Raw genomic sequence first — 57671 nt, 5'->3', positions numbered from 1 at the left:
CGGCCAGCGGAGGAGCCTCGAACAGGGTGCCGGTGCCTTCGTCTTCGGGGGCGTCAGTCACGTGTTTCCGTCCTCTTACGCAGGTGGATCGGAGCAAAAGTCTCGCTTTGCTTGATCTCCATATGTCCTTCTTTCACCAACTCAAGCGAGGCCGCAAAGGTCGCGGCCGTGGCCGAGCGTCGGCGCACCGGGTCCGCGTCCCATCCGTCAGGCAGGTAGGTCTCCATATCCGTCCATGTTCCGGCAAAGCCGATCAGGGGGCGCATCCGTTCCAGCGCCTGTTCCATCGTAAAGACGGCGTCGCGATCCATGACAAAGGGGCGGAACTCATCCCGGGTGCGGATACGGGCATAGCCCTGCATCAGATCCAACAGCGTGGCAGAGTAAGTCACGGTGCGGATGCGCGTGATATCCTCGCCCTGCCCGCGTTTGAAAAAATCGCGTCCCAGTTGGTCGCGCGCCATCAGACGAGCGGCGGCGTCGCGCATCGCTTGCAGCCGCTCCAGTTGGAAAGCCAGGTGCGCGGCAAGCTCCTCGCCCGACGGTCCTTCGTCATCAGGGTCAGGTGGCAGCAACAGACGGGATTTCAGAAAGGCCAGCCACGCAGCCATAACCAGATAGTCAGCCGCCAACTCGATCCGCAGCGCACGCGCCTTTTCGACAAAAGCCAAATATTGCTGCGCCAGGGCCAGTACCGAGATTTTCCGAAGATCAACCTTTTGCGTCCGCGACAGAGTCAGCAAGACATCCAACGGGCCTTCAAACCCGTCGACATCAACGATCAGGGCTTCGGCCGCGAGGCGATCCGCGACCGACGCCGGGTCTTCGCTGAAAAGGTTATCGTTCATACACCTGCCCGCCCATTAGGGCAGATAGTTCAGCCTCAGCCGCAGGGATGTCAAGTTCCGCTGGCTTCTGCCGCATCGACAGCGCCTTTTCCGCGCGGGATTGTGCCCGGTCGGTCATTTCTCCGGCGGCCTCTAGCACGCGCGCTCGGGCATCGAACGATCCGTTGCAATGCAAGACGACGTCACATCCAGCCTTCAGCGCCTGACGCGCGATGTCTTCTGGCGCGCCGCTCAGAGCCTTCATCGAGATGTCGTCAGTCATGATCAGCCCGTCAAAACCAATTCTGTCGCGGATCAATTGGATCATCACGGAGGAAATCGTCGCAGGCTGGGGATCAATCTGATCATAGACCAAATGAGCGGTCATACCCATCGGCAGGTCATTCAAGGCCCGAAACGGGGCAAAGTCGTCACGATCCAGCGCATCCAGAGGCAAATTCACATGGGGCAGATCATGATGGCTGTCCATGGTTGAAAGACCATGGCCGGGCATATGCTTGATCACGGGAAGCACACCGCCATCAAGATGCCCCTTGGCAACCGCTCGCCCAATTCTGGAAACCTGATCCGGATCAGAGCCATAGCAGCGGTTTTGCAGGAAAGGATGAGTATCCTCGCGCGCCAGATCGACCATAGGGGCACAGTTGCTGTCGATCCCCAGCTCAAACAGTTCCTGCGCGATCAGCCGATACCGCAGATACATCGCACGCTCGGCCTGTTCGCCTGAACGTGTGGTGTGATCCAGTGGTGGCATCCATTCACGCGCGATCGGGGTCCGCAGACGCTGCACGCGGCCACCTTCCTGATCAATGGTAATGGGGCAATTGCGGCCAACCGCCTCGCGAAAGTCATCGCAAAGGGCACGCACCTGGTCTGCCGTGTCGATATTGCGGCCAAACAAAATGAACCCAAACGGGTTCATTTTGCGGAACAGGCTCTTTTCTTCATCCGACAGGCGCAAGCCCTCGGCGTCAGAGATCGCAGCGCCAAACGTCAACGGGCAGCAACCGGGATGCAGTCCGCGCCTTGCGCCTGCAATGCCGCGCAGAATTGGCGCGAGTCACTCAGATCATCAAAGCCCAGCACGCGCAGCCGGTAAAAGGTACGCCCACCGCTTGAGGTTTTCTGGATAACACGCTGTTTTCCATCCATATACTCGCCAAATCGACCATTCAGGCGATCCCATTCGGCCCGAGCCACATCCGAACTTTCATACGCACCAAGCTGGGCAAGGCGTGTGCCCTTTGACAATGCGTCAGGGTCCACATCCAGACCAACGGCCGCTTTGACAGCTGCGTTAATTGCGTTCTCGGTCGAACTGTTCGGCGTAATCCCTGCCGGAGTCGTCCGCGCCGGGCGCGTAATCGGACGGAGGGAACGCCGGACGCCGGGCAAAGCCGCCAGTTCCGGGTCAGGTAGCTGAGCCGCCAGATCCGCTGGATCAATCGCAGGTTCTTCTTCCGGCGCGACAAGTGAGGCCAACTGCACGCCATGCTCTGCCGGTTCAGCGGCGGCGGTATTTCCATCCGCCAGTTCTGCAACCAGCGCATCCACCGCGCTTTGGCGCATTTGGGCGGCTTCCTGGTCGGAAATCTCTTCCTCGACCAGGTGCACAGCCTTTGTGGGCGTCAGCGACACGACCGGCGTATCTTCGTCCGTCAGCGATACCGGGCGAGGCGCAAGGATCAGGCGATCAGCAGGTGGCGCAGCAGAACCAACGGCTGCAACCGCATTGACAGCCAACCCCTGATGATCAGCAGGTGTTCCGCCGGGGTTTTCGGGCTGAATCCGCATCGGACCTTCCAGCGCCCTCACAACGGGCACGCCACTTACGTCCCGCATAATTAACTTGTAGCCCCAAACGCCGATACCAGCGACCAAAGCTAGGGACGCTACCGCCCCAAGCGTGTTGACGATACGCCCTAGACCCAAAGCGCGTGGCGCCGCATCATATCCGTGCATTTCGTCTGAGTACTCAGGCCCATCCTGAGTATGAGGTTGATTCGTATAATGCATCTGCTCGGGGCGCATGTGCCCCGAGTAATCGTAATTCGCCATGTCCGCCTCACTGCCCGTTTCGCGCCAGAAAATAAGGCGCGCGGGTCATTTCTTGCCTACCTCGTACCGGCGGTTCGGGCGATATTTGTTACCGCATCTCCTGCGCCGGAGTGACGCCAAGAATACCCAAGCCCGCTGAAATCACAACAGAAACGGACCGGGCCAGTGCGATTTTTGACTGACTTGTGTCAACATCGCCATCCTGAATGAACCGAAGCTGGGTTTCATCGTTGCCCTTGTTCCACAAAGCGTGAAAATCCCCTGCCAATTCATACAGATAGAAGGCAACGCGGTGCGGTTCATTGGTCCGCGCGGCAATTTCGACCAGACGTGGCCATTCGGCCAGCTTCTTGGCAACAGTCAGTTCCGATGCATGATCAATCTTGCTCAGGTCCGCCCCAACGAGGGTGGCATCGTCGGTTGCAATCCCCGCCTCAGCCGCGCGGCGCAGCACGCTCATGACGCGGGCATGGGCGTATTGCACGTAGAACACGGGGTTCTCGCGGCTCTGCTCTAGCACTTTGTCGAAGTCGAAATCCAAAGGCGCGTCGTTCTTGCGGGTCAGCATCACGAAACGGGTCACATCGGGTCCAACCTGATCGACCACATCACGCAGGGTGACAAAATTCCCCGCCCGTTTCGACATCTTGAAAGGCTCGCCATTCTTCCACAGTTTCACAAGCTGGGTCAGCTTGATATCCAGCGGCACCTTGCCATCGGACAGCGCCGACACCGCCGCCTTCATCCGTTTGACATAACCGCCGTGATCCGCGCCAAACACGTCGATCAGTGCGTCAAAGCCGCGGGTCACCTTGTCATAGTGATAGGCGATATCGGGCGCGAAATAGGTCCACGAGCCATCCGATTTCTTGACCGGGCGGTCGACGTCATCGCCGTGTTCGGTCGATTTGAACAAGGTCTGCTCGCGCGGCTCCCAATCCTCGGGCTTCTTGCCTTTCGGCGGCTCCAGCACGCCTTCATAGATCAAACCCTTGTCAGTCAGCGATTGCAGCGCAGATTCAATCCGGCCCGTGCCATAGAGCGATTTTTCCGAGAAGAACACGTCCATCTCAACGCCCAGCGCCTTAAGGTCGGCACGGATCAGGTCCATCATCGCTTCGGTGGCAAAGTTGCGCAGGTCCTCAAGCCACTCGCTTTCGGGCTTGTCGATCAGGCTATCGCCGTATTTCTCTTTCAGCGCCTCACCGATCGGGATCAGATAATCGCCCGGATACAACCCTTCGGCAATCTCAGGGCTGAGGCCATTGGCTTCGCGATACCGCTCATAAGCGGACCGCGCCAGCACATCCACCTGCGCGCCGCCATCATTGATGTAATACTCGCGCGTCACATCGTGGCCGGAATAGGCCAGCAGGCTAGCCAATGCATCGCCGAACACGGCCCCCCGCGTATGACCCACATGCAACGGACCGGTCGGGTTGGCCGAGACATATTCGACATTCACCTTCTGCCCGTGGCCCATGGTCGAGCGCCCATAGTCCGTACCATTTTCCAGCACAGCCGCCAGAACACCTTGCCACACGGTCGGAGCCAACCGCAGGTTCAGGAACCCCGGCCCGGCAACCTCGGCGCTAGTGATCCGCGTGTCCTCAGCCAGCTTTCCGGCCAACACGTCCGCAATGTCGCGCGGTTTCATCTTGGCAGGCTTTGCCAGCACCATCGCCGCATTCGTCGCCATATCGCCATGCGCCGCATCGCGCGGCGGCTCAACGGCCACGTTGTCAAAGCTCAACCCCTCGGGCAGAGCACCTTCGGACTGCATCTGCGCCAGCGCGTCCAACACAAGGCCGCGGATCTCGGAAAACAGGTTCATTTCGGATGTCCTTTTGCTTGCTCGGCGGTTTAACACGCAAAGCGGCAAGGTCAATGGAGGCAATCGGTTTGCCCTTGGTTTAGCATCAAACCCCGCTAAGGTCTGTCGGAATATTCAACTTGGAGTCCCCGCATGCGCCTTGCCCTTCCAGTTATCCTGCTCTTGACGAGCGCCCTGCCCGCGATTTCCGATCTGCCCGCACCACAAGGCCATGTCCTGATCACGCTTGGCGGCAATGTCAGCGAAACGAACCTACCTGCCCGCGCAGAAGATGACGGCGGGTTGCTGGGGTTTCTTGGGGTTAGCCACGACGGGGCTGTTGGATATGACGCCGCGATGCTGGACAGCCTGCCGCAAATCGAGATTACAATACCCTATGGCACCGAGGACAACCTACGCGACATCACGTTCAGTGGCCCATTGTTGTCTGACATTATGATCATGGTCGGGGCCGAGGGCAAAACTGCCATACCAATGGCGATGGACGGATACCGGGCGGAAATCTCGTGGCAAAACATCTCGGCCTATAGGCCGATCCTTGCCACCCACGCCGATGGTGCCCCTATGGGGATAGGTGGCTACGGTCCCACCATGATCGTATTCCCCCCAACAGAGAACGAAGACATTGCCGACGAACAAGCCGGCCAACAGGTCTGGGCCTTGGCCTACATCAGTGTCGAGTGAACACCGGGCAGCGGCTTGCCCGTCAACCTTGCGTGATCCTGAATCGCGAACCGGTCTGTCATTCCGGCAATATAGTCTGAAACGATCCGGGCCAGAGCGGTCTCGTCAGCCGCAGCCTCGATGTCCGCGTGCCAGCGTGCGGGCATCTGCCGGGGATCGTTGAGGTAGATCGGGAACAACTCCTCGACCACCCTGCTGACCTCTGCCCGAACCTTCATCACCGACGGTGCGCGATACATCCGGGTGAACAGAAACGCTCGGATTTCCTTCAACTGAGCCCAAAGCCCATCCGAGAACTGGACAACCGGGCGGCCCAGATCGCGGATTTCTTCCACCGACTGCGCCCCGGACTCGGCAATCAGCCTTGCAGACGTGTCGATGACATCCGAGACCATGACACCGAAAACACGCCGCAATGCCTCGTGTCTACGGCGATAGTGATCGAGGGCGGGATACTTGATGTCCACGTCTGCGTAGCAATCTCCCAAGATCGGCAGTTGCAGGATTTCTTCATCGGTGAAAAGCCCGGCCCTCAATCCATCGAGCAAGTCGTGGTTATTGTAGGCAATATCATCGGACAGAGCCGCTACTTGAGCCTCAGCGCTGGCATGGGTGCTCAACTCAAGGTCAAACGCGGCGTCACACTCGGCCAGCGCCCACGGCAATGGGCCCACAACAGGGCCATTGTGCTTGGCAATCCCTTCGAGGGCTTCCCAAGTGAGGTTGCAGCCGTCGAACTCCGCGTAGTGACGCTCCAACCTCGTCACAATGCGAATGGCTTGGGCGTTGTGGTCGAACCCCCCATAAGGGCCCATGATCGCGTGCAGAGCATCCTCGCCCGTGTGACCAAACGGCGTGTGCCCCAGGTCATGGGCCAGCGCCACCGCCTCGGTCAGTTCGGGATTTAGCCCCAGAGCGCCCGAAATAGTCCGCGCCACCTGAGCCACCTCGATCGAATGAGTCAAACGGGTACGATAGCTATCCCCTTCATGCTCAACAAAAACCTGCGTCTTGTGCTTTAGCCGCCGAAACGCGCTGGCATGAATGATCCTGTCTCGATCACGCTGAAAGCATGACCGGAAACTGCTCTCGTCCTCTGGCACCAGACGCCCTCTGGTGCGGCCTGGGTCAGATGCAAAACCTGCTCTTTCCAAAGGTCTTGTCCTTGTCGCCTGCCATTGCGTTTTCTATATGGTAGAGTGAGACAGAAATAAACCTTTGGAGTGCGGCATGAATCTGCCCCCAACAGTAACAGAGCGCGCCTTTGAGCGCCTGGCCGAAATCGGCGCCGCCGATCAGGGCCAAGCCCTGCGCGTCGCTGTAGAAGGCGGAGGTTGCTCCGGGTTCCAATACGAAATCGCGCTAGATGAACCGAGGGATGACGACCTGATCCTTGAAGGTAAAGGCCAAAAGGTTATCGTGGATTCTGTGTCACTGCCGTTTCTGGAAAACGCCGTGATCGACTTTACTCAGGAACTGATCGGCGCGCGTTTCGTGATCGAAAACCCCAACGCCACATCTTCGTGCGGATGTGGCACGTCGTTTTCCATGTGAAAACAGGTGGGGGCTTTGCCCCCACACCCCCAGGATATTTTTAGCCAGATGAAGCAGGGATCCGCTCTCCGACCGTTTCGCCGGAGAGCTTCACCTGGCGCGGTCATCGGCGTCCCCGCCTGTACCGCTCTATCCTTGTCACTCGATATGGTTAAGAATCCGTTTCTTCATCTGGCCAAAAATATCCCGGAGCGCGAGGCAGAGCCTCGCAACCCTGCTCACCTCCTTGCCGCTGGGTCTATTCTGCGCGATAGGTTGCCTGAGACTTCGGAGGATCGCGTATGAAAATCGCCACGTTCAACATCAATGGAATAAAAGCTCGCGCCGAAGCTCTTCCATGTTGGCTCGACACTGCACAGCCGGACATTGTGCTGTTGCAGGAGATCAAATCCATCGACGAAAACTTTCCACGCGAACTGTTTGAGGATCGTGGCTACAATGTTGAAACGCACGGACAAAAGAGCTTCAATGGTGTCGCCATTCTATCCAAATATCCACTTGAGGATATTTCTCGCGGATTGCCGGGCGACGACTCGGACGAACAGGCGCGCTGGATAGAAGCCACAGTCGTTGGAAAGAAGGCGTTGCGGATCTGCGGGCTTTACCTGCCGAACGGAAACCCGGCGCCCGGGCCAAAGTACGACTACAAACTGGCTTGGATGGAACGCCTGTACAACCGCGCCCGCGATCTGATGAACAGCGAGGAACCCGCACTGATGGCGGGCGACTACAACATTATTCCTCAGGCAGAGGATGCGGCGAGACCCGATGCATGGCGTGAAGACGCTCTGTTTCGCCCTGAGAGCCGAGAAGCCTTTCGGAAAATCCTGAACCTCGGGTTTACCGAAGCATTCCGGTCAAAAACCCAAGGTCCGGGACATTATTCATTTTGGGACTATCAAGCCGGTGCGTGGAACCGAAACGACGGGATTCGCATTGACCATTTCCTGTTGACGCCGCAAGCCGCTGATCTGATGAGCGACTGCCAGATCGACTCTGACGTTCGCGGCCAAGAGAAGCCTTCGGATCACGTTCCGGTCTGGATCGAGCTTGACCTATGACCGGTTACGCCGTCGCGTCGTAGCTGTATATCCATTCATATTTACGCGCCAACTTCGGGCCGATTATCCGCAGTGCCATTTGCGCTCCGATCCGCATTGGACCCCGCAAATGAAAATTTCGCGCATTGGCCCCCGCTGCTGCTACGACCTGGCGGGTGCGGGGTCGGCGGTTTGTTTCATAGCTAAGCAATGCTTGCGATACACCCGATTGTTCACTGAAGGACCGCGCCAATATCCAAGCATCCTCAAGTGCCAGGCATGCGCCCTGCGCCATGAAAGGTAAGGTTGGGTGGGCCGCATCGCCCAGCAGCGCAAACCGACCATTCTGCCAGTTTTTTGCCACGGGTCGAAGAAACAAGGCCCAAAGGTGAGTCTCGGTCACCTTCGCCAGCGCCTCTTGCACAGCCCCTCCAAAGTCGGAAAAGCGGGCGCGCAGCTCGTCAGGATCCCCCTGCAATCGCCAACCTTCCTGCTGCCAGTCCGACCGTTCTTCGATTGCGACCAAATTCAACAGGGATTGGCCCCGCAACGGGTAGGTCACCACGTGACGCCCCGGCCCCATCGTTAGGGACGCGCGTGGATTTTCCTCGCTGCCAGACCAAGGGATCGTCGCACGCCATGCGATCTGGTGGGTGAACTTTGGCGCTTCGTCCCCGTTAAGAACCTGACGCAGAACGCTTCGCCCGCCGTCCGCAGCAATCGCGCATTCAGAGCGCAGACGTTCACCACTATCCAGAACGACTTCAGCTTCGCCCGGTCGCTTCGTGACCGTTGAAACACGAGCACCCAGCCGGACTTGAACACCGGCTTGAACGGCGGCTTTAAGCAAAAGGTCCAGCAGATCAGCCCGATGATAATAATAGGTCGGGCCAGACGTCGGTCCGGGAAGTTTGCTGATTACGCGCCCCTTACGGTAGTCCCGAAGGGTTGTGCCGTACGAAACCTGTCCAGCTTCGGGGGACTCTCGCACTACATCAAGGGCGCGCAAAACGGCCATTCCGTTGGCACTGATCTGAAGCCCAGCACCAACCTCAATCAAAGCGGGTGCCTGTTCCAGAACAGTGACATGAGCGCCGCGTTGCCGCAGAGCTAAGGCGCTCGCTAACCCGCCGATACCTCCGCCGATTACAACAAAATTCAGGCCATCAATTTTCATGCTTTACGCATAACGTAAAAACGCCGGAGCGACAGGCCCCGGCGTCAGAGATTTCCGCAATCCCAAGCGATCAATCGTCGCGGTGGACTTTCTCGCGGCGCTCATGACGCTCCTGCGCCTCCAGCGTCATTGTTGCGATCGGACGTGCATCCAGACGCTTCAGCGAGATTGGATCGCCGGTCATCTCGCAATAGCCATACTCACCCTCGTCAATCCGGCGCAGGGCCGAGTCGATCTTGGCGACCAGCTTGCGCTGGCGGTCGCGGGTGCGCAGTTCCAGCGCGCGGTCGGTTTCCTCGCTCGCGCGGTCAGCTACGTCCGGGATGTTACGGGTATTGTCTTGCAGCCCTTCGATCGTGTCGCGGCTGCCTGCCAAAAGTTCGTTCTTCCAGTCCAGCAGTTTACGGCGAAAATACTCCAACTGCTTGTCGTTCATAAATGGTTCGTCTTCGGCTGGACGATAATCTTCGGGCAGAAATACTTCCTGCTTCATTTTTGCTCCCTCGGTGTGGCCTTCAACGCCGAGTGCTCTCTCTTCACCAGACATGAGGCATTCCCTTCTGCGGAGCGTTTATCTGACAGCGCGGGGATTGTCACTATGCAAACGTCGCGCCTGTGTCGTGTTATCGCGTGTCGTCTAAATATGAGACATAAAACAACAAAACCTTGTTTTTCTGTGGAATTTGGCAGGCGTTTTCGTGGCATGCCTAAAATAAGCGCAGTATCCAATGCTCTGCGAATCGACACCAAGCATCTAAGTTTCCTGAGAATTTAACGCAAGGCGACGCAGCGGCCTGCCTTGTCAAAATTCTTGTGCCGCGATAACCCCATGTTGCAAATACCGCGCGACACTTGATGAGGGGCCGATGACCGCACGATTCCAAGGAACAGCAGAATATGTTGCCACTGACGACCTGACCATCGCGGTGAACGCCGCCGTGACGTTGGAACGCCCTCTGCTGGTCAAAGGCGAGCCGGGAACTGGCAAGACGGAATTGGCCAAGCAGGTCGCCGGTGCCTTGGGCCTGAAGATGATCGAGTGGAACGTGAAATCCACCACCCGCGCGCAGCAGGGTCTGTACGAATACGATGCGGTAAGCCGTCTGCGCGACAGCCAGTTGGGTGACGAGCGGGTTCACGACGTGTCGAACTATATCCGCAAGGGTAAGCTGTGGCAGGCGTTTGAAGCAGACGAAAAGGTCGTTCTGTTGATTGATGAAATCGACAAGGCCGATATCGAGTTTCCCAACGACCTGCTGCAGGAACTCGATAAGATGGAGTTCCACGTCTACGAGACCGGCGAGACGATCAAGGCCAAGAACCGCCCCATCGTGATCATCACCTCGAACAACGAAAAGGAACTGCCCGATGCGTTCCTGCGCCGCTGTTTCTTCCACTACATCCGGTTCCCCGATGAAACCACGATGCGCCGTATCGTCGAAGTGCACCATCCCGGCATCAAAGACGGTCTGCTGACCACGGCTCTGACCCAGTTCTACGAAATCCGGGATACGCAGGGGCTGAAGAAAAAGCCCTCGACCTCCGAGGTGCTGGACTGGCTCAAGCTGCTGCTGGCCGAGGATCTGACCGCCGAGGACCTTAAACGTGACGGTGCCAACGCTCTGCCCAAGCTGCACGGCGCGCTGCTGAAAAATGAGCAGGACGTGCATTTGTTCGAGCGGCTGGCGTTCATGGCCCGCAGCAAGCGCTAAGAGTTTTGAACTTCGGGTGATCGAAGCTTGCCTTACTCGGAGTCGAATGCAAGCATTGGCTGATAACTGCCCGGTCCTATACGGGCACCCCTCCACCTGATGAATGGGACGCGTTATTTGCCTGAAACTCTTACGATCCGCGCTTTGCGGCCCGAAGATCGCGCCGAATGGGGCGATATGTGGCACGACTATCTGGCGTTTTACGAAACCACTGTCCCTGACGAGACATATGACAGCACCTTTGCGCGTTTGCTGGCAGACGACCCGCATGACTTTTCCTGTTTTGTCGCGGAAAAAGACGGGCATCTGGTCGGCCTGACCCACTACTTGTTTCACCGGCATGCGTGGAAGGTTGAAAGCGTCTGCTACCTGCAAGACCTCTTTGCACGCCCCGCGGCGCGGGGAACCGGTGTCGGGCGGGCGCTGATACAGGCCGTCTATGACGAGGCAGATCGAAAGGGTGCGCCATCGGTCTATTGGTTGACGCAGGAATTCAACCATACGGCGCGAAAACTGTATGACCGCATCGGAAAGCAGACCCCATTTATCCGGTATCAGCGTTCATGAGGCGATGGGCGGTGATCCTTTTGGGACTGGTTTTAACCGGTTGCACGGCGGTCACCGCACCGGAACCACCAACGCGCGTGAAGGCAGTCGAAGACATATTGCCGCCAGCCAAGGCGTTTTCAGCCTCGTTCCCGGCACCGCCGGCCCGGTCGAATTGGAATATCGCGTCCGACTTTGTCTCGCTGCACTTTTCACTTGAAAGCGGGACACCTTTACCGGTGTTCACACGGTTTGAAGAACCTGTGACAGTGCGCCTGACAGGAACACCGACCCCTTCAATGCAGCGCGATTTGTCCCGCCTGCTGGCGCGTCTGCGGCGCGAGGCCCGTATTGATATCCGAGAGATACCAAGCGGACAGGCCAACATCATGATCGAAGCCATCAGTCAGGAGCAAATCCAGAAAATCCTGCCAAATGCGGCCTGCTTCGTGGTTCCCAACTCGTCAAGTTTTGAGGAATACAGCCGAGACCGCCGCAAGAAGAAAAGCAGCTGGACCGCGCTGCGCAGTCGCCAACGGTTGGGTATTTTCATACCCTACGATGTCAGCCCGCAAGAAAAACGCGATTGCCTGCATGAAGAAATTGCGCAGGCGCTTGGGCCGCTGAATGACCTCTACCACCTGCCGGACTCGGTCTTCAACGACGACAATATCCACACTGTTCTGACCGGTTTCGACATGCTGATCCTGCGTGCAACCTACGCACCCGAGATGCGCAGCGGCATGACGCGCGAACAGGTCGAGGCTGTCATTCCGGGCGTTCTGTCCAGACTGAACCCGGGTGGAGCATCGCTTGCCAAGGTGCCCGTCTCAGACACCCCCCGTGAGTGGATTAACGCCATTCAGAAGTCCGTGGGACCGGGGCCAGGAACACGCAAAAGGCTCCGCTCTACGCAAAAGGCGGCCCTGATCGGTCAGGAACTGGGGTGGACGGACCATCGCCGCGCCTTTCCCTATTACCTGATGGGGCGCATGGTGCAGTTCGACAACCCACAAGAAGCGCTGAGATACTACAACACAGCGATGCAATATCTGCGTACAAGCCCCGGCACAGAGGTCCATCGCGCCTATGTGACAACTCAGACCGCATCCTACGCGCTTGCTCAGGGTAAAGGCCCCGAAACGTTGCCCGAACTGGAGAAGGCCATAAACGTGATGACGCGGGCCGAGAATGCATCGCAACTTGCAACATTGCTGTTGCTGAAGTCCGAAGCGCTCAGTCAGGCGGGGCGATCAGATCAGGCACGTTCCGTCAGGCTGGACAGTTTGGGGTGGGCGCGATACGGCTTTGGCTCGGAAACCGTGGTCCGGGCGCTGGCGCAAGACGTTGCCGAAGCGCCCGCAAGTAACAACAAGGGCGGGTAACGCATGGTAGTGGTTCTGGGAATGGCAATACTAGGAGCTATCCTTGGGGCGCTGACAGCGCGCAAACGCAACGGCACCGGCGCGGATATCGCGCAGTATGCGGCCGGTTACGGTATTGCCTTTGCTCTGGTCGGCCTTGTGCTTTCCCTCATTCTTGTGCGTCTGGTGGTCTGAATCATGTTCCTGCCCTTTTTTGAGAACCTCCGCAAAGCCGGCATTCCCGTATCGCTGCGTGAGTATCTGACCTTTCTGGAAGGCATGAAAAAGGGTCTGGCCACCTATGACGTCGAAGCGTTCTACTATCTCGCCCGCGTGTCGATGGTGAAGGACGAGCGCAACATCGACAAATTCGACCAAGCCTTTGCCGCCAGCTTCAAAGGGCTTGAGGAAATCAGCTTCGAGCAGGTATTGGACGCAGTAGACATCCCTGCGGAATGGTTGGCCAAAATGGCCGAAAAGCACCTGTCGGATGAAGAAAAAGCCGAGATTGAAGCCCTTGGTGGTTTCGACAAGCTGATGGAGACCCTGCGCGAGCGTCTCAAGGATCAGGAAGGCCGCCACCAAGGTGGGAACAAGTGGATTGGAACCGCCGGGACATCGCCTTTCGGGGCGTATGGGTACAACCCAGAAGGGGTGCGTATCGGCCAGAAGGAAAGCCGTCACCAGCGCGCGGTCAAGGTCTGGGACAAGCGTGAATTCAAGAACTTGGACGACACAGTTGAACTGGGTACGCGCAACATCAAAGTTGCCTTAAAGCGCCTGCGTCGCTGGGCGCGCGAAGGCGCAGCGGATGAATTGGATCTGGACGGCACCATCCGCGCCACGGCCGAGCATGGCTATCTGGACGTCAAAACCCGGCCCGAGCGTCACAACGCTGTAAAGGTACTGCTGTTTCTGGACGTGGGTGGATCAATGGACCCGCATATCAAGGTGGTCGAAGAACTGTTCTCGGCCGCGCGGACCGAGTTCAAGCATCTGGAATATTACTACTTTCACAATTGCCTGTACGAAGGCGTCTGGCGCGACAACCACCGCCGCTGGGATCAGCAGACCCCTACCCATGAGGTTCTGCGAACCTACGGACCAGACTACAAATGTATTTTCGTTGGGGACGCCTCGATGAACCCCTATGAAATCGCCTATCCCGGTGGGGCCAACGAGCACTGGAACCAGGAGGCCGGTCAGGTTTGGCTTCAACGCGCAAGGGATCAATGGGCCTCGAACCTGTGGATCAATCCGGTTCCTGAAAAATACTGGGAGTACACCCACTCGATCAGCATGATCCGTGAGATATTCGAGGATCGAATGGTGCCAATGACATTGGCTGGGCTGGAACAAGGAATGCGCGAATTGACGCGATAGGTCCAACATGGACAGTCGCCAAAGCTATTTGTTGCCAATTTAGAAACAAAAACAGCCCCGACGACTCATTGCGCACGCACATTAGCGCCGCCCGAAACACCCCCCTTAAAATCCGCCGGGATTCTTGAATCCGTGGTATATTGAGAGGTGGTTTAAGCTGGGGGGCTATAATGACCAAGTTTCGTTTCCGTTCATTTCTTACGACCATTGTCGCTTCTGCTTCGCTCATCCTGACGTCAGGGGCGGCTGCCACATTTGTACTTGCCCCAGACGCAGCATTTGCCAAAGGCGACAAAGGAAAAGGCGAAGGCAGAGGGCGCGGGAAAGGCGGCGGGAACGGGAAGGCCGGAAAAGGCAATAAAAACAGTAAGGCAGGCGAATACGGCAAGGGCGGAAAAAAGGGCAAAAAGAACAACTCAAAGCAGGTTTTGTTCGTAAAGCACGACGGCCCTAGCAAAATCAAAGGTAAAAGTGGCAAGGCCCGCAAGGCTTCTCTCTCCGACTTTGGGCGTGAGTTCAAACGGGACGTTGAGGAGCTGTTCGGAAAGCGTTCGAGTTCAAGATCGAATCGCGGTTCGCCGTCGGTCAAAAAAGCCTATCGGCAAGCCTCGATAGACCCGATTGAACAGTCTCCGCGTCCTGTGGCACGGTCAAACGGCACCTATACCTGGCATCAAGATGATGATGACTGGAAATCTAAGCGTCGGCACAAGCGTGATCCACTTGTCGCGGCAATCACGAACCCTGATGGCTCGGACAAGCTGAGAAACCTCAACGCCTCGAACGCTGCCGCGCCCGCCTTCCAAAACGCTTCGCCAAACAGCAATGTCGGAAAGATCGCGACCTATCAGGCCGAAGCAGCCGAATATTACGATCTGCGCGCCGACCTATACGAAGCGCGACGCGACCTGCGTGACCACAATCAAGGATATGACGGACGTTCAAGCAGCGAGATTGCCGATGACATAGCCGCGCTTGATCCAAATGACTCGGACTATGACAAGAAGCTGGATGAGCTGGAAACCGAACTGCGCGAAGCCGAATTGCACGAGGAGACTCGCGAGGATCTGCAGCAGGATGTCAAAGACCTGTCTTACGAAACCAAGGATGCCTTGGCCGAAGCAGAATCCGCCTTCTTCGAGGCATCAAAAGGGCGCACATTGACCCGCAGCGCGTTGGGCGAGTTTCACGACAATCTTGATCTGCCGCAACCAAAGGATCGCCATCAGGACGACGTGACGATTCAGCCCGTGCCCTATGACCCTGATTATCATCGCTATTCCGACGACCACGAATATTTCGTAAAAGATGCCGCCTACACTTTGCGCTACGACGACATCGAATACCCGAATGGCAAGGGCTGGAACCGTTACAAGCGTGATCCGCTTGTCGCGGCAATCACGGACCCTTACGGCTCGGACAAGTTGCGTAATCTGAACGCCTCGAACGCGGCGGCTCCTGCGTTGCAGAACGCAGCGCCGAACAGCAACGTCGGCAAGATAGCGTCCTACCAGCTTGAGGCGTCCGAGTATTACGAGCTGCGTGCCGAGTTGTACGAGACCCGGCGCAACTTGCGGACTTTGAACGAAAATTACGACGGTCGCACCAGCGACGAGATAGCGGATGACATTGCCGATCTGGACCTCGACGATCCGGAGTATGACGACAAGCTGGACACCCTGGAGCGAGAGTTGCTTGAAGCGGAGGCATATGAGGAAATTCGCGACAATCTGCGTGCAGATGTCAAAGACCTGCGGGTGGATACATTGGTCGCCCAGAAAGAGGCCGAGTACGCGTTTTTCCAAGCGTCCAAAGGCGAGGTACTAACCAAGGACACGCTTTCCGATCTGCATGACAATCTAGAGCTGCCCTCGCCCGTCGAGTGACCGACACACGGCTTTGGTTCCAGACTGGTAAAGCGGAAAGTTATGACTTGTCTAGTCCGCGCGCGCGGCCCATATCTTTGGCATGCTTCGCCTGACTCCAATATTGCTGGCAATCGCCTATGCCGTTGTCATGTATCGAATTTCCGTCTGGCGCACCCATCGGGAACTGGACGCCAAGTCAACCGAACTGGCCGACCCCGCGCTAAAACGCATGACGGATCGGCTTGCGGCTGCGCTCGGGATCGCCCGCGTGCCGGTCTATATCTACGAGATCGACCCGGTGAACGGGCTTGCCGCCCCGGACGGACGGATTTTCATAACGCGCGGGTTCTACCGTAAATTCAGCAATGGTGAGGTTTCGGCCGAAGAAATGGCCAGCGTGATTGCGCATGAACTTGGCCATGTTGCGCTAGGCCATGCCCGGCGGCGCATGATAGATTTCTCGGGGCAGAACGCGCTTCGGGCGGCGCTGATGATGTTGCTGAACCGTTTCATCCCATTCATTGGTGCCTGGATCGCAAACATACTCACCCATCTTCTGGCCTCGCGCTTGTCGCGAGGGGATGAGTATGAAGCCGATGAATATGCCGCTGCACTGTTGACTAAGGCCGGGATCGGGATCGGGCCGCAAAAGTCCCTGTTTCACAAGCTTGAAGACCTGACGCAACAACGCGCAGGTGTGACCCCGGCCTGGCTGATGAGCCATCCCAAGACCGATGAGCGTATTGCGGCGCTGGAGGTGCTTGAACAGCGTTGGGGCGCAGGCGGATAGGCTGAATCCTGACCTAGCTTGCGAGCGCTTTGCCCAGACGCGGTAGCCGGGCTTTTTTCATCAGCGCGCGAAGGTTCCATTGGTCACCCGACAGACGGTCGGCTTCGGCCAACACTCTGTCAGCGAGCTCGGCCATATCGACCGGGTTTTCCAACCAGAACCCGTGAAGTAGCGCGTCGGGATCGCGGCGCTCAAGCCCTTCTTCGAAAAGGATATTCTTTGGGAAGTCCTTGGCGTTCACGGTAACAATGACTTCCGCGGACGAGGAAACAGCCGTTGCCAGAACGTGAATATCTGCCGGGTCGGGCAGCCATAGCCGCTGCGCCAACCCCGGGTTCGCTAAGTGTTCGGCTTTTGGCCAGTTTGCCTGTGTCAAAGCGATTTCAGCGCGGGCTTGCGCCTCACCTTCCGGGCCGAGTTTACGGGCTGCACGCGCCCATTCTTCGAGGATGCGTGCAGACCAAACCGGCGTGAAATAACCAAGTTTGGCCGCACCCAGCAGCATCTCTCGCATCACCGTCGGGTAGATGACGCAGGTATCAAGAACGGCCTTCACAGACGATAGAACACGGCTTTGAGGTATCCGCTTTCGGCCAGTTGCGGCAGTTGCGGGTGATCGGGTCCGGCAAACCCGGTATGGATAAGCTGCGCCTGTCGTCCAGCCCGACCAATCCCGCGAGAGGACGCATCGCGGAACCGGCCAAGATCAGCCGCGTGCGAGCAGGAACAGAGGCCAAGATAGCCGCCCGCCTTCACCAGCGGTGCAGCCAGACGCGCCACACGCTCATACGCGCGCAATCCCGCATCCAGCGCCTGTTTTGACGGGGCAAAGGCCGGTGGATCACAGATGACGACGTCGAATTGGGCACCCTCCTGCCCCAGTTGTGTCAGCACATCAAAGGCGTCGCCTTGCCGGGTCTCGAACTTGTTTTCAAATCCCGACGCCTGAGCACCCTTGGCGGCCAGCTCCAGCGCGGCGGCAGAGCCATCGACGGACAGCGCTCGACCTGCACCCCCGGCCAGCATCGCAAGGCCAAACCCACCAACGTGGCTGAAGACGTCCAATACCTGCGCATCTGGTTGCACCAAACGCGCGGCAAACGCGTGGTTGGGGCGCTGGTCGTAGAAAAGACCGGTCTTCTGCCCGCCGGTCAGGTCGGCCATGTAGGTCGCGCCGTTCATTGGAACCGGCAGCGGAGCATCCGGGGCCACACCGCGCAAGGTGAGGTTGGCGTCATCCAGCCCCTCCAGACCGCGCGTCCGGCCCGAAGCATTTTTCAGAACGACCGAAACCCCCGTCACAGAGACCAGAGCATCGGTCAGAATCTTAAGGTGTTTTTCAGCCCATGCCGCATTTGGCTGAACAACGCAGGCATCGCCGAAACGGTCGATGATCACGCCGGGGAAACCGTCAGCTTCGGCATGGATCAGGCGGTAATACGGCGCGTCGAACAGCCTTTCGCGCATATCAAGCGCGCGGCGCAGACGGGTCTCGAACCAATCAGAGTCCAGCGTGGCCTCCAGATCGCGATCCAGGACGCGGCACATGATCTTGGAGTTCGGGTTCACCGCGACCAGCGCAATGGGCGAACGCTTGTCGTCTTCGAGAACCGCAAGGGCACCGGCCTCGATCTTGCGCGTCCGGCGGTCGGTCACGATGTCATTTGCATAGACCCAAGGAAAACCATGGCGCAGCCCGCGCGCGTTGGCTTTGGGTTTGAGGCGAATTCGGGGACGATCGGCGGATTGGGTCATGGCGCCCTCTTAGTGCCGATTGTTCTCAGGGAAAAGCCCTAGCGCGAGCGCGAGCGCCATCCGCCGCGTCTTTTGGGGGTTTGGGCGGCCTGCAAGCCTTCGGCCAGAACCTGCGTCATCGGATGATCCGCCGCCTGTGCGGAATAGGTGGCATGCAAGTCGGTCAGCGCCTGTGCCTGGTCCCGGTCCGCAGGCAGGCTAAGCGCCCAGTCCAGAAATATGGTGCGGCATTCCTGCAAGGTGATGCCCTCGATGCGATAGGCTTCGCGGATAAGGCCTTTGTGGTCGTTCGGGTCGTCACTGCGCGCCATTGCCATCCTCCTTGACCACGCTGCCGATGATTTCGGCCGCGCTTGAATACCTCTGCTGCAACGCGGCCTGTAGCTGTTCGACCCGATCAAACCCGGTGGCCCGGCACAGGAAATCAGATCCGCCCTGCCCGATTTTGTCCGCGTCGATCACTTTACCAGACAGCAGCCGCGCCGCACATTGTACCGACCAGCATAGATCGTAGCACTCTTTGAGCGTTTGCGCCTGCGCGACGTCCAAGAGCCCAGCAGCGACCGCGCCGTCCAGCCCCGCGTGAACATCGTGTTTGATCTCGCCGGACAACAACGCGCCAGTTTCGGCCATCAGTTCAATGTCCATCATGCGCCCCGCCCCGTTCTTGGCGTCCCAAATACCCACCGGGGATTTCGCAGCGGCCAAGCGGGTGCGCATTTCAGCCACCTCGTTCAAAACCTGCGCATGATCTCGGGGGCGAGACAGGAATTCTGCGCGAAACGCCTCAATATCCTCGGTCAGGCCCGGATCACCGGCCACGACCCCGGCACGGGTCAAGGCAAGATGCTCCCAAACCCAGGCTTCGTTTTGCTGATAATTGGTGAAACTGGCCCAACTTGTCGCCACGGGACCCTGATTACCAGAGGGACGCAGACGCATGTCCACTTCATACAACCTGCCCTGAGACATGGGCGCAGACAGCGCTGTGATCAGGGCCTGCGTGAACCGGGCGTAATATGTCCGGGTCGCCAGAGGTCGCGGGCCGTCAGACATGTCCTGATCCAGCGGGTCGTAGATCAGAATGATATCCAGATCGGATTGCGAGTTGATCCTGCCAGCGCCAAGCGACCCCATGCCCAGCACGGCAGCCCCGCGTCCGGGTGCAGGTCCGTGTTTCCGGGCGAACTGGTCTTCCACGCACGGCAGGATCGCGGCGATCACAGCCCCGGCCAGCTCTGCATATTGGCGTCCGGCCTGTGCCCCGTCGATCAATCCACGCAGGTGATGCACACCAATCCGAAAGTGCCACTCTTTGCACCAGCGCCGCGCAAGGTCCAACTGGCTTTCATAGTCGCTTTCCTGCGCCAGCGCTTGCTCGAGATCGGCCTGCAGAGCGGATCGCCCCGGCCACTCATCAAAGAAGCTGCCCCCAATCACCGCATCAAACACCGAGGAATTGCGCGACAGGTGCGCCGCCAGCGCATGTGAGGTTCCGACAATGTCGATCAGCAGGTCAATCAGGTGAGGATTGGCTTCAAACAAAGAAAAAAGCTGCACACCCGCAGGCAAGCCCGACAGGAACCCATCCAGCGCCAACAGCGCCTCATCCGGTTTCGCGGTTTTCGACAGGCGCGAAAGAAGCTCGGGCTTGAGCCGTTCAAAAATGCGCGCGCCCCGCTGCGATCGCAACGCCGGATAGGTGGGCCAACGGGCCAGAACGCTTTGGTCAAACCCGACCTCTCCGGCAGGTTTCGGCGTTGACGAGCCGGGCGCAAAGAACCCTTCGGTCAGCTCGTGCACTTCGGTCAGACGGCGGGTCAGGTCCGATGTCAGTTCGGCGCTGTCGATCCCCATGAGGCAGGCCACACGTTCGATCCCGTCGGGCGACTGAGGCACCTTGTGGGTCTGGGCGTCGTGGATCATCTGAATCCGGTGCTCGACCTCACGATGCGCGCGATAATGGTCGGTCAGCTTTTCCGCTACATCCTGCGGAACCCAGCCCTTATCGGCCAAAGCTGCCAGCCCGGGCACCGTGCCACGAACCCGCAGGTCGGGGTCGCGCCCTCCGGCGATCAACTGGCGGGTCTGTGTAAAGAACTCGATCTCACGAATCCCACCCTGCCCCAGCTTCATGTCATGGCCGGGTATGGTCAGGGCGCCACCTGTGCCTTTGTTCTCGCGGATACGCAGGCGCATGTCATGGGCGTCCTGAATGGCGGCAAAATCCAGATGCCGCCGCCAGACAAACGGGCGCAGCGTGTCCAGAAAACGCTGCCCAGCCTCAATGTCCCCGGCGCAGGGCCGCGCCTTGATATAGGCTGCGCGTTCCCATGTGCGGCCAAGGCTTTCATAGTACCGTTCAGCCGCCTCAGCCGCCATGCACACTGGGGTCACCCCCGGATCGGGGCGCAGGCGCAGATCGGTGCGAAAGACATAGCCATCAGCCGTCTTATCGCTGAGCGTCGCGCAGAAATTCCGCGTGGCCCGGACCATTCCGTGACGCGCGTCATAGAAATCATCCGGATCGAACCGGGTTTCATCGAACAGCACGATCAGGTCGATATCCGAGCTATAGTTCAGCTCGTGCGCGCCCATCTTCCCCATGGCTAGAATGATCATCCCGGCAGCGGTTTCGACATCATCCTCGGTCATACCCGGTAGCTTGCCTCGCCGGATCAGCGCGGCAATTTCCGCCTTGGCCGCAATATCTGCCGCCAGCGCACCAAAATCCGTCAGGGCCGCCGTAACTTTCTCCAGCGGCCACGCACCGGCCAGATCAGCCAGCGCGGTCAGAAGCGCCATTCGCCGCTTGGCCTGACGCAGCCCGGGCTTCAACTGGTCGGCAGGCAACCCGCGTGCGTCCTGCATCACATCCGCCAAAGCCTGATCGGGCTGGGTCAGAGCCTGCGCAAGCCAAACCTTTTCTTGCTCGATCAGACCTTTCAAATAGGGGCTCGACCCGGCGGCCCCGGCGATGAGTTCACCAGCCTCAGGCGCAACATCGGTAACAAGCGCGCGCGCTTCCGCCCCTAGCGACGGATCGAAAGGCCGCGGCATTCGTTGGATGGCGAGTGGTCCTGACATTACCCCTCCGGCGGAACGACAACACTGGGGGTTCAAGCCCCAATTAAGAGATGGCGTGATTTCAATGTCTTGCGCAAGTGGAAACTGTTCACCGCCTGAACCTTGGTCACGCGGCGACCACTCTAAATGTAAATCTTTTTCACATTCACCCCTTGCAACCCGCTACATCCCCCCCATCTAGATGATGTGAACGCAATTTACATTAACCCGGAGATCCCAAATGACCGCACTGTCCGACCACGCCGTCCCTGAAAATCCGGGATGGCTCTACCGCGCCGAAGCCTGGCTTGATGACAAGGGAAAAGGGGCTTGGATCGCTGCAATTGTCCTTGGATTCATCTTCTTCTGGCCCGTGGGCCTGGCACTTCTGGCCTATATGATCTGGAGCAAACGCATGTTCAGCAAATCCTGCAGCCGCCGCAAAACCTGGCACAGCCACATGAGCGCCATGAAACCCTCGGGCAACAGCGCCTTTGACGCGTACAAGGCCGACACCCTGGCCCGTCTGGAACGCGAACAACAGGATTTTGAAGCGTTCCTGCGCCGCCTGCGCGAAGCCAAGGACAAGGCCGAATTCGATCAGTTCATGGACGAACGCGCCCGCGAAAACAGCGATCAGACCGAAAACGGCGAAAACGCCTGAACCGGACTTGCCCTGCCCCGCCTGATCGGGACAGGGTAAACCCACGCAACAACTTGGAATTCCCTACATGACCCACCTGCCTGACCCTGACCGCCAACCGGAGTTTTATCAGTCCGTGGCGATCAAACGCTTTGTCGCGTGGCTGTTTGACATCGCCTTTGTCTCGCTGCTCTGCACGGTTGCGATCTTTCTGACCCTGGGCATGGGCCTGTTTATTCTTGCCCTGATCTACGCGGTCGTCAGCTTTGTCTATCGCGTAGTGACCATCGCAAATGGCTCGGCCACATTGGGCATGCGTTTCATGGGCATAGAACTGCGCGATTCCTTCGGTGCCCGCATGGACACCGGCAAAGCCGTGGCCCACACTGCGGGCTATTTCGTCAGCATGGCCTTTCCCGTCCTACAGATCATCTCGGTCATCATGATGCTGACCAGCGCACGATGCCAGGGACTGACGGACGCGTTCCTTGGAACGGTCATGATCAACCAGCGCGCGTAATAATTATCCAACCGCTTGAATCACTTGGCGGTACCGGGATCGGTTGTTATCATCCGTTTCAGGAAACCTGGAACATTCATGCGACACACGCTGCCGATAGCGCCACAATTCTATGTGACGGCCCCACAACCCTGCCCTTATCTTGAGGGCAGGATGGAGCGTAAGTTGTTCACCGCCCTGCAAGGCGAAGGCGCAGATCAGCTCAACAATTCGTTGTCGCTGCAAGGGTTCCGTCGATCCCAGAACGTACTCTACCGCCCATCCTGTGCCGATTGCGCGGCCTGCCTGTCCGCCCGGATAAACGTGTCCGAGTTTCGCATCAGCAAAAGCCAGAAACGCGCCATCAAGCGTAACGCCTACCTGCAGCGCAAGGCGAACTCGCCTTGGGCAACAGATGAACAATACGAGCTGTTCCGCCGGTATCTCGACACACGCCACGCGGATGGCGGCATGGCCGATATGGACGTTTTTGAATTTGCCGCGATGATCGAGGAAACTCCGATCCGCAGCCGGGTCGTGGAATACGCAGACCCGGCCACCGGTGACCTGATCGCTGTAAGCTTGACGGACGTCTTGGATGACGGGCTCAGTATGGTCTATTCCTTTTATGACCCGTACCAGCCGCAAAGCTCGTTGGGGACCTACATGATCCTCGATCACATCGACATCGCACGCGAAGCTGGCCTGCCTTATGTCTACCTTGGGTACTGGGTGCCAGGCAGCCCCAAAATGGGATACAAGGCCCGCTTCTCAGGGCTCGAAGCCTACGTTCAAGGCGAATGGGTCGGTGTGAGCAATCCGTCCGAATTGACGGACTCCAGTCATCACCCCCTATCCACTGCCCCCATTGCCGAGCAAGTGGCCAATATCCAACTGCCAGACCGCCACCCGACCAAGGGCTGAGGCAACATGCGCCAAAGCCTTCACGCGGTGACACTGGTGGTCCCGGACTATGACACAGCCATCGCATTCTACTCGGAAACACTGAAGTTCGCTGTATTACAGGACGTTGATCTGGGCGCTGGAAAACGGTGGGTGCTCATCGCGCCGCCAGGGTCAAAACAAGGATCACTTCTACTTGCTCGCGCAGACGGCCCTGACCAGTCCGCAGCGATCGGCAACCAGACCGGCGGGCGCGTAGGCTTCTTCCTGGAAACCGATGACTTTCATCGCGACCACGCCGAAATGACGGCCGCAGGTATTCACTTCGAGGAAGCCCCCCGACACGAGCCCTACGGAACAGTCGCAGTCTGGCGCGACCCGTTCGGAAACCGCTGGGACCTGATCCAGTTCGCCTGATCTGTCCCTTCATCTGGCTAAAAATATCCCGGGGATGAATTGGCCGCAGGCCAAGAAGGGGCTGGCCCCTTCCCACAACACCAAAGCAAAGGGGGCCAACAAGCCCCCTTTTCAGTTTCACTGCATCACACCAAAAGATCAGTTCGGGATCAGGTCCGGAACGATTGTCACAATCGACGGGAAGAACCACAAGATCGCGATTCCGACCACCTGGATCAGCACGAAAGGAATGATCCCGCGATAGATATGACCCGTCGTGACCTCCTTCGGCGCAACCCCCCTCAGATAGAACAAGGCAAACCCGAAAGGTGGCGTCAGGAACGAGGTCTGCAGGTTCACTGCAACCATGATCGTGACCCATTTCGGATCAAACGACCCACCATAGATCACCGGCCCAACGATTGGGATCACGATGTAGATGATCTCGAGGAAATCCAGCACGAACCCAAGGATGAACAAGACCAGCATCACGATCAGGAAGACCGTAAACTCGTTGTCAAAACTCTTGAGGAACTGCTGGATGTAATGCTCCCCGCCAAACGAGATCACCACAAGGTTCAACAGTTGCGAGCCGATCAGGATGGTAAACACCATCGAGGTCACCTTGGCGGTTTCCCGGACCACCGGCGTCAGAACGCCACTGGTGAACAGGACCCAGCACCCATAGATCAGGCCGAACAGGGCGAACAGGTAAGCGCCATAGGCGATGATGAAGGCAATCCAGGTTTCCACCGTCACGCCGCCCTGATTGATGCGCAGGTCAAAGTTGACCCCCATCAGCAGGGCGATCATCACGGCAAATGTCGACCAGATGATCACCTTACCGGACCGTCCCTGATCCTGCAGTTTGCGGTAGGCCGCCAGCATGATCGCACCACCGGCCCCCAGCGCAGCCGCCGGAGTCGGGTTCGTCACGCCACCCAGGATCGAGCCGAGAACCGCGATGATCAGAACCAGCGGTGGGAACACCACGCGGATCAGATCATTGGTCGCACACCGTGCCGCAGCTTCCTTACAGCCATACATGGCCAGCGCAAACGGCGCTGCCAACAGCAGGAAGGTTGCCCCGGACGAAGTCGTCGGCGCGATCAGAAGCACATCCACCAGCAGCATCAGCAACAGGCCGATGGCCCCCACGATCAGGGGTTGCGTGGACTGAGACGGCGCAATGCCGCGCCCCATGACCAGCGTCAGCCCCAGCAGAACAACCATCACGGCGACACCGGTTCCAATCGGAGCAGCCGCTGCGATCTTGGCTTCCTGAGCGGCGGCCAGTTCCTCTTCGGTCAACCGCGTGGCTTCGCTGGTTCCACCTGCGGCGTCGATGGCCTCCTGCTCGGCCACGGCCTGATCCCAGGCGGACTGACCATGCAGGTCGATCATCGAGGCTTTACATTCCTCAGACACGTTGGTGCGCAACGAGGCACCTTCGCCAATGTCCGAGAACGCCGAAACGCTAACATTCTGGCTGCCGATGACACCGGCACTGCTCAGCATTATCGCACCCACGATCAGGCCGACCGGAGCAGCCAGCAACCAGGTCAGACCTTCCGCGCGGGTAATCACCTCGCCACTGCCGCCCGACAGTTCAACGGCCGGAGCTTTCTCGGGGTTCAGCAACGCATATCCGAACGCATAGAGCGCATATAGCAAGGCCAGCATGATCCCCGGCAGCAGCGCGGCCTGGAACAATGTGCCAACCGAAACCACCGCAGGCTCACCCAGATAGGTCAGCGCATCGGTACAGCCCGCTTCAACCGCGCGGGTTTCCTGAGCGGTTGAATACAGATCCCCAGCCAGCGTCCCCAACAGGACGATCACGATTGAGGGCGGGATGATCTGCCCCAACGTACCCGAGGCCGCGATCACACCTGTCGCCAGTTCGGGCGAATAGTTGTTCCGCAACATCGTCGGCAGCGCCAGCAGGCCCATGGTCACCACGGTGGCCCCCACGATCCCGGTCGAGGCCGCAAGGAACGCGCCAACCACAACAATCGACACGGCCAGACCACCCGGCAGCGGTCCGAACACGCGCGCCATCGTCGTCAGCAGGTCGTTTGCAATCTTTGAACGTTCCAGCGTGATACCCATCAGAACGAACATCAGAACGGCCAGCAGAGTCTCAATCGACTGACCTGCCAGAACACGTTCATTCATGCGGTTCACGATGAATGAGACGTTGCGGTCAAGGGCCGTTTCCCAGCCCGATACAAAGACCGGCTCGGCTATGCGCGGTAAATCCGGGTATCGGAAGACCGATATCACATCTGGCTTGATCCCAGAATTCACCACGTCCCTATAGGCTTGTGAGCTGGTATCAATCGCCTGATGTATCAGCAGCCCGGCACTGTCCAGCGCCGCGATGATCCCGAATGAGATGATCCCCGCCCCACCGATGGCAAAGGCCACCGGAAAGCCGGACAGAATGCCTCCGAAAAGGCAGAAGAACACGATAATGAGGCCTATCTCGACGCCATCAAGTCCGAATAACATAGTCTGGGTCCCCGTCCCTAATGTGCGCCTTCGTAGGCTTCTTCACCCTCTCCAAGGCTGTCCTTGTCGAGGTATTTTCCAACGCTGTCCGGTCCTTCCACGTACTCCAGATACGACCGGTACAGGAACGCGATGGCGTGCAGGAACACCATGCCCGCAAAGGCCACCAGAAGGATCTTGAACAGGAAGTAGGCGTTGAACCCATTTGGGCTGAAGCCGATGGTTTCCACGTTCCAACGCAGCGCGCGGGACTTCAGAACCAACTTGTCCAGCGTGTCACTGGCCGAAGGCTTCGGCACGATCAGGTGCCGCCACATGAAATACCAGCCGTACATCCATGTCAGCACCGCCATCGGCATCATGAACAACAACGCACCCAGCATGTCGACGACTCGCTTAGCCCGGTGGCTGATGCCTGCATAGATCAGGTCAACCCGAACATGACCGCCCTGCACGAAGGTGTAGGTACAGCACAGGCACACGACCATCGCGTTATACAGCTTCAGTTCTTCGGCATACCAACTGATATCCATCTGGATCGGGATGCCGAAACCAAAGGCCATATCGGGCCGTGCAAACACCCGCTGCATGAAGACGATGACGATCTGCTGGATGACCATCAGCAGGCCCGCCCAAGCAAAGAAGCGCCCGGTGGTGTTGGCGAACCCCTCAAGGCCGCGCACCATGCCCCACATGAAGTTCCGGTAGTACAGGCCGATGGCCGTCAGAACCAGAAAGATGGTGAAGATCACAAAGAAGAACTCGACTGATCCGCCATAGTAGACAAAGCGCATGATGGCTTCTTTGTCCGACCAGTTCAGCCAGAGTTGCGGATGCGTGATGGCGTATCCGAAATTATAGAAGGCTTCGGCAATGTTCTGAATGAACCAAACCAGTCCATTCCACAGGGCGCCGAAGAACGAGATACCGTTTTCGTCCTGCATGTTGTCCCCAGGTCGCGTCAGTTGCACTGCAGCTTATTGTTGGCTTGTCCGAGCCCTGCATGTGCAACGGGAAAGGCTTCCCCGCGCTAAGCGGGGAAACCAATTGAGTTCAGGTCCGGCGATTAGCCGCGAACGCGGTCGCGCTGTGCGGTGTAAGCACCCGACGACAGGTTCAGCCAAGCCGAAGACGCAGCCATCGAGCTCATCGCGCTGTCGTGGATCTTCTTGAACAGCTCGTCGCCCATGTTTTCGTCCAGAACTTCCTGGCTGGCGGTGCCGAAGGCATCCCAAACGCTGTCCGGGAATTCCATGACCTTCACGCCGCCCGACTGCAGACGCTGCAGGGCTGCACCGTTGTTTGCCAGGAATTGTGCCAGGTTCCACTGGTGCGCTTCGGCGGCGGCGACCTCGATGATCTTCTGCTGTGCCGGCGTCAGTTCCTCGAACACGTCACGGTTGGTCGCCAGAGACAGACCTGCGCCCGGCTCGTGGAAGCCCGCGGTGTAGTAGGTCTTGGTGATTTCCTGGAAACCGGCCTTTTCGTCGGCCCACGGTCCGATCCACTCGGTCCCGTCGATCGCGCCAGAGGACAGTGCCTGATACACTTCCGAACCCGGAATGTTCTGTACGGACGCGCCCAGTTTACCCAGAGCTTTACCGCCCAGACCGGGCATGCGGAACTTCAAGCCGTTGAAGTCTTCGGGGCTGTTGATCTCTTTCGAGAACCAGCCGCCCGCCTGCGCACCGGTGTTACCGGCCAGGAACGACTTCAGGCCAAAGATTTGGCCCAGCTCGTCATGCAGCTCCATGCCGCCATCATGGTAATACCAGTTCACCAGTTCCTGCGCGGTCATGCCGAACGGAACAGCGGTGAAGAAGGCATAGCCCGGGTGCTGACCCACAAAGTAGTAGTCCGCCGCGTGGTACATGTCGGCCTGACCCGACGAAACCGCGTCGAAAACCTCGAACGCGCCAACCAGTTCACCGGCAGCCTTGATCTCAACGTTCAGGCTGCCGTCAGACATTGCGGTGATGCTGTCTGCGCAACGCTGCGCGCTGTCAAAAACACCAGCCAGACCACGACCCCACGAGGTCACCATGGTCAGGGTACGCTGACCCTGCGCGTAAGCTGGAGCTGCCAGCGTGGTGGCCGCAGCCGCCGAGCCGCCCAGAGCAGATGTTTTCAGAAATGAACGACGATCCATATGAGTATTCCTCCCCTACATATCCAATACCCCAGCCGATGCCGGGGGCAGTCGTTATCAGTGCGCGTCAGCCTAAAGACCCCGAATTGAATGTGAATACCTACTACTACGTAGGCGGATCGGTTTTTGCCGGGTTCGCGGACGAAAATGCCGAAAAACTCCACAATTTTTGTCGGCGATCTCTGCGATTTGCGACCGGCAGCCCAAAAATTTTGCATTTTCCCGCAGGCTTGCGTATCGATTCGACCATGAGGGGATTACGGAACCTGATTTCGCTGACCTATGGCCAGAAGTTGTCGCTTGTCGCGGCGATTCCCTTGGTGGTGGCTGTGGCCGCGATCGCTCTGCTCGTGGCCTACGAGTCCCGCGCAACGGCCGAGCGCGAGATTCAGGCATTGGAACGCAGCCTGGTCGAGGCCAAGAAAGAAGAACTGCGAAACTACGTGACCCAAGCCCGCAACGGGTTCGCATATATCTACGGCCGCGCATCGACTGACGACAAGATCGCGCAGAACCTAGTAACGCAAATCCTATCGGCGATGATTTACGGCAAGGACGGTTTCTTTTTCGTCTACGACTATGACGGCAACAATCTTGTCAGCCCACGCCAGACCGAGTTCATCAACCGCAACTGGGAAGGTCTGACCGACAGCGACGGCACACCCATCGTGGACGAATTCATCAGTCTCGCCCGTCAGGGGGCTGGCTGGCACAGTTTCATGTGGCAAAAGCCCTCTACCGGAGAAGAAGCCCAAATGATCGCCTATGTCGTCGGCCTGCAGGACTGGCGCTGGGCCGTAGGGACCGGGGTTTTCATCGACGACATCGTTGCCACCGTCGCCAACGCCCGCGCCGAGGTCGAGGCACGTGTTCAGCGCACCTTTATGTATATCGGCGGCATCGTGCTGGCCGCGGTGCTAATCGTCTTTGCCTCGGGCATGTTGCTGAACTTCCGCGAACGCAGACTGGCGGATGCCAAACTGAAAGAACTGACCCAACGCGTGTTTGACGCGCAAGAGGAAGAACGCGGTCGCGTGGCCCGTGAACTGCATGACGGGATCAGCCAGATACTGGTCGGGGTGCGCTATGCCTTGGACAATGCCCGTCGTCGCCTGTCGCGGGGTGATGACGCAGGCGCGCGTGATCCGTTGGAGAAAGGGATCGACCATCTTGGTACGGCCATCACCGAGGTCCGCCGCATCAGCCGCGATCTGCGCCCGGGCGTTTTGGACGATCTGGGGCTTGGCCCGGCACTCAAGGCGTTAACCGACGACTTCCGCGAACGCACCGGGATCGAGACCGAGTTTTCGACCGTCGTCTTCCGCAACCGTCTGGATCAGGACAGCAAGATCGCGCTGTATCGCATTGCCCAAGAAGCCCTCACCAATATCGAGCGTCACTCAGGGGCAACGCGCGTCACAATTGATTTGCGCGGCCATAAGAAAGGCGCGACAATGCGCATTACCGACAACGGGCGCGGCCTGCGCAGCGACCCCGGACAGGCAAGCGCCGGGATCGGATTGCGGAACATGCAAGAACGTATTGAACAGCTTGACGGCTCCTTGCGTATTCTGTCATCACGCGGCCCACGCAGCGGTACGGTGATCGAGGTCAGTCTGCCCCTGAGCCACCTGTTGCCACCGCAAGAAGACGCAACCCCGAACCGAAAGGCCGGTACATGAGCGACCAAACCATCCGGGTCCTTATTGTAGACGATCACCCGATGGTCGCCGAAGGGATTCAGTCGATCCTCGAAAGCTATGACGAAATTCAGGTCGTCGGTACGCTCGGCAGTGGGCAGGAGGCGGTCGAAAAGGCGACGGACCTGGCCCCCGACGTCATCCTGATGGACCTGAACATGCCGGGGCTAGGCGGGTTAAGCGCAACCGAGATCATTCTCGAACGTCTGCCCCAAACTCGTATCCTGATCCTGTCGATGCATGACAGCCCGGAATATATCTCGACCGCGCTGAGCCACGGGGCCAAGGGCTATGTCCTCAAGGATGTCCAGACCGAAGAGATCAAGCAGGCCATCGACGCCGTGATGCGGGGCGAGCAATACCTGTGTACAGGTGCCAGCGGTTCCTTGCAGCCCAAGGGCGAAAGCACCCGTGAGGCGTTGACAGGGCGCGAACAGACAATCCTGCTGGAGCTCGCGCAAGGTAAGTCGAACAAAGAGGTCGCCCAGACGCTGGATATCTCTGTTCGCACTGTCGAGACGCACCGAAAGAACATCAAACGCAAACTGGGCATTTCATCAACGGCCGGCCTGACACGCTATGCGCTGGAACACGGCGTCCTGCAAGGCACCAGCCCCGGCTTTTGATCCCGCAGCGCGCAGCGCTGCCACGCCCAACCAGCGAAGGCGCGCCAAAGGCGCGTCGACAATGGGCGGGAGGATTTTGCTCGGACAAGGACATCAATCCAGCAAAGTGTCCTTTCTCACCCCTTCCCGCGCCAGGTGATGGGGCAGAACACGACCATATAACTGACGTGTCCGCTCTACCCCACCGCACATGCCCTCGGCCTCGACAAATGAAAATATGCCCACATAGCGGCTGCGCGCACCCTGCACGGGTGCAACCCTATGCAGCGCATAACGCCCTTTGAAAATCTGAAGATCGCCGGGCTGCAACTCAAGCTGGCGCACCCGCGCTCTGTTTCCGTCCAGAACGGACGCCACAGTCTCAAAATTCTCGTCGTTTGAACTGCGCAGGTTTGGCACGTATTCAAAAGCGCCACCTGCTTCACCGTTTTGGATGGCCAGTGTCACGGTGTAGTTGTTGGTGTCAAAATGCCAGGGAAAACCCTGCCCCTCCTCGACCACGTTGATAATGACATCGGCAAGAGGGTCATCATAGCGAAAGAACCGGTCCGGTGGCTCATCCAACGCTGCGCGGATGAAGGGCAGGAAACCTTCATATTCGTACAGCCGACGCAGCGGACCAGACTTTTCAAAATTATCGGCCGGTACAAAGGCGTTGGACCGGTCATAAAACCGCCGGACAGGATGTTCCGCCGCCAACTGCGGATTGTCCTGCGTAAAGTAGGCATTGGTGCGATTGAAAGAACGATGCGCCTTGGAGGCCGTGGCCTCGGCCTCGCGTACCAAAAGCTGCACCCCTTCGGCATGAACAAAGCCCGGCAGAACGGCGCACCCATCCTGATCCAGCTCACGCCTCAGGTCGCTGATCAATTGATCATACGCCCGTGAGCCCGGACAATCGATCGGATACCGTCCCAGATCCACAAGATCCTGCAGCATGTCCCGTCTCCTCTGCCTGCTAAGACAAGCTCAGCGTGACTCAGCCTAACTGCCTGATCATGCTTGTTTGGGACATTGCCATGACGCTTTCCGACACTCTTGATTTCGAGATCAACACGCCGACAACAGTGAATTTTCCCGAATCTTCCGATCATGCGTCAATCTGCGCAATAAAATGTCGCAAAATTCACCACTCAAGATACAAAATTGGTACGATTGCCTGTTGACGCCCCCTTTCACCGCCCATAATGTCCCTGCACGCAAAAAAGGAGCCTCTGGCGATGAAAGCGCTAGTCGTAATCGTAGGAAACACGCGCATGGGCCGGTAACGGTAAACCATAATTGAACCCATGCGCCTCCGAAAATCTCGGGGGCTTTTTTTTGGCAAAACGCAAGACACATGTCGCGAACGGAGCAAAGCAGATGACACGTGAGATGACCGGCGCAAAGATGGTGGTTCAGGCCCTCAAGGATCAGGGCGTGGACACGGTATTCGGATACCCCGGCGGCGCCGTGCTACCGATCTATGATGAGATTTTTCTGCAAAACGACATTCGCCACATTCTGGTGCGTCACGAACAGGGGGCCGTGCACGCCGCCGAAGGTTATGCGCGTTCGACCGGCAAGCCCGGCGTTGCGCTGGTGACATCCGGCCCCGGCGCCACCAACGCGGTGACCGGCCTGACCGACGCATTACTGGATTCGATCCCGATCGTGGTTCTGACCGGTCAGGTTCCAACCTTCATGATCGGCTCGGACGCCTTTCAGGAGGCTGATACTGTTGGTATCACCCGCCCCTGCACCAAACATAACTGGCTGGTGAAAGACACGGATTCGCTGGCTGAGACCATGCATGAGGCGTTCCACGTTGCCACCTCGGGCCGTCCCGGTCCGGTGCTGATCGACATCCCGAAGGACGTGCAGTTTGCATCGGGTGAATATACCAGCCCCAAACCGTCCACCTCGCACTATCAGCCTACGCTGAAAGGCGATCTGGAAGAAATCACAGAACTGGTCGCCGCGATAGAGACGGCCAAAAAGCCCGTATTCTATACTGGAGGCGGCGTGATCAACTCTGGCACAGCGGCCAGCCAGTTGCTGCGTGAACTGGTGGATTCGACCGGATTTCCGATCACTTCGACCCTGATGGGGCTGGGCGCTTATCCCGCCTCGGGTGAGAACTGGTTGGGTATGCTGGGGATGCATGGTCTTTATGAGGCCAACCTTGCGATGCATGATTGCGACCTGATGATCAATATCGGCGCGCGGTTCGATGACCGGATCACGGGGCGGATTGATGCGTTCTCACCGAACTCGAAAAAGGCGCATATCGACATTGATCCTTCGTCGATCAACAAGGTGATCCGCGTGGATATCCCGATTGTGGGCGACGTGGCCCATGTGCTTGAGGATATCCTCAAGGTCTGGAAAGCGCGCGGTCGCAAGACCGATGCTGCGGCCGTGTCGCAATGGCAGGCGCAGATCAGTGACTGGCGCAAGGTCAACTGTCTGGCCTACACCAACAGTGAAAAGACAATCAAACCGCAATACGCGCTGCAACGCCTTGAAGAACTGACCAAAAACCACGACCGCTATATCACGACCGAGGTTGGCCAGCATCAGATGTGGGCCGCGCAATACCTTGGTTTTGAGGACCCGAACCGCTGGATGACTTCGGGCGGGTTGGGCACGATGGGCTACGGCACCCCGGCCTCGATCGGTGTGCAGATGGCCCACCCCGACGCGCTGGTAATCAACGTCGCGGGTGAGGCTTCGTGGCTGATGAACATGCAGGAAATGGGCACCGCCGTTCAGTATCGCCTGCCCGTCAAACAGTTCATCCTGAACAACGAACGTCTGGGCATGGTGCGTCAGTGGCAAGAGCTGCTGCATGGCGAGCGGTACTCGCATTCGTGGTCCGAGGCGCTGCCCGATTTCGTCAAACTCGCCGAGGCGTTTGGCGCCAAGGGCATCCTGTGTTCCGACCCTGCCGATCTGGACGATGCGATCATGGAGATGATCAACTACGACGGCCCGGTGATCTTTGACTGTCTGGTTGAAAAACACGAGAACTGCTTCCCCATGATCCCGTCGGGCAAGGCCCATAACGAGATGCTGCTGGGCGAGGCCGAGACGCAGGGCGTGATCGACTCCAAAGGTTCGGTTCTGGTTTAACAAAATTCGACGAATATTGTTGGGCGACCCGTCGCCCGACCTTCGCAGGATGATGAAAGGGACGTAAATGTCTGCCCTACATATCAAAAAAGGCTCTACCCGCCATTCGGCCTATAACCTACGGCCCACCTTCTCGGACGTGCAAGAGCGTCACACGATTGCCGTTCTGGTCGAGAACGAGCCCGGAGTTCTGGCGCGTGTGATCGGGCTGTTCTCGGGTCGCGGCTACAACATCGAAAGCCTGACCGTGGCCGAGGTGGATCACACCGGCCATCTCAGCCGCATTACCATCGTCACAACCGGCACCCCGCAGGTGATCGAACAGATCAAGGCCCAGTTGGGTCGGATCGTGACTGTGCACGACGTTCATGACCTTACGGTCGAGGGGCCGTCGGTCGAACGGGAATTGGCCATCATCAAGGTCGTCGGCGAAGGCGACAAGCGGGTCGAAGCGCTGCGGTTGGCTGATATTTTCCGTGCAAATGTGGTCGATAGCACGCTGAATTCCTTCATTTTTGAGATCACCGGCGCGCCGGATAAGATTGATGCCTTCGCGGACTTGATGCGTCCGCTGGGCCTGGTCGAAATTGCCAGAACTGGCGTCGCTGCCCTGCTGCGCGGCGACTGACTTTCCAAGCCTCGCCCGCAGTCTGGATCTGTGGGCGAGGCTCTGAGGGCATTGACCCTCAATCCAAGTGCTACAATGGATTTCAGATTTCTGCCTCACATCGGAAACCAACAAAACACCATACAAAATGGCATAAAACCTATTGCGTTTGCGCTAGGCCACGCTAGCCTTGAAGGGCTCTGAGACGCATTCTTCGGAGGCGTCGGTACAGCTTGGCGCGTGCTTTCGACCGTTGGTCATATGCTACGCGCTTCAAAAACACTTGGGGAACATGGGACAGCAATGACCAATGAAACCCGCAGCCCGGCGGAACTGCGCAAGATGTTCGGCGCAAACCTGCGACGGTTGGCGCAGCAGTACCCTTCTGTTTCGGAACTCTGCCGTCAACTCGACATAAACCGCACGCAATTCAACAGGTATCTCGGCGGTGAGAGCTTTCCCCGGCCAGACATTCTTGATCGCATCTGCAATTTTTTCGATGTCGATGCCCGCATATTATTGCGCCCTATCGACAAGATTGACTTGCCGCCGCCCCACCCGGCGGCAACTGCGCTGGTGGATTTTCTGGGATCCGGCCCAAACACACTGACCGAAAGCCTGTTTCCTGCGGGGTTCTACTATGTCTCGGAAACCGGGCTTGAGGACCCGCACCCATCCAGACACAGATTGCTACACGCGCGCCGGTTACCTCAATGCACCTTGGTTCGCAGCTATGAACCGCCCGTTGGAACAGAGCCCCTTTCCCCCGCCCAGCGTGAAGTCCAGGGAATTGCAGCCTGTGCCGGCCACCAGATTTACATCCTGATGTCTGGCCGAGCAGCCCAGAACAGCCGGATTTACCTTATGACCCGCGGCAGCGAAGACAACGCAGACCGGTGGCGTGGTGTAGCAATTTGCCTTTCCAAAACCACGGCGAGCGCGACAACAATGCGCCGGCTTTCCCTTCGGCATTTGGGAACAAACCCCGTATCGGCATTTGCCGCGGCCCGGGCCGCCCGTCGCGCGGAACAAATCACGGCCAGAGCGACAGCATGAACGTATGAGCTATGCTTCAGCCGTTGCTTCTGACTGTGTGATCAACCGATACAGATGCCAGCTTGCGTGACCAAGCAAAGGCAGAACGACAAGAAGCCCAAGAAACCAGGGGATCATCGCGACAAAGGTCAGAACCGCAACAAAAACGCCCCAGCCCAGCATGACCGGCATGTTCGCACTGACATAGCTGTAGCTGGCGATCATTGCGGTCACGAAGTCCAGCTCTCGATCAAGGAGCATTGGGATCGAAAGCACTGTAATCATGTAAAGAACTGTCGCGAAAACTGCGCCGACGGCTGTCCCCACGGCCAACATGGTCAGACCGTTCGGCGTCAAGTACACTTCGAGAGAAGTGGACACGTTGGTCATGGTCGAAAGCCCCATGAATAACGCAAAAATCATGTGGCCCAAAAAGAACCAAAACAAAAACATCACCACGATGATCGCGCAAATGGACGGCAACTGCCGCCGACCCTGTTGAGCGACCACGCCGAATATGGCTTTGACGTCCAATGGCTCGCCCTGCTCAATCCGGTGCGAAACCTCATAAAGACCCACAGCCGCGAAAGGACCAAGCAACGGAAATCCAATAGCGGCAAGCACAAGCCAGAAGGATGTCTGCGTCTGGATTGTCACCCAAGCCATGGCCCACCCAGCCACGACGTAGAAACCGGCAAACAGCAAGCCGAACATTGGGGCGCGACGATAGTCCGCCCAAGCAAGACGCATCGCCTCGCGCAGCATTTGCGGGTTCACTGGCCCCATCTTTGGAACGCCAAAAGGCTTCTCCATCGTTTCTCTCTCCTCCCCCTGCACCTTCACAACTTAGGCGGCTTGTTTTGCGGCCACTGTGTCGCGTCGTGATACGCAGCCCCGATCGACAAGATGCGCTCATCTGCCCCCCGAGGCCCAAAGACCTGCAACCCCAACGGCAACCCCTCGGGTCCGAAACCGGCAGGAACCGACAGACATGGCAACCCGATCAAACTCACAGGCACGACAACCTGCATCCAACGATGATACGTATCCATCTTTTTGCCAGCTATTTCCGTCGGATACGGCACATCAACGTCAAAGGGCCAAACCTGTGCGGCTGGCAACACAAGAGCGTCAAAACGCTCGAACACCTCTGCGGCGCGACGATACCAGTCTGAACGCGCAACACTGGCCCGATGCACCTGCATCGCAGTCAACCCGAGCCCGCGGTCCAGCTCCCACAAAGCCGTATCCTTTAACTTCGCGCGATGCTCGGTCAAAGGCGCGAGGCTTGCAGCCACACTCCACGACCGCAATGTTGCCCAGCTCTCCCACATCTTCTCAGCCTCAAATGGGGCAGGCACATGTTCGACACTCGCACCAAGCTGCGTGAAAATCTCCAAAGCCGACTGGCAGAGGTCAACGATACCTTCCTCGTACGGAAATGCGCCACCCCAATCACCCAGCCAACCGATACGCATCCCTGTCATGTCCATTGCGCGTACAGGAGAAACCGCCCGGCTCGGCCCGCTCAAAGGCTGTCGCGCGTCTGGTCCGGAAATGACATCCAACAAAAGCCCAATATCTTCGGGAGTTCGCGCCATTGGGCCTAACGTGGACAGCTGATGCAGAAAACCATCTCCGGCTGGCTCGGCCGGCACGCGCCCCCAGGTCGGACGAAACCCGTACACATTGTTCCACGCGGCCGGATTGCGCAAACTGCCCATCATGTCCGTCCCATCCGCCAGCGTGACCATACCAGTGGCCAACGCAACAGCGGCCCCACCAGACGAACCACCGCAGGATCGCTCTGTGTCATATGGATTCCGCGTGGCCCCGTAGACCGGGTTAAACGTATGCGACCCCAATCCAAATTCCGGCGTGTTGGTCTTGCCTATCAGGATCGCCCCCGCAGCGCGCATCCTCGCTGCAATCAGATCGTCATTTGCCGGTACATGGTCTTTAAACAACGGCGAGCCCTGCGACGACGGTATTCCGGCGACGTTCACAAGATCCTTTACCGCTATTGGCAATCCATGCAGTGCGCCCTTGACCGGCCCCTCGTCCAGTGCGCGCGCCTCGGCCAACAGCTCACCTTCGTCGCGCATGGCAACAATGGCGTTCACAGACCCATTGACCGCCGCTATACGGTCCAATGTCGCGCGCATCACATCAACAGCAGAAAGACGCCCCGCAGACATCTCAGCTACCAAAGCTGTCGCGGTTCCCTTTCTCAAGTCCATCCGGGTCTCTTCGGCTTTGCATTACTCTTATGCAATCAGCCTAACGGGGGCGACTTCTCATTTAAACCCATTGTTTAAATGTATCTTTTCTCCGCCACACAGCCGTGCCCGGATCCACTTCATCTGGCCCAAAATATCCCGGGGGAGACGCGCAACGCGCGGCGGGGGCAGAGCCCCCTTCCCAGCTTAGTCGCCTTGCGCCTCGGACCGACTTTTGCCCGCTACATTCAACGCCAGCGTCGCTGCCATAAACTCATCCAGATCACCATCCAACACACCCTTGGTGTCCGAGGTTTCGTGGTTTGTCCGCAGGTCCTTGACCATCTGATAGGGTTGCAACACGTAGGACCGGATCTGGTTGCCCCAGCCCGCGTCGCCCTTGGCCTCATGCGCTGCGTTTATGTCGGCGTTCCGGCGATCCAGCTCTTGCTGGTACAACCGCGACTTCAACGCCTTCATCGCAATATCGCGGTTCTGATGCTGCGATTTCTCGGAGCTGGTCACAACGATGCCAGTCGGAATGTGCGTGATCCGCACAGCCGAATCCGTCGTGTTCACGTGCTGACCGCCAGCGCCAGAGGACCGATAGGTATCAATACGAATATCTGCGGGGTTTACTTCGATTTCAATATTGTCATCGACCACCGGGTAAACCCAAACCGAGCTGAACGAGGTATGACGCTTGGCCGCCGAGTCATAAGGCGAAATCCGCACCAACCGATGCACGCCGCTTTCCGACTTTAGCCAGCCATAAGCGTTGTGACCGGAAATCTTGTAAGCGGCGGATTTGATCCCCGCTTCTTCTCCGGCCGTCTCGGACTGCAACTCGACCGTGTAACCCTTTTTCTCGGCCCAACGCACATACATCCGCGCCAGCATCGACGCCCAGTCGCAGCTTTCCGTACCACCCGCACCCGAGTTGATCTCGAGGAAGGTATCGTTGCTGTCCGCCTCACCATCCAACAAGGCTTCCAGCTCTTTCTTGGCGGCCTTGGCCTGCAGCGCCTTGATCGCGGACTCGGCGTCCTGGACAACCTCGTTATCCTCTTCCATCTCGCCCAGTTCGATCAGCTCGATATTGTCGCTCAAATCCGTTTTGATCGACTCATATGTCTCGATTGCATCGACCAGCATCTGACGCTCGCGCATCAGTTTCTGCGCGTTTTCCGGGCTGTCCCACAGGTTGGGGTCCTCAACCCGCGCGTTGAATTCCTCTAACCGGTGCGGCGCAGTTTCATAGTCCATGCGCTGCGCCAGCAGCTCCAGAGACTTTTCGATTTCCGCCACGATATTCTGGGTTTCGGCGCGCATGATTACGTCCCAACTTGCTCAATCAGGTTTGGGTGATATCAACAGGTCCGCGCCACCACAAGACGGCGCGGACCCGAATACTGCGCGTCGTCAATAAAGCCCGCCGCCCTGCAACTCGCCCTGGCTGGCATTTGGGCCAACTGTGACCGTGTTGCCCGTCGAAGTGGTCACCTGACGGCCCGAGCTATGAACCTCTTCAAACAGAGGCAGATCAGAGCCCATTGCAAAGCCGCCATCATAAACGCGGTCGATAAAGCCATCTACGCCATCGCGGAAATACTCGGCCACAACGTATTCGCCGGTTGCGTCCGCAGGCAGGCGCGCGCCGCTGAAGCGGTCGATCTTGATGAAATGCCCACCCGGAGGCACTTCAAACGGGCCGCCACCATATTTTGCAACGGCTTTTTCCATAAAGCTCTGGAAGACAGGACCGCACATCGTGCCGCCATAAGCCCCCCGCCCCATTGGGCGCGGACGGTCATATCCAATGTAGCAACCAGCGACGATGTTTGATGTGAAACCGATGAACCATGCGTCCTTGGATTCATTTGTCGTACCGGTCTTACCGGCCGTCGGCACCGGAAGGTTGACATGGCGCGACGCGGTTCCGCGATCGACAACGCCCTTCATCATCGAGGTCAACTGATACGCTGTAATCGCGTCCATGACCTGACTACGGTTGGTTTCGATGGTGGGGGACTCGTCCGGTTCCAGCCAGCTTGAGTTACAATCCAGACACTGCCGGTCGTCGTGACGGTAGATCGTCTTGCCGAACCGATCCTGAATCCGGTCAACCAGCGTCGGCTCAACCCGCTCACCGCCATTGGCAAACATCGCATAGGCCGCGACCATTTTGTAGAGCGTGGTTTCCTCGGACCCTAACGAGTTGGCAAGGAACGCACCCATCCGGTCATAGACGCCAAAGCGCTCGGCGTAGCCTGCGACGACGGGCATCGTGACCTCTTGCGCCAGACGAATGGTCATCAGGTTCCGCGATTGTTCAATACCGGTGCGCAGCGGCGTCGGGCCGTAGAACTTGTTTGACGAGTTCTTGGGCCGCCACAAACCTTGCGGCGTGTTCACCTCAATCGGGGCGTCCACAACGATCGTTGCCGGGCTGTATCCGCTGTCGAGCGCAGCCGCATAGACGAACGGTTTGAAACTCGACCCCGGCTGGCGTTGCGCTTGCGTCGCGCGGTTGAAGACCGAGTCCTGATACGAGAAGCCGCCCTGCATCGCCAGAACACGGCCCGAGTTTACGTCCATCGCGACGAAACCGCCCTGCACTTCGGGCACCTGACGGGCGGACCATTGCCCCTCATCTCCGGCCATGACCAAAATGACGTCTCCGCGCTTGAAATTGTCCTGAAAATTACCCTGCATCCACTGAATGTCCGAGCGAGGGACGGTGCCATCCGCTGGGCCATTTTCAACGCCGACAGTCAGCGACTGGTCTGAGACGTTCAGCACGACGGCAGGATACCATTGCGTTGGCAGAACCACGTCGCGCGGGATTTCCATGATGGCCAGCGCTTCGCGCCACTGCACCTCATCCGTCAGGTTTTCTTCGGGGATCACCTCACCCGTTCCGCGCCATTTGCCGCGTGAACGGTCGTATTTCTGCAACGCTTCGCGCAGCGCACGCGCCGCTTCAACCTGCATTTCCTCATCGACCGAGGCACGGACGGTAAAGCCACCGGTAAAGAATTCCCCCTCGCCGAAGTCTTCGCTCAACTGTCGGCGGATTTCGTCGGTGAAATAGTCACGCGGCGGCAAAGCGGTGCGGAAACTCTCAAAGTCGCCATTCTGGACCGAGCGCAAGGGCATGTTGACCTCTGCGTCATAGGTTGCCTGATCGATATACCCGTTCTGGTTCATCTCGCGCAGCACATAGTTGCGACGCGCCATCAGACGGTCCTTTTCGCGCACCGGATGATAGTCAGACGGAGCCTTTGGCATGGCAGCGAGTGTGGCGGCCTCATGCGGGGCAAGTTCCTGCAGTGTCTTGTTGAAATAAGTCTGGGCCGCAGCAGTCACACCGTAAGAGTTCTGCCCCAGAAAAATCTCGTTCATATACAGCTCAAGGATCTGTTCTTTGTCCAGCGTATCCTCAAGCCGTGTGGCGAGGATAATCTCCTTGATCTTTCTCTCGGCCCGGCGGTCGCCGGACAGCAAAAAGTTCTTCATTACCTGCTGGGTAATGGTGGACGCGCCGCGGACGTTCTCGCCCTTGGACTTAACCGCCTCGACACCCGCCGCAATGATACCGCGCGGGTCATAGCCCTGATGGGTGTAAAAGTTCTTGTCTTCTGCCGAGATAAACGCCTGTTTGACCAGATCAGGGATTTCCTCGGACGGGGTAAACAGGCGACGCTCCTGCGCGAATTCGTCGATCAACTGACCCTCACCGGAATAAATCCGGCTGATCGTTGGTGGCTTGTATTGTGCCAGCGATTCATGGCTGGGCAGATCGCGCCCATACATCCAGAAGATCGCGCCAATGACTAGCGCGGTCATGAAAATGCCCAAGGTCACGAGGCTGAAGATCGCCCCGAAAATTGATAGAATGAAACGGATCACGTTACTGCCTTTTGCTCGCGGTGCAGCCTATATAGTGATGCCCCTGCCCGGGGTCAAAACACGATGGCTAATATTAGCCGTTTTGCGCCGCAGGGTCACTGCCCAATAAGCGATCGCCTGACCAGATCGTCCTGATGCCAACGCCCCAATCCATCCCGAATACCGCGCGCCATATCCAAGCGCCATTCGGGGTTTCGTATGTTTTCCAAATCTCTGGGGCTGGACAGAAAACCCAATTCGATCAGAACTGACGGAATATCAGCCGCCTTTAGAACGGAAAACGAGGCCGTTCGGATCGGGCGGTTGTTCATCGGCCCGCCCTGCTGCGTCAGCCCTTCGGCAAGAGCACGCGCAAGCGCGTCGGTCCGCGGCCTGGTTTCCCTGCGCGCCATGTCCAGCAACACATCCGCCACCTGATCGTCAGAACCGCTCAGATCAATTCCCGATATCAGATCGCCGCGATCATGACGTTCCGCCAGTTTGAGGCTGGCTACATCCGAGGCGTCCTCGGACAGTGTATAGACGGCGGCCCCATGCGCCCGCCCCTCGGACAGAATATCGGCATGCAACGAGATAAACACGTCGGCACCCGCACGATGAGCCAGCGCTATGCGGCGTTCCAGCGATACGAACTGATCGTCCGAGCGGGTCATGACCACATCATATCCGCCTGCACGCAGAAGCAATTCACGCAACTCGCGGGCAAAGGTCAGCATAAGGGTCTTTTCGTCCAGGCCATCAACTTCGGCTCCGGGGTCGATCCCTCCATGCCCCGGATCCAGCATCACGCGCAGCAGGCGGTTTCCGTCCGGGTCGCGCGCTGGTGGAGTGACTGATGGCTCAGGCAGATCCCAACCCGGTTGCCGAGGCGCACCTGCACTGACTGAAAACGATTCAATATCAGTATCTTGCAGACTTAACGACAATTGCGCGCTGCCCGTTACCGGATCGACGCGCAAATCCACCGTCTCGATAGCCAAGGGCGCGCCAAGTTCCAACACCATCCGGGACCATCCCGGCACATAGGCACCGTACAGGACACCACTGACGCGATCAGTCTGCAAAAAGCTGTCGCGATCCAAGCCGGTCCAGTCCACCTCTTGAAAGTCCAGAACCATGCGGTAGGGATCGCTCAGCGTGAAAACCCGGTATGGCACGCCCTGACTGAGACCAAGCTGCACCCGAACTCCGGCGTGGCCGTCATCTGTGACACTGCTGTCATCGGGCAGCACACGCGCAAGCGCACTGAACTCATGCGCGACGGCAGCACCGTTCAGCGCCCAGATCAGCCCAATGGCGAATAGAATCCTGCTCATGGCCTCAAGTTTTCCCGAGATCGTTTGACGCCCAGCATAGCCGAACTGCGCCCGCTTGTGAACGCCCTGCGCTTACTCCGCCGACCCAAAGCGTTCAGACATAAAGCGTGTCAGGCGCAGCAGTCCTTCTTCTATGTCCGGCGTCGATCTGGCGTAGGAAAACCGTAGCGTTGTATGGCCCCGCACGGGATCAAAATCGAGACCCGGAGTGACCGCGACGCCTGCTTTTTCAAGGACTTCTGCCGCAAAGCTGCGACTGTCATCCGTCAGGTCAGACACGTCTGCATAGACGTAAAAGGCGCCGTCCGGCGGCGCGATGTTGGTGAACCCTGCCTTGGGCAAACCCTCTAGCATCAGCGCACGGTTGGCCCGGTAGACATCTAGGTTTGCCTGCAATTCATCCTCGCACTCCATCGCGGCCAAAGCCGCAACCTGACTGGCGTGCGGCGCGCAGATGAACATGTTCTGGGCAATCCTCTCGACAACGCGCACCTGATCTTCGGGCACAACCATCCAGCCCACGCGCCAGCCCGTCATCGAAAAATATTTCGAGAACGAATTGATCACATAACACTCATCCGTCAGCTCAAGCGCGGTGACGGCTTTGGCCTCATATTCCAGCCCGTGATAAATTTCGTCACTGATGAACGAAGCGCCTTGCTCGTGCGCGGCCCCGATCAACGCCTGCATCGCCGCGTGATCCAGCATTGTCCCCGTTGGATTGGCCGGAGACGCGACCATAAGCCCCTGCAGATCAAGCCCCGAAAAATCAGACGGCACAGGTTGAAGCCGGTTTTCCGGCGCGGTCGGCAGATCGACCGGCACCAACCCAAGCGCCTTTAGTATTTGCCGATACGATGGATAACCGGGCGCGCCGATGCCGACGCGGTCCCCGCTGTCGAAAAGCGCTGTGAACGCCAGCAAGAAACCGCCAGACGACCCCGGAGTAACCACCACACGCTCGGGGTTCAGGTCGACATCGTACCACTCACCATACATCCGTGCGATCCGCTGCCGCAAAGCCGGAAGGCCCAGTGCAACCGTATACCCCAATGGCCCTTCTTTCATGGCTTGCGCCAAGGCATCGGTCGCCCCTTGAGGCGCACCGGTTCCCGGCTGACCAACCTCCATATGAATGATGGTGCGCCCGGCCTCTTCAGCGCGGCGCGCGGCCTCCATAACGTCCATCACGATAAAGGGATCGACCCCGGACCGGGTTGAGTTTCTCATGCCCATCTCCCATGTTGCAGCCATGGCTTTTGAACGCGTATCCAGGCTGGCGTCAATCCCGGCCCTGTTGCTGATTGCAGTAACATGGTTCGCAAGCGCCATTCAGTCCGCAGCGCAAAGCCTGATCCGTGACCCGGATATCGAATACGGGCTGCGTGAACTGGCATTCCCGGTCCTGCGCGCTGCGGGATTGAACACCAATCGCGTGCAGATTCTGGTGGTGAATGACAGTACTTTCAACGCCTTCGTCATCGACTATAACGCGATTTATCTGAACTACGGGCTGATCCTGACGGTCGAAAGCCCGGAAATGTTGCAGGCGGTGATCGCGCACGAAGCTGCGCATATCGCCAATGGTCATCTGGCGCGGCGGGTAGAGAACCTGAAAGCTGCGCAAAGGAACGCTCAGTTGGGGACCGCTCTTGCATTGGTCGTGGCCGCTGCTGGCGGTGGCGAGGCTGCAGCAGGCATCGCGGCGGGCACATCCAGTTCAGCGCTACGCAGCTTTCTTGCCCACACCCGCGCCGAAGAATCCTCGGCTGATCGCAGTGCGGCCAGCTATCTCAGATGGGCGGGCATCTCGCCCAGCGGCATGGTTGCGCTGCACCAGAAGTTTGCGGGACAGGAACTGCTGAGCGTCGTGAATCAAGACCCCTACATGCGCTCACACCCCACCAGCCGGGAACGTCTGCGCGCGGCTGAGGCGTTTCTGGACGAATTTGGGGACAAGGCATCGCCCAACCAGAGCGCGGACTACTGGTTCGCACGAGCAAAAGGCAAGCTATCAGCCTTTCTGCGATCCCCGACCTGGACCATGCGACGATCAAAGGAGGAAAGCGCGCAGGACATCCGCCTGATGCGCGAGGCCGCCGCATACCACCAAAACCGCGACCTGCCCAACGCCCGCCGCGCCATAGATCAGGCTTTGAGTATTCGCCCCGACGACCCTTTTTACTATGAGCTTAAAGGGCAGATATTGCTGGAAAACCGTCGTGTGCAAGAAGCAGTTGCAGCATATGGCAAGGCCGTGGAACTGGCCCCGAACAACCCGCTAATCCTTGCCGGGTACGGCCGTGCGCTATTGGCACAAGGACAGACTAAGAACGCCCTGCAAGTCCTTGAAAAAGCACGCGCAAGGGACTATCGCAATGCACGATTGATGCAAGATTTAGGGGTCGCATACGCTAAGGTTGGCAATAACGGGATGGCCTCGGCCGTGACCGCCGAAAGATTTGCCTTGCAAGGCCGGCTGGCTGATGCAGGTATTCACGCAAGACGGGCTGTCGGGCAGTTGCCCGAGGGCTCTCCGGGTTGGCAACGTGCACAGGATGTGTTGATTGCCTCTGAACAAGCTAAGAAAAAGAAAAGGAAACGGAAATGATCCTCAGACACGCTGCGCCGGCCCTGCTGGGGCTTTCCTTGATCACCGGCCCTGCTCAGGCATTGGACCTGAACGCAATGAGCGACGCGGAAAAGGAACAGTTCGGCCAACAGGTACGGGAATATCTTCTGGAAAACCCCGAAGTGATTATCGAGGCCATCAACATTCTTGAACAACGCAACGCCCTGGCCGAAGCGCAGGCCGATCAGGAATTGGTCGCAGCCAATGCTGACGAGCTGTTCAACGATGGATATAGCTGGGTCGGAGGCAACCCCGACGGAGACTTAACTCTGGTCGAGTTCATGGATTATCGCTGTGGATATTGCCGCCGGGCCGTCCCCCAGGTGGCAGAGCTGCTGTCAGAAGACGGAAATATCCGCTTGATAATTAAAGAGTTTCCCATTCTCGGCGACGCCTCGGTCATGTCGTCGCGCTTTGCTATCGCGACCAAGCACGTAGCTGGTGACGACGCGTACAAACAAGTTCACGACGCCCTTATGGAATTCGGAGGTGAACCAACCGAAGTGACCCTGCGCCGTATCTCGGACGGTCTGGGTCTGGACAGTGACGCAATCATTGAAGCGATGAACAGCGATCAGGTCACTGATGAGATCAACCAGACGCGCGAGTTGGCACGCCGTATGAATATTTCCGGCACGCCCTCATTCGTTCTGGGAACAGAAATGCTGCGCGGGTTCCTGACGGCTGACCAGATGATCGAGATTGCCAACGTCGTGCGCGCCGAACAGGGCTAATCTGACAGGAGGCGGACAAACCGCCTCCGACCCTTCTCAATACGTCACGCGCTAAGTACGGAAAGGGCGCGTCGCATTTGAGCCAAACAATCCATCTTTTTGTGCCATCCGACCGAAACTGAGCGGCAGGCACAGACGTGCCTTTGATACCTGCGGGAATGACATCACGCCCCTGCTTTTGGCTTTCTTCGAGGACGGCGCTGATATCCTGCGGGTTCGAGATACGGCGAACTCCGTTGTCGGGTGTAATGGGACCAGAACGGCAATACGTCGACCGCGCGACCTGCTGCGCGAGGCTCATCGCGGCCCGCGAGTCACTTCCGTCCCACAGGGACGCCGCAACCCTTGAGGCCAGCGCCGGGTCCGCCAACACCTGCGGCGTGTCCTTGGGCGGCATTGACTGCCCTCCGGGTCCAAGAGTCACGATGATGCTCGTGACTGTACCACGTTAATTGTACGGCGCGAGATCAGCCGAAAGATAGCGCAGCTTGGTATTTGCGGCGTTTTCCGGAACCGGAACATTCACGTCCCGGGGGTATTTGTCATATTCGCCTGATCCACTGCTGCATGCTGCCAGAATAGCGCAGGAAACTGCGGCTACACTTGAGAGAAACCTCATTTGAAAATGCCTTGAACTGCTCAACCTGAACGATGTTTTTCAGGGTAAGTTTGGCAAAAGAATGACGTTTCCTGCTGGCGGACAGGCTTTTCCAGAGAAAGACAAGAGCGCCCGTTCCATCCAAAAAACCGAGGAGGCGCTATTCCGCCGCCTCTGCCGCTGCATCCAACTCGGCGGCCTTCTTCTCTACCTCTTCCACGATGTGGTCGATCATCTGATCGTTGGACATCTTGTGACTGGCCTTACCCGCAAGATAGACCATGCCGGACCCGGCCCCGCCGCCGGTAAAGCCGACATCAGTCATCAACGCCTCGCCCGGCCCGTTCACGACGCAGCCGATAATGGACAGGCTCATGGGCGTCTTGATGTGTTCCAGTCGCTGCTCCAGCGCTTCAACCGTCTTGATCACGTCGAACCCCTGCCGGGCGCAGGACGGGCATGAGATGATGTTCACCCCGCGATGCCGCAGGCCCAGAGATTTCAGGATCTCATAGCCCACCTTCACCTCTTCGACCGGATCGGCGGACAGGCTGACACGGATTGTATCGCCAATCCCCATCCACAGCAGGTTCCCCAAGCCGATAGCAGACTTGATGGTGCCGCTGACCAGCCCTCCGGCCTCGGTGATGCCCAGATGGATCGGCGCGTCGGTGGCCTCGGCTATGCCCTGATAAGCGGCGGCGGACAGGAACACGTCACTGGCCTTCACGCTGATCTTGAAGTTATGGAAATCGTTGTCTTCCAGAATGCGGATATGTTCGAGCCCGCTTTCGACCATCGCCTCGGGGCACGGCTCACCATATTTCTCAAGCAGGTGCTTTTCCAGAGACCCGGCGTTGACCCCGATGCGGATCGAGCAGTCGTGATCGCGGGCGGCCTTGATGACCTCCTGCACGCGTTTTTCATCACCGATATTGCCCGGATTGATCCGCAGGCAGGCGGCACCCGCTTCGGCGGCCTCAATCCCGCGGCGATAGTGGAAATGGATATCGGCAACGATCGGAACCGGGCTTTCGCGCACAATCTCTTTCAGCGCCAGCGACGATGCCTCGTCGGGAACAGAGACACGCACGATATCCGCCCCTGCCTCGGCCGCCGCCTGAACTTGCGCCACGGTCGCCGCAACATCAGTCGTCAGGGTGTTCGTCATCGTCTGCACGGCGATGGGCGCGTCGCCCCCGACCGGAACATTGCCAACCATGATCTGGCGTGACTTGCGGCGATAGATGTTTCGCCACGGGCGAACGTGATTGAGGGACATGTGATCGGGTCCAAGGCAGCCTGAGTTGCGTCTTTAAATAGTCCGCCTTTCAGGGCACCGCAATGGCAAGATCACTCAGTCGGTTCTTGCGACTCTTGCGCCTGTAATTCAGCAACGAGCTGTTTGAGCGCGCTGTTCTGTTCGGCCTCAAGATCAGCAACATCGTAACGATCGGCCACGGCATCCTTGGACAGAACTACGCCCTTTGCGACCGTTCCGGGATTACCAACCGGGCCGAAATGTTCACCATTCATCGAAAAATAGACCGACCCGGATGCCCCGGCCCGTAGCAGCGGTGGCTCCTCGGTCAGCGGCACCTCGAATGTACTGCCCTGCTCGACCGTACCTAGCGTGCCTTCAAAAATGATGCTGCCATCCGCAGCCGTGACGCGCATCCATGCCGGGTCGACGGCTACGATCTTGAGCGTTGTGTCCAATTCCTCGACCACTTGCGGCAAAGTAGGACGTTCGACAGTGTGCACCTCGGCGACTTCAAACTGAGGCGGCTCTGGTGGCAGGAAAGTCCCGACGGAACGCGGGTCCAGTGTAGAGATCGGTGCATCCCGTGCGACAAGGACCGGTACATCCAGCGCCTGAGGCCGGTACAAACGATCCAGAGCCTCGGCGCTGGGTGTCTGAACAGCAGCAACTTCATCGGACGATCCGTCAGAGCGGGCAACATCCAGCGGATCTAGATCGGACAACACGACCGGGGCTTGCTCGACGGGACTGACCTGTACTTGCTGAATCTTGTTCAGAACGGCCCATCCACCGTAACCGATACCGCAAATCAGTGACAACAAAACCAAGGAAGATCCGATCGCCCGAGGCTCGATCTGACTGACTAGAGATTCCCGACCGGGGATATAAGGCGTGTTGGGCGACATGAACGGATCACGGCCCATTGGACCGCGCGCCGGCAAGCCACCTGCAGGTTTACGCACAACCGAAGCTTCAGCGGACATGCCGTGCGCGACCTCGAACCCGCTTTCCTTGCAGAACGCCGCGAATGTCTCATCAGGGTTCATGCCAAGGTAGCGAGCGTAAGAACGCACATACCCGGCGATAAAGCCGGGTGTGTCGAATGCCTCTGGGTCTGAGTCTTCTATGGCGGCGATATAGTTGGCCTTGATCCGCAACTCGCGCTGAACATCCAGAAGCGACTTGCCCATAGTCGCACGCTCGCCGCGCATCATGTCGCCAAGCCTGACCTCGTAGTCGTCATACCCTTTCGGTCGGACTTCGATGTCATCTTTGGATTCGCGCTGAGATCTGCGCCCAATCATCCCTGCTGCCCCATTCTGCCTACGCGTGTTTTACGCTTGCGACGAATCATGGCCTAAATGATTCGCCTGCCCGTTTTGTTAGAATAATCTTAACACGCGATAATCACGTTGCACACTTCGGCGTGAGGTTAACCTGCGAGTTCGGCGCGATTTAGCGCACAATGTGACCAAAGTTCGTCCATCGCATGCACCAAACGGTTCATTTCGTCGGGTCCGTGGACCGGAGACGGCGTAAACCGCAAACGCTCGGTCCCGCGCGGAACCGTCGGGAAATTGATCGGCTGTACATAGATTCCGTGGTCATCCAGCAACCGATCGCTCAATATTTTGGTGTGAACCGGATTGCCGACGATCACGGGCACGATGTGGCTGCCGTGGTCAATCAAAGGCAGCCCCATTCCCTTGAGCCGCAGCTTCAGGATCTTTGCCTGCGTCTGATGCTGTTCGCGCAGTTCTGGCGTGCGCTTCAGATACGAGACCGACGCCGCAGCGCCCGCTGCGATGGCGGGCGGCAGAGAAGTCGTGAAGATGAAGCCCGGCGCATAAGAGCGCACGGCGTCGCACATCTTTTCGCTCGCAGCAATATAGCCGCCCATGACGCCATAGGCTTTGGCCAATGTTCCGTTGATGATGTCGATACGATGCGCCAAACGATCACGTTCGGTCACTCCACCCCCGCGCGGGCCATACATACCGACAGCGTGAACCTCATCAATGTAGGTCAGCGCCCCGAATTCATCGGCCAAGTCGCAGATTTCTTCGATCGGACCAAAATCACCGTCCATCGAGTACACGGATTCAAATGCGATCAGCTTGGGGGCCTTGGGGTCGTCCGCCTCAAGCAACTCACGCAGATGGGCGACGTCATTGTGGCGGAAGATGCGCTTGGCACCTCCATTGCGACGCACCCCCTCGATCATTGAGGCGTGGTTCAATGCGTCAGAATAAATGATCAGCCCCGGAAACAGTTTCGGCAGCGTGCTCAGCGTTGCGTCATTGGCGATGTAAGCACTGGTGAACAACAGCGCCGCCTCTTTACCGTGCAGATCGGCAAGCTCGGCCTCTAGTTGCTTGTGGTAAACAGTTGTCCCCGAGATATTGCGCGTACCACCCGAACCTGCTCCGGCGGCATCAACAGCCTCATGCATCGCGTTCAGAACAACCGGATTCTGACCCATGCCCAAATAGTCGTTGCCACACCATACGGTGATATTCTGCTGCGACCCGTCAGGGCGCGTCCGAACAGCATGAGGGAAGTGCCCGTTTCGCCGCTCAATATCAATAAAAGTCCGGTAGCGTCCTTCGTCGTGTAGCCGAGCGATCGCTGAATCGAGCTGAGCAGTATAGTCCACCGGTTTCTCCTTACTTGCCCGGCCTCTTTCACACTGGCCGAACGTCTTTATTGGCACCGCTTTCGGACGAATCCGAAATTGCACCGATGCACTCATTTTAGCCCAAAACATATATCGAACTAAGAGAATGCTTATTTGATTTGCATCAAATATCTTTTTGGACCCTTCTCGACAAGTAAAGTTACGGCAAACAGACGCGAGGAAACGACGCAGGCTGCGCAGAAAAAGCACTCCTATTCCTTTGGCATTTATCAAGTGATCCTGGAAAAGCGTACTGGACGGCGCCGATGGCGCTGATAGGGTTCCGCCAAATTCATCATGGCAGGAGACCCCCATGTCGCTGGACGCTGTTCTGACCCGTATCGACGCCGATCTTCAAACCTCGATCGACCGCCTGATGGAACTGCTTCGCATTCCTTCGATTTCAACGGACCCAGCCTATGACGCCCAAGTCGGCCAGGCCGCCGACTGGCTGGTCTCGGACCTTCAGTCCATCGGGATTTCAGCGGAAAAGCGGGAAACCACCGGGCACCCCATGGTCGTTGGTCATATCGGTAAGGACAACGACGCACCGCATGTCCTGTTCTACGGTCACTATGACGTGCAGCCCGTCGACCCGCTGAACCTTTGGAATCGCGACCCGTTCGATCCAGCGATTGAAGACACGGAGAATGGCCCCGTCATCCGGGGGCGTGGCTCATCGGATGACAAAGGCCAGTTGATGACCTTTGTCGAAGCCTGTCGCGCCTGGAAAGCCGTTCACGGCACCCTGCCCTGTCGCATCACATTCTTCTTTGAAGGCGAAGAAGAATCCGGCTCGCCCTCGTTGGTCCCGTTCCTGCGCGAAAACGCGGCCGAGCTAAAAGCGGATCTGGCCCTGGTCTGCGACACGTCTATGGTGTCGCGCGGCGTCCCCTCAATCGCATCTCAACTGCGCGGGATGCTCAAGGACGAATTCACAATCACCGGACCCCGGATCGACCTGCATTCGGGTCACTATGGCGGTCCCGGCCTGAACCCCCTTCGCGAGCTGTCAAAAATTGTCGCGTCCTTTTACGATGACGAAACCGGTCGCGTGGCCGTTGACGGGTTTTACGAAGGCGTCCACGACGTTCCAGCAGAGCAGCTTCGCCAATGGGAAGGCTGCGGGTTTGATGAGGCGGAATACCTCAACTCGGTGGGATATACGCAGCCGCATGGCGAAAAAGGGTATTCTGCGCTGGAACAGCAATGGGCCCGCCCAACACTCGAGGTGAACGGGCTTTGGGGTGGCTACAACGGGGCCGGGTCAAAAACGGTTATCCCGTCGCAGGCGCACTGCAAGATCACCTGCCGTCTGGTCGGTGACATGGATCCGGATGACCTAAGGGAGAAAATCCGAAAACATGTTGAGCAACGCCTGTCGACAGATGCAAAGATCGAATGGGATAACGACCTGGAAGGCTCGCCCGCTTCTGTCATGAACCTCGACCGCCCCGATTTCGAAGCCGCCCGGGGCGCCCTGTCCGATGAATGGGGCCGCGAGGCCGTCTTCACAGGGATGGGAGGCTCTATCCCGGTCGTCGGCTATTTCAACACCGAACTCGGGCTGGACTCTATGCTGGTTGGCTTCGCCAACGACGACGACGCAATCCATTCCCCCAATGAGAAATACGACGTCAAAAGTTTCCACAAGGGCATCCGCTCGTGGGCGCGCATTCTGGACGCTCTGACCAAATAAACATTTTTGCGAGGCTCTGCCTCGCGCTCCGGGATACTTGGGGCCAGATGAAGCACGGATCCCCCGCTTCATCTGGCTAAAAATATCCCGGGGGAGTCGCCCGGCACGGGCGGCGGGGGCAGAGCCCCCATACGCCGCACGTCACATGTGGATAACCCTGCCATAAGCGTCCAGTACGCTTTCATGCATCATTTCCGACAGTGTCGGATGCGGGAAGACCGTGTTCATCAGGTCTTCTTCGGTTGTCTCCAACTGGCGCCCGACAACGTAGCCCTGAATCAGTTCCGTCACTTCGGCACCGATCATATGCGCGCCCAAGAGTTCCCCGGTCTTGGCATCAAAAACAGTCTTGATCAGCCCTTCGGGTTCGCCCAGCGCGATCGCCTTGCCGTTGCCGATGAATGGGAAGCGGCCAACTTTTATTTCATAGCCAAGCTCTTTTGCTTTCGCCTCGGAATACCCCACTGATGCAACCTGTGGCTGGCAATACGTACAGCCTGCGATGCTTTCCGGTTTGACAGGGTGCGCGTGCTTGCCCGCGATCAGGTCGGCGACCATGACCCCTTCGTGGCTGGCTTTGTGCGCCAGCCAAGGTGCACCAGCGATATCCCCAATGGCGTAGAGACCCTCGACCCCGGTCCGGCAATATTCATCCGTCACCACGTGCGTCCGGTCGATCTTTACACCCAAGGCTTCGAGGCCCAGCCCCTCGACATTGCCAACGATCCCGACCGCAGAGATCACGGTGTCGAAGTCATGCTTTTCCACCTTGCCCTTGACTTCGATATGCGCGGTCACCTTGCCCTTGGCACGGTCCAGTTGCTTGACCATCGCCTTTTCCATGATGGTCATGCCCTGCTTGGTAAATGCTTTCTTGGCAAAGGCGCTGATTTCCGCATCTTCAACGGGCAACACGCGGTCCATCACCTCGACCACTGTCGTATCGGCCCCCAGCGTATTGTAGAAGCTGGCGAATTCGATACCGATTGCACCCGACCCGATGACGAGCAGCTTCTTGGGCATGCGTGGCGGCTGCAATGCGTGCTTGTAGGTCCAGACCAGATCGCCATCCGCCTCAAGCCCCGGCAATTCACGGGCACGCGCGCCAGTGGCCAGAACGATATTCTTGGCTGTCAACTCCTCGGTTCCTTTGTCTGTTTTGACCGAGACCTTGCCCTTGGTGGGGATTGTCGCCTCGCCCATCACCACGGTTACCTTGTTTTTCTTCAGCAGATGGCCAATGCCGCCAGACAACTGCGCAGCTACCCCGCGAGAGCGTTTGACAACGGCGTCTAGGTCATACCCAATCTTGTCCGCCTTCAGGCCGAAATCCTTGGCCCGTTCCATCAGGTGGAAAACCTCGGACGACCGCAGCAGCGCCTTGGTGGGGATGCACCCCCAGTTCAGGCAGATGCCCCCAAGATGTTCACGCTCGACCACAGCGGTCTTCAAACCCAACTGGGCCGCGCGAATTGCGGCCACATACCCGCCGGGACCGGCGCCGATTACGATCAGATCAAAAGATTGTGCAGCCATGGTTTCCTCTCGGCGCAGGATGGTTCAGAAATTAGTTTACCATTAAACTAAATTTCCACACGCATCAATATAGGCCACCCGCGACAAAAGCGACGCAGGGTCAATTTGCGCTTAGTGCGCAGTTTTCAGCCTATACCGCGTCTGGTTCAATGGCTAGAACATAGAGGCCGGGCTGGACCGGCAACCGTTAAACCCAAGTTATTCAAGAGGCTTACAATGGCCAGAACGCTCAAAGACCTACTGCTAGCACTGCTGAACGCCACTCTTATTCTGGTGGCACTGTGCCTGTTTCTTGGATGGAAGCTGGCCTCGACGGTCGACGGGATCGCGTCGTCATTCGCCCAGAACATACAAATCGTAGCCCCGTTGAAAGACGAAATTCAGGGCGTCCGGGGCGAGTTGGCCGCCCTGCGCAGCGATTTGTCCTCGATCCAGCTGGGCGATGTCGTCACCAACCGAGTGGAGGTGCAGAAACTTTCGTCGGCACTGGACAAATTGGACGGGCTTGAAGCAAAGCTGCAATCAGCGCAGACCCGTATTTCTGAGATCACCGATGCACCGGACGAGTTGATCAATACGGCAATTCAGACCTCGGCCGACGCGATCGCCGACCGGATCATTGCGATACGTGGGTGTGAGCCTGCGACTTAACTGGCCGCCTGAAGCTCTCTGACCGTAGTTCCGTAACCACCCATATCCACATATGCGGCTTCGGGTTCGGTCATTGGGCGCGAAAGCGCTTCGTTGCGGTACGGGAACCGGCCAAATTGCCGAATAACCTCACGATGCGCACGCGCATGCAAAAGGTTGCTCGAATCCTCGCTGATATTCTGACACATCAGCCGCACGCAGCGTTCCTGATCGCACAGGTTTTCCGAGTGCATCAGGGGAAGGTAGAAGAACTGCCTTGCGGGTTCATCAATTTTCAGATCCCACCCCTTGTCCACAGCACATTTGGCCGCTGACAATGCCGCACGGTCAGACGCAAACGCCTTGGCGCTGTCTCGGAACATGTTGCGTGGGAATTGATCCATCAGAATGATGTACGCCAATGCGCCGCTTGGGTAGGTCAGCCAAAGGGAAAACTTGCCCTCGTTTGCTGCCTCCCAAATGGGAAGGAACTTTTTGCGGATTTCAGCGTCAAGCGCCTCGTCCTGCAAATACCAACCCTTGGGACCGACTTCATCCAACCAAAAACTCAGTACGTCTTCAGGCCCTGCCATTGCCCTAAACTCCGTCTGTTCGCCTCCCCCAGGGACGTAACGTCATTAAAGGCTGTTTTACAGGTCTGTTACAGTAACATATTGCAACACTTGCGACATAAATTCGTGTCCTAGGCAACATCTTGCGTGTCTTGCTCGGCTTCGGCCGCTTCGATGGCCACTTCCTGTGCGACTTCAAACGCAACGGGTGAGGCCGTGGGGTACAGCGGAGACATCGTTCCGGTTTCATCGACCGGAATCGCCGCGCGTTGCGTCATACGGTACAATGCGTACCCTGCGGTCACGACCAACAGCATGGCAATAAACAGGAAAAACCCCTGAGGGCCAAACACGCCGTCGCCCATCAACCAACCGGTGATCAGCGGCCCGGCAATCGCCCCCAACCCGTTGATAAAGACAAGCCCGCCAGAGGCCGCCGCCATGTCCTCATGCTCAAGAAAGTCATTGGCATGTGCAATCAGCAGGGAATAGAGCGGGTTTGACATCCCGCCGATCACGAAAGCTGAAACCAGCAGGATCGGGAACGTCGTACCGAACAACATGCCGGAAATCGACCCTCCGGCCCCGGCGATGGCCACAAGCATGATCAGAAACCGGCGATCCATGCGGTCGGAAAACCAGCCGAGCGGGTACTGCAAGACCACGGCCCCAACGTAGAACGCGGCAATGAAGGTCGAGATTTCGACCAGAGTCAGCCCGGCCCGCGCACCATACACCGACGCCATGCCGAACTGAGCCGAGAACACGCCGCCCAACAGGAACATGCCGACGCAGCCTAGCGGTGATTTGCCCATCAATTCGCGCAGGGTCATCGGCTTGGTTGTGTCAAACGCAGGTGTAGGTGAAATCGACAACAGGATCGGCCCGAAGGAAACCGAAACCAGAATCGACGCGATCACGAAGGTCTCATACCCTGCGGGGTCTCCGACCAGCATCAAGCCCTGCGCTGTAATGATCCCGGTCATCTGAACAATCATATACAGGGACAGCGCCTGCCCCCTATTTTCGTTGCTGGCGGCGTTGTTCAGCCAGCTTTCGGCCGTGACGTAAACGCCGGAAAAGCAGAACCCGATCACAACACGGCCCAGAATCCACGCCACAGGTTCGGTCAGCATCGGGTACATGATCATCACGGCCGAAATGAAAGAGGCCAGCGCCGCAAACACGCGTACATGTCCCACGCGTCGGATCATCTCGGGCGCCAGACGCGATCCACCGAGAAATCCCACGAAATAGGCCGACATCACAAATGACATCTCAAGGGTCGAGAACCCCTCGATCTCGCCGCGAACGCCGAGGATCGTACCTTGCAAGCCGTTGCCGACCATAAGCAGGCCCACGCCAAGAAGAAGCGCCCATGCGCTGGACAGGACCTGAATCATTGGAACCTCCGAGCAATGTCGACCTGAACTACGGATTCGTTTTGTTATGAAAAACGACTCCGGTCATGCTTGTCTACGACATTACCAAGATACGATCCCGACAAGGCGGCATTCACGGGATCAAAAGCGACGCGTCACCGTAAGAAAAGAAGCGGTATTTCTGTTTAATTGCATGGGCGTAGACATCGCTCATTCGATCCTTCCCCATCAATGCCGAAACCAGCATAAGCAAGGTGGATTTCGGCAGGTGAAAGTTGGTCATCAGCGCGTCAGTGACGTGAAACTGGAAACCGGGATAGATGAATATGTCTGTCTCGCCCTCCCACGGCTCGATCCCGCCCGAACGCGCAGCACTTTCGATCAGGCGCAGTGCAGTGGTTCCAACTGGTATGACCCGCCCGCCGGCGGCCTTGGTCTTTTGGATTTCGCTGGCGGCCTGCGCGCTGACCCTTCCCCATTCCGCGTGCATTTTATGCGTGGTCACGTCTTCGACTTTCACCGGCAGAAAAGTCCCTGCGCCAACATGCAGCGTGACATGCGTAATCTGCACCCCGCGTTCTTCCAGCGCCCGCATCAGCGCCTCGTCGAAATGCAGCGACGCGGTCGGAGCGGCC

The 57671-nt window shown here is 58.1% G+C and carries 52 protein-coding genes (2 of these 52 running past the window's edge); 23 read left to right on the top strand and 29 right to left on the bottom strand.

Features of this window, described 5'->3' with window-relative positions:
• From scpB to argS, 5 genes are all read right to left on the bottom strand, one after another.
• Window positions 1–61 carry the 5' portion of an SMC-Scp complex subunit ScpB gene (scpB, locus tag ACR0KS_RS07780; RefSeq protein WP_170564850.1) on the bottom strand. It extends 596 nt beyond the left edge of the window, so the window shows 61 of its 657 coding nt (coding positions 1–61); it begins with the start codon at window positions 59–61; the stop codon falls past the left edge of the window.
• Window positions 54–848: a segregation and condensation protein A gene (locus tag ACR0KS_RS07775; RefSeq protein WP_170413669.1), complete on the bottom strand. Its 795-nt coding sequence runs from the start codon at window positions 846–848 to the stop codon at window positions 54–56. Before ACR0KS_RS07775 ends, scpB begins: the two co-directional genes overlap by 8 nt.
• Window positions 838–1845: a beta-N-acetylhexosaminidase gene (gene nagZ, locus ACR0KS_RS07770; RefSeq protein ID WP_170564853.1), complete on the bottom strand. Its 1008-nt coding sequence runs from the start codon at window positions 1843–1845 to the stop codon at window positions 838–840. Before nagZ ends, ACR0KS_RS07775 begins: the two co-directional genes overlap by 11 nt.
• Window positions 1842–2906: an SPOR domain-containing protein gene (locus ACR0KS_RS07765; RefSeq protein WP_170564856.1), complete on the bottom strand. Its 1065-nt coding sequence runs from the start codon at window positions 2904–2906 to the stop codon at window positions 1842–1844. The genes nagZ and ACR0KS_RS07765 overlap by 4 nt, the downstream gene beginning before the upstream one ends.
• Before the next feature lie 88 nt (window positions 2907–2994).
• The gene (gene argS / locus ACR0KS_RS07760; RefSeq protein ID WP_170551738.1) at window positions 2995–4740 is read right to left on the bottom strand and encodes an arginine--tRNA ligase; all 1746 of its coding nucleotides are present in this window, start codon (window positions 4738–4740) and stop codon (window positions 2995–2997) included.
• A 132-nt stretch (window positions 4741–4872) separates the two neighbouring features.
• Here argS and ACR0KS_RS07755 point away from each other — a divergent pair, with 132 nt between their 5' ends.
• Window positions 4873–5424 (top strand): molybdopterin-binding protein, encoded by a 552-nt coding sequence (locus ACR0KS_RS07755; RefSeq protein WP_170564859.1) that lies wholly within the window; start codon window positions 4873–4875, stop codon window positions 5422–5424.
• On the opposite strand, the gene ACR0KS_RS07750 is transcribed toward ACR0KS_RS07755, so the two are convergent.
• Window positions 5406–6578 (bottom strand): deoxyguanosinetriphosphate triphosphohydrolase, encoded by a 1173-nt coding sequence (locus ACR0KS_RS07750; RefSeq protein ID WP_170564861.1) that lies wholly within the window; start codon window positions 6576–6578, stop codon window positions 5406–5408. The genes ACR0KS_RS07755 and ACR0KS_RS07750 overlap by 19 nt on opposite strands.
• A 76-nt stretch (window positions 6579–6654) precedes the next feature.
• Between ACR0KS_RS07750 and ACR0KS_RS07745 the strand changes: the two genes are divergently transcribed.
• Both ACR0KS_RS07745 and xth read left to right on the top strand, forming a co-directional pair.
• Window positions 6655–6978, top strand: coding sequence for a HesB/IscA family protein (locus ACR0KS_RS07745; RefSeq protein WP_170564864.1), 324 nt, complete (start codon window positions 6655–6657; stop codon window positions 6976–6978).
• 281 nt (window positions 6979–7259) lie between these two features.
• Window positions 7260–8039, top strand: a complete 780-nt coding sequence (xth, locus tag ACR0KS_RS07740; RefSeq protein WP_170564866.1) for an exodeoxyribonuclease III — start codon at window positions 7260–7262, stop codon at window positions 8037–8039.
• 4 nt (window positions 8040–8043) lie between these two features.
• Here the strand turns inward: xth and ACR0KS_RS07735 are convergent, their stop codons facing one another.
• Both ACR0KS_RS07735 and dksA read right to left on the bottom strand, forming a co-directional pair.
• Window positions 8044–9195 (bottom strand): FAD-dependent monooxygenase, encoded by a 1152-nt coding sequence (locus tag ACR0KS_RS07735; RefSeq protein ID WP_170564869.1) that lies wholly within the window; start codon window positions 9193–9195, stop codon window positions 8044–8046.
• Between the two features lie 70 nt (window positions 9196–9265).
• The gene (dksA, locus tag ACR0KS_RS07730) at window positions 9266–9688 is read right to left on the bottom strand and encodes an RNA polymerase-binding protein DksA (RefSeq protein WP_170382828.1); all 423 of its coding nucleotides are present in this window, start codon (window positions 9686–9688) and stop codon (window positions 9266–9268) included.
• A 373-nt stretch (window positions 9689–10061) separates the two neighbouring features.
• On the opposite strand from dksA, the gene ACR0KS_RS07725 reads away from it, so the two are divergent.
• From ACR0KS_RS07725 to ACR0KS_RS07695, 7 genes are all read left to right on the top strand, one after another.
• Complete coding sequence (locus ACR0KS_RS07725; protein WP_170382826.1) at window positions 10062–10907, top strand: AAA family ATPase; 846 nt, start codon at window positions 10062–10064, stop codon at window positions 10905–10907.
• Window positions 10908–11024: 117 nt separating this feature from the next.
• Window positions 11025–11474 carry an N-acetyltransferase family protein gene (locus ACR0KS_RS07720; protein WP_480693163.1) on the top strand — a complete coding sequence of 150 codons (450 nt, stop codon included), beginning with the start codon at window positions 11025–11027 and terminating at the stop codon, window positions 11472–11474.
• A gap of 11 nt (window positions 11475–11485) precedes the next feature.
• Window positions 11486–12838: a DUF2927 domain-containing protein gene (locus ACR0KS_RS07715; RefSeq protein ID WP_480693162.1), complete on the top strand. Its 1353-nt coding sequence runs from the start codon at window positions 11486–11488 to the stop codon at window positions 12836–12838.
• Between the two features lie 3 nt (window positions 12839–12841).
• Entirely contained in the window at window positions 12842–13012 is a 171-nt protein-coding gene (locus ACR0KS_RS07710; protein WP_170382820.1) for a hypothetical protein, read from the top strand.
• 3 nt (window positions 13013–13015) lie between these two features.
• Window positions 13016–14200 carry a vWA domain-containing protein gene (locus ACR0KS_RS07705; RefSeq protein WP_170803181.1) on the top strand — a complete coding sequence of 395 codons (1185 nt, stop codon included), beginning with the start codon at window positions 13016–13018 and terminating at the stop codon, window positions 14198–14200.
• A gap of 170 nt (window positions 14201–14370) precedes the next feature.
• Complete coding sequence (locus tag ACR0KS_RS07700; protein WP_170564875.1) at window positions 14371–16086, top strand: hypothetical protein; 1716 nt, start codon at window positions 14371–14373, stop codon at window positions 16084–16086.
• An 82-nt stretch (window positions 16087–16168) separates the two neighbouring features.
• Window positions 16169–16858 carry a M48 family metallopeptidase gene (locus ACR0KS_RS07695; RefSeq protein ID WP_170564879.1) on the top strand — a complete coding sequence of 230 codons (690 nt, stop codon included), beginning with the start codon at window positions 16169–16171 and terminating at the stop codon, window positions 16856–16858.
• A gap of 13 nt (window positions 16859–16871) precedes the next feature.
• On the opposite strand, the gene ACR0KS_RS07690 is transcribed toward ACR0KS_RS07695, so the two are convergent.
• Genes ACR0KS_RS07690 through ACR0KS_RS07675 form a run of 4 tightly spaced genes read right to left on the bottom strand, consistent with a single transcriptional unit; the run spans window position 16872 to window position 21700 of the window.
• Window positions 16872–17414, bottom strand: a complete 543-nt coding sequence (locus ACR0KS_RS07690) for an RSP_2648 family PIN domain-containing protein (protein WP_170564882.1) — start codon at window positions 17412–17414, stop codon at window positions 16872–16874.
• Window positions 17411–18613, bottom strand: a complete 1203-nt coding sequence (locus tag ACR0KS_RS07685; RefSeq protein WP_170564885.1) for an RSP_2647 family RNA methyltransferase — start codon at window positions 18611–18613, stop codon at window positions 17411–17413. Before ACR0KS_RS07685 ends, ACR0KS_RS07690 begins: the two co-directional genes overlap by 4 nt.
• Window positions 18614–18651: 38 nt before the next feature.
• On the bottom strand, window positions 18652–18924 hold the full coding sequence (locus tag ACR0KS_RS07680) for a hypothetical protein (protein ID WP_170564889.1): 273 nt from the start codon (window positions 18922–18924) through the stop codon (window positions 18652–18654).
• Window positions 18911–21700: a bifunctional [glutamine synthetase] adenylyltransferase/[glutamine synthetase]-adenylyl-L-tyrosine phosphorylase gene (locus ACR0KS_RS07675; RefSeq protein WP_170564892.1), complete on the bottom strand. Its 2790-nt coding sequence runs from the start codon at window positions 21698–21700 to the stop codon at window positions 18911–18913. Before ACR0KS_RS07675 ends, ACR0KS_RS07680 begins: the two co-directional genes overlap by 14 nt.
• Window positions 21701–21920: 220 nt before the next feature.
• On the opposite strand from ACR0KS_RS07675, the gene ACR0KS_RS07670 reads away from it, so the two are divergent.
• The 4 genes from ACR0KS_RS07670 (at window position 21921) to ACR0KS_RS07655 (ending at window position 24141) form a co-directional block, all read left to right on the top strand.
• Window positions 21921–22343, top strand: coding sequence for a DUF2852 domain-containing protein (locus ACR0KS_RS07670; RefSeq protein WP_170382805.1), 423 nt, complete (start codon window positions 21921–21923; stop codon window positions 22341–22343).
• A 67-nt stretch (window positions 22344–22410) separates the two neighbouring features.
• Entirely contained in the window at window positions 22411–22842 is a 432-nt protein-coding gene (locus ACR0KS_RS07665) for an RDD family protein (RefSeq protein WP_170382803.1), read from the top strand.
• Between the two features lie 78 nt (window positions 22843–22920).
• Complete coding sequence (locus ACR0KS_RS07660; protein WP_170564896.1) at window positions 22921–23745, top strand: arginyltransferase; 825 nt, start codon at window positions 22921–22923, stop codon at window positions 23743–23745.
• Between the two features lie 6 nt (window positions 23746–23751).
• Complete coding sequence (locus tag ACR0KS_RS07655; protein WP_170564899.1) at window positions 23752–24141, top strand: VOC family protein; 390 nt, start codon at window positions 23752–23754, stop codon at window positions 24139–24141.
• Between the two features lie 138 nt (window positions 24142–24279).
• Here ACR0KS_RS07655 and ACR0KS_RS07650 read toward each other — a convergent pair whose 3' ends face one another.
• The 3 genes from ACR0KS_RS07650 to ACR0KS_RS07640 form a co-directional block, all read right to left on the bottom strand.
• Window positions 24280–26634, bottom strand: coding sequence for a TRAP transporter large permease subunit (locus tag ACR0KS_RS07650; protein ID WP_170564901.1), 2355 nt, complete (start codon window positions 26632–26634; stop codon window positions 24280–24282).
• Window positions 26635–26651: 17 nt separating this feature from the next.
• Window positions 26652–27578 (bottom strand): TRAP transporter small permease subunit, encoded by a 927-nt coding sequence (locus ACR0KS_RS07645; protein WP_170382794.1) that lies wholly within the window; start codon window positions 27576–27578, stop codon window positions 26652–26654.
• Window positions 27579–27700: 122 nt separating this feature from the next.
• On the bottom strand, window positions 27701–28783 hold the full coding sequence (locus tag ACR0KS_RS07640) for a TRAP transporter substrate-binding protein (protein WP_170564904.1): 1083 nt from the start codon (window positions 28781–28783) through the stop codon (window positions 27701–27703).
• Window positions 28784–29031: 248 nt separating this feature from the next.
• Here ACR0KS_RS07640 and ACR0KS_RS07635 point away from each other — a divergent pair, with 248 nt between their 5' ends.
• Window positions 29032–30465, top strand: coding sequence for a cache domain-containing protein (locus ACR0KS_RS07635; protein WP_170564907.1), 1434 nt, complete (start codon window positions 29032–29034; stop codon window positions 30463–30465).
• Entirely contained in the window at window positions 30462–31109 is a 648-nt protein-coding gene (locus tag ACR0KS_RS07630) for a response regulator transcription factor (RefSeq protein WP_170564910.1), read from the top strand. The genes ACR0KS_RS07635 and ACR0KS_RS07630 overlap by 4 nt, the downstream gene beginning before the upstream one ends.
• Window positions 31110–31202: 93 nt before the next feature.
• Here the strand turns inward: ACR0KS_RS07630 and ACR0KS_RS07625 are convergent, their stop codons facing one another.
• Window positions 31203–32048, bottom strand: a complete 846-nt coding sequence (locus tag ACR0KS_RS07625; RefSeq protein ID WP_170564913.1) for a HalD/BesD family halogenase — start codon at window positions 32046–32048, stop codon at window positions 31203–31205.
• Between the two features lie 423 nt (window positions 32049–32471).
• Between ACR0KS_RS07625 and ACR0KS_RS07620 the strand changes: the two genes are divergently transcribed.
• From ACR0KS_RS07620 to ACR0KS_RS07610, 3 genes are all read left to right on the top strand, one after another.
• Window positions 32472–34223 (top strand): acetolactate synthase 3 large subunit, encoded by a 1752-nt coding sequence (locus ACR0KS_RS07620; protein ID WP_170564915.1) that lies wholly within the window; start codon window positions 32472–32474, stop codon window positions 34221–34223.
• A 67-nt stretch (window positions 34224–34290) separates the two neighbouring features.
• Complete coding sequence (gene ilvN, locus ACR0KS_RS07615; protein WP_170382781.1) at window positions 34291–34851, top strand: acetolactate synthase small subunit; 561 nt, start codon at window positions 34291–34293, stop codon at window positions 34849–34851.
• A 282-nt stretch (window positions 34852–35133) separates the two neighbouring features.
• On the top strand, window positions 35134–35886 hold the full coding sequence (locus ACR0KS_RS07610; RefSeq protein WP_170564918.1) for a helix-turn-helix domain-containing protein: 753 nt from the start codon (window positions 35134–35136) through the stop codon (window positions 35884–35886).
• A 9-nt stretch (window positions 35887–35895) separates the two neighbouring features.
• Here ACR0KS_RS07610 and ACR0KS_RS07605 read toward each other — a convergent pair whose 3' ends face one another.
• The 6 genes from ACR0KS_RS07605 to ACR0KS_RS07580 all read right to left on the bottom strand — a co-directional run bounded on the left by ACR0KS_RS07605 (window position 35896) and on the right by ACR0KS_RS07580 (window position 44542).
• Window positions 35896–36678, bottom strand: a complete 783-nt coding sequence (locus ACR0KS_RS07605) for a DUF2189 domain-containing protein (protein WP_170564921.1) — start codon at window positions 36676–36678, stop codon at window positions 35896–35898.
• Between the two features lie 26 nt (window positions 36679–36704).
• Window positions 36705–38105, bottom strand: a complete 1401-nt coding sequence (locus ACR0KS_RS07600) for an amidase (protein WP_170564924.1) — start codon at window positions 38103–38105, stop codon at window positions 36705–36707.
• Between the two features lie 186 nt (window positions 38106–38291).
• The gene (gene prfB, locus ACR0KS_RS07595) at window positions 38292–39416 is read right to left on the bottom strand and encodes a peptide chain release factor 2 (RefSeq protein ID WP_170413759.1); all 1125 of its coding nucleotides are present in this window, start codon (window positions 39414–39416) and stop codon (window positions 38292–38294) included.
• 90 nt (window positions 39417–39506) lie between these two features.
• Window positions 39507–41996 carry a PBP1A family penicillin-binding protein gene (locus tag ACR0KS_RS07590; protein ID WP_170413762.1) on the bottom strand — a complete coding sequence of 830 codons (2490 nt, stop codon included), beginning with the start codon at window positions 41994–41996 and terminating at the stop codon, window positions 39507–39509.
• A 95-nt stretch (window positions 41997–42091) separates the two neighbouring features.
• On the bottom strand, window positions 42092–43312 hold the full coding sequence (locus ACR0KS_RS07585) for an N-acetylmuramoyl-L-alanine amidase (protein ID WP_170564927.1): 1221 nt from the start codon (window positions 43310–43312) through the stop codon (window positions 42092–42094).
• Window positions 43313–43384: 72 nt separating this feature from the next.
• On the bottom strand, window positions 43385–44542 hold the full coding sequence (locus tag ACR0KS_RS07580; RefSeq protein WP_170564930.1) for an aminotransferase class I/II-fold pyridoxal phosphate-dependent enzyme: 1158 nt from the start codon (window positions 44540–44542) through the stop codon (window positions 43385–43387).
• Here ACR0KS_RS07580 and ACR0KS_RS07575 point away from each other — a divergent pair.
• Window positions 44541–45923: a M48 family metalloprotease gene (locus tag ACR0KS_RS07575; protein WP_170481354.1), complete on the top strand. Its 1383-nt coding sequence runs from the start codon at window positions 44541–44543 to the stop codon at window positions 45921–45923. The two genes, ACR0KS_RS07580 and ACR0KS_RS07575, sit on opposite strands and share 2 nt — an antisense overlap.
• Window positions 45920–46678: a DsbA family protein gene (locus ACR0KS_RS07570; protein ID WP_170564933.1), complete on the top strand. Its 759-nt coding sequence runs from the start codon at window positions 45920–45922 to the stop codon at window positions 46676–46678. Before ACR0KS_RS07575 ends, ACR0KS_RS07570 begins: the two co-directional genes overlap by 4 nt.
• A gap of 758 nt (window positions 46679–47436) precedes the next feature.
• On the opposite strand, the gene ispG is transcribed toward ACR0KS_RS07570, so the two are convergent.
• The 3 genes from ispG to hemA form a co-directional block, all read right to left on the bottom strand.
• Window positions 47437–48558 (bottom strand): flavodoxin-dependent (E)-4-hydroxy-3-methylbut-2-enyl-diphosphate synthase, encoded by a 1122-nt coding sequence (gene ispG / locus ACR0KS_RS07565; protein WP_170551829.1) that lies wholly within the window; start codon window positions 48556–48558, stop codon window positions 47437–47439.
• Between the two features lie 71 nt (window positions 48559–48629).
• Complete coding sequence (locus tag ACR0KS_RS07560) at window positions 48630–49844, bottom strand: helix-turn-helix domain-containing protein (protein ID WP_170551832.1); 1215 nt, start codon at window positions 49842–49844, stop codon at window positions 48630–48632.
• Between the two features lie 128 nt (window positions 49845–49972).
• Window positions 49973–51196, bottom strand: coding sequence for a 5-aminolevulinate synthase (gene hemA / locus ACR0KS_RS07555; RefSeq protein ID WP_170564935.1), 1224 nt, complete (start codon window positions 51194–51196; stop codon window positions 49973–49975).
• 334 nt (window positions 51197–51530) lie between these two features.
• Between hemA and ACR0KS_RS07550 the strand changes: the two genes are divergently transcribed.
• On the top strand, window positions 51531–52916 hold the full coding sequence (locus tag ACR0KS_RS07550; RefSeq protein WP_170564938.1) for a M20/M25/M40 family metallo-hydrolase: 1386 nt from the start codon (window positions 51531–51533) through the stop codon (window positions 52914–52916).
• A gap of 141 nt (window positions 52917–53057) precedes the next feature.
• Here the strand turns inward: ACR0KS_RS07550 and lpdA are convergent, their stop codons facing one another.
• Entirely contained in the window at window positions 53058–54452 is a 1395-nt protein-coding gene (gene lpdA / locus ACR0KS_RS07545) for a dihydrolipoyl dehydrogenase (RefSeq protein ID WP_170564941.1), read from the bottom strand.
• 216 nt (window positions 54453–54668) lie between these two features.
• Between lpdA and ACR0KS_RS07540 the strand changes: the two genes are divergently transcribed.
• A complete protein-coding gene (locus ACR0KS_RS07540) occupies window positions 54669–55103 on the top strand; it encodes a hypothetical protein (RefSeq protein WP_170564944.1) in 435 nt (144 codons plus the stop codon).
• Here the strand turns inward: ACR0KS_RS07540 and ACR0KS_RS07535 are convergent.
• The 3 genes from ACR0KS_RS07535 to queA all read right to left on the bottom strand — a co-directional run.
• Entirely contained in the window at window positions 55100–55675 is a 576-nt protein-coding gene (locus tag ACR0KS_RS07535) for a DUF924 family protein (protein ID WP_170481327.1), read from the bottom strand. The genes ACR0KS_RS07540 and ACR0KS_RS07535 overlap by 4 nt on opposite strands.
• A 110-nt stretch (window positions 55676–55785) precedes the next feature.
• Window positions 55786–57057, bottom strand: coding sequence for an MFS transporter (locus ACR0KS_RS07530; RefSeq protein WP_170564947.1), 1272 nt, complete (start codon window positions 57055–57057; stop codon window positions 55786–55788).
• A 112-nt stretch (window positions 57058–57169) separates the two neighbouring features.
• Window positions 57170–57671, bottom strand: partial view of a tRNA preQ1(34) S-adenosylmethionine ribosyltransferase-isomerase QueA gene (gene queA, locus ACR0KS_RS07525; protein ID WP_170564950.1) — the end only. 545 nt of this gene lie beyond the right edge of the window; 502 of the gene's 1047 nt are visible here — the last part of the coding sequence; its start codon lies beyond the right edge, outside the window; it ends in the stop codon at window positions 57170–57172.

This window comes from Ruegeria sp. BC7 (genome assembly GCF_056539165.1).
The sequence above is the reverse complement of the archived record's forward strand: the minus strand, read 5'-3'. Positions and strand labels throughout refer to the sequence as shown.

Coding starts and splice junctions, on each gene's coding strand:
- ACR0KS_RS07585 (WP_170564927.1), bottom strand. CDS start 43,312: ATGAGCAGGATTCTATTCGCCATTGGGCTGATCTGGGCGCTGAACGGT.
- ACR0KS_RS07680 (WP_170564889.1), bottom strand. CDS start 18,924: ATGGCGCGCAGTGACGACCCGAACGACCACAAAGGCCTTATCCGCGAA.
- ACR0KS_RS07575 (WP_170481354.1), top strand. CDS start 44,541: ATGCCCATCTCCCATGTTGCAGCCATGGCTTTTGAACGCGTATCCAGG.
- ACR0KS_RS07710 (WP_170382820.1), top strand. CDS start 12,842: ATGGTAGTGGTTCTGGGAATGGCAATACTAGGAGCTATCCTTGGGGCG.
- ACR0KS_RS07755 (WP_170564859.1), top strand. CDS start 4,873: ATGCGCCTTGCCCTTCCAGTTATCCTGCTCTTGACGAGCGCCCTGCCC.
- ACR0KS_RS07745 (WP_170564864.1), top strand. CDS start 6,655: ATGAATCTGCCCCCAACAGTAACAGAGCGCGCCTTTGAGCGCCTGGCC.
- ACR0KS_RS07550 (WP_170564938.1), top strand. CDS start 51,531: ATGTCGCTGGACGCTGTTCTGACCCGTATCGACGCCGATCTTCAAACC.
- ACR0KS_RS07670 (WP_170382805.1), top strand. CDS start 21,921: ATGACCGCACTGTCCGACCACGCCGTCCCTGAAAATCCGGGATGGCTC.
- ispG (WP_170551829.1), bottom strand. CDS start 48,558: ATGTCCCTCAATCACGTTCGCCCGTGGCGAAACATCTATCGCCGCAAG.
- prfB (WP_170413759.1), bottom strand. CDS start 39,416: ATGCGCGCCGAAACCCAGAATATCGTGGCGGAAATCGAAAAGTCTCTG.
- ACR0KS_RS07665 (WP_170382803.1), top strand. CDS start 22,411: ATGACCCACCTGCCTGACCCTGACCGCCAACCGGAGTTTTATCAGTCC.
- ACR0KS_RS07765 (WP_170564856.1), bottom strand. CDS start 2,906: ATGGCGAATTACGATTACTCGGGGCACATGCGCCCCGAGCAGATGCAT.
- ACR0KS_RS07735 (WP_170564869.1), bottom strand. CDS start 9,195: ATGAAAATTGATGGCCTGAATTTTGTTGTAATCGGCGGAGGTATCGGC.
- ACR0KS_RS07620 (WP_170564915.1), top strand. CDS start 32,472: ATGACACGTGAGATGACCGGCGCAAAGATGGTGGTTCAGGCCCTCAAG.
- ACR0KS_RS07605 (WP_170564921.1), bottom strand. CDS start 36,678: ATGGAGAAGCCTTTTGGCGTTCCAAAGATGGGGCCAGTGAACCCGCAA.
- ACR0KS_RS07630 (WP_170564910.1), top strand. CDS start 30,462: ATGAGCGACCAAACCATCCGGGTCCTTATTGTAGACGATCACCCGATG.
- xth (WP_170564866.1), top strand. CDS start 7,260: ATGAAAATCGCCACGTTCAACATCAATGGAATAAAAGCTCGCGCCGAA.
- dksA (WP_170382828.1), bottom strand. CDS start 9,688: ATGAAGCAGGAAGTATTTCTGCCCGAAGATTATCGTCCAGCCGAAGAC.
- ACR0KS_RS07610 (WP_170564918.1), top strand. CDS start 35,134: ATGACCAATGAAACCCGCAGCCCGGCGGAACTGCGCAAGATGTTCGGC.
- ACR0KS_RS07635 (WP_170564907.1), top strand. CDS start 29,032: ATGAGGGGATTACGGAACCTGATTTCGCTGACCTATGGCCAGAAGTTG.
- ACR0KS_RS07640 (WP_170564904.1), bottom strand. CDS start 28,783: ATGGATCGTCGTTCATTTCTGAAAACATCTGCTCTGGGCGGCTCGGCG.
- ACR0KS_RS07625 (WP_170564913.1), bottom strand. CDS start 32,048: ATGCTGCAGGATCTTGTGGATCTGGGACGGTATCCGATCGATTGTCCG.
- argS (WP_170551738.1), bottom strand. CDS start 4,740: ATGAACCTGTTTTCCGAGATCCGCGGCCTTGTGTTGGACGCGCTGGCG.
- ACR0KS_RS07685 (WP_170564885.1), bottom strand. CDS start 18,613: ATGACCCAATCCGCCGATCGTCCCCGAATTCGCCTCAAACCCAAAGCC.
- ACR0KS_RS07570 (WP_170564933.1), top strand. CDS start 45,920: ATGATCCTCAGACACGCTGCGCCGGCCCTGCTGGGGCTTTCCTTGATC.
- lpdA (WP_170564941.1), bottom strand. CDS start 54,452: ATGGCTGCACAATCTTTTGATCTGATCGTAATCGGCGCCGGTCCCGGC.
- ACR0KS_RS07675 (WP_170564892.1), bottom strand. CDS start 21,700: ATGTCAGGACCACTCGCCATCCAACGAATGCCGCGGCCTTTCGATCCG.
- ACR0KS_RS07600 (WP_170564924.1), bottom strand. CDS start 38,105: ATGGACTTGAGAAAGGGAACCGCGACAGCTTTGGTAGCTGAGATGTCT.
- ACR0KS_RS07700 (WP_170564875.1), top strand. CDS start 14,371: ATGACCAAGTTTCGTTTCCGTTCATTTCTTACGACCATTGTCGCTTCT.
- ACR0KS_RS07695 (WP_170564879.1), top strand. CDS start 16,169: ATGCTTCGCCTGACTCCAATATTGCTGGCAATCGCCTATGCCGTTGTC.
- ACR0KS_RS07535 (WP_170481327.1), bottom strand. CDS start 55,675: ATGGCAGGGCCTGAAGACGTACTGAGTTTTTGGTTGGATGAAGTCGGT.
- ACR0KS_RS07725 (WP_170382826.1), top strand. CDS start 10,062: ATGACCGCACGATTCCAAGGAACAGCAGAATATGTTGCCACTGACGAC.
- ACR0KS_RS07705 (WP_170803181.1), top strand. CDS start 13,016: ATGTTCCTGCCCTTTTTTGAGAACCTCCGCAAAGCCGGCATTCCCGTA.
- ACR0KS_RS07540 (WP_170564944.1), top strand. CDS start 54,669: ATGGCCAGAACGCTCAAAGACCTACTGCTAGCACTGCTGAACGCCACT.
- ACR0KS_RS07580 (WP_170564930.1), bottom strand. CDS start 44,542: ATGAGAAACTCAACCCGGTCCGGGGTCGATCCCTTTATCGTGATGGAC.
- ACR0KS_RS07775 (WP_170413669.1), bottom strand. CDS start 848: ATGAACGATAACCTTTTCAGCGAAGACCCGGCGTCGGTCGCGGATCGC.
- ilvN (WP_170382781.1), top strand. CDS start 34,291: ATGTCTGCCCTACATATCAAAAAAGGCTCTACCCGCCATTCGGCCTAT.
- ACR0KS_RS07660 (WP_170564896.1), top strand. CDS start 22,921: ATGCGACACACGCTGCCGATAGCGCCACAATTCTATGTGACGGCCCCA.
- ACR0KS_RS07560 (WP_170551832.1), bottom strand. CDS start 49,844: ATGATTGGGCGCAGATCTCAGCGCGAATCCAAAGATGACATCGAAGTC.
- ACR0KS_RS07655 (WP_170564899.1), top strand. CDS start 23,752: ATGCGCCAAAGCCTTCACGCGGTGACACTGGTGGTCCCGGACTATGAC.
- ACR0KS_RS07650 (WP_170564901.1), bottom strand. CDS start 26,634: ATGTTATTCGGACTTGATGGCGTCGAGATAGGCCTCATTATCGTGTTC.
- ACR0KS_RS07645 (WP_170382794.1), bottom strand. CDS start 27,578: ATGCAGGACGAAAACGGTATCTCGTTCTTCGGCGCCCTGTGGAATGGA.
- ACR0KS_RS07530 (WP_170564947.1), bottom strand. CDS start 57,057: ATGATTCAGGTCCTGTCCAGCGCATGGGCGCTTCTTCTTGGCGTGGGC.